General features: G+C 68.5%; 41 protein-coding genes, 6 pseudogenes and 2 CRISPR repeat arrays (1 of these 49 running past the window's edge). Of the genes and pseudogenes, 31 read left to right on the forward strand and 16 right to left on the reverse strand.

The genetic code is table 11. The annotated features are described in order from the left end of the window. Window positions 1–725: type I-E CRISPR-associated protein Cse1/CasA (casA, locus tag ACGF3J_RS36905; protein ID WP_393855886.1), on the reverse strand; the 725-nt coding region annotated here is incomplete at its 3' end. 67 nt (window positions 726–792) lie between these two features. Then, on the reverse strand, window positions 793–3,492 hold the full coding sequence (locus ACGF3J_RS36910) for a CRISPR-associated endonuclease Cas3'' (RefSeq protein ID WP_393855887.1): 2,700 nt from the start codon (window positions 3,490–3,492) through the stop codon (window positions 793–795). Window positions 3,493–5,443: 1,951 nt separating this feature from the next. Then, window positions 5,444–6,508: direct repeats of the CRISPR family, unit length 29 nt; unit sequence GTCCTCCCCGCCGACGCGGGGGTGTTCCG. A 1,754-nt stretch (window positions 6,509–8,262) separates the two neighbouring features. Further along, window positions 8,263–9,201: a CRISPR direct-repeat array (repeat unit 24 nt; unit sequence GTCCTCCCCGCCGACGCGGGGGTG). Between the two features lie 1,924 nt (window positions 9,202–11,125). On the opposite strand from ACGF3J_RS36910, the gene ACGF3J_RS36915 reads away from it, so the two are divergent. The 19 genes and pseudogenes from ACGF3J_RS36915 (at window position 11,126) to ACGF3J_RS37005 (ending at window position 33,674) form a co-directional block, all read left to right on the forward strand. Continuing rightward, complete coding sequence (locus tag ACGF3J_RS36915; protein ID WP_356611103.1) at window positions 11,126–11,632, forward strand: hypothetical protein; 507 nt, start codon at window positions 11,126–11,128, stop codon at window positions 11,630–11,632. 684 nt (window positions 11,633–12,316) lie between these two features. Next, entirely contained in the window at window positions 12,317–12,958 is a 642-nt protein-coding gene (locus ACGF3J_RS36920; protein WP_393855888.1) for an HAD family hydrolase, read from the forward strand. Window positions 12,959–13,062: 104 nt separating this feature from the next. Further along, entirely contained in the window at window positions 13,063–14,250 is a 1,188-nt protein-coding gene (locus ACGF3J_RS36925; RefSeq protein WP_393855889.1) for a helix-turn-helix domain-containing protein, read from the forward strand. A gap of 666 nt (window positions 14,251–14,916) precedes the next feature. Beyond that, window positions 14,917–15,339: an ATP-binding protein gene (locus ACGF3J_RS36930; RefSeq protein WP_393855890.1), complete on the forward strand. Its 423-nt coding sequence runs from the start codon at window positions 14,917–14,919 to the stop codon at window positions 15,337–15,339. Then, window positions 15,336–15,740: a DUF6415 family natural product biosynthesis protein gene (locus ACGF3J_RS36935; RefSeq protein WP_393855891.1), complete on the forward strand. Its 405-nt coding sequence runs from the start codon at window positions 15,336–15,338 to the stop codon at window positions 15,738–15,740. Before ACGF3J_RS36930 ends, ACGF3J_RS36935 begins: the two co-directional genes overlap by 4 nt. 56 nt (window positions 15,741–15,796) lie before the next feature. Next, window positions 15,797–16,486: a hypothetical protein gene (locus ACGF3J_RS36940; protein WP_393855892.1), complete on the forward strand. Its 690-nt coding sequence runs from the start codon at window positions 15,797–15,799 to the stop codon at window positions 16,484–16,486. A gap of 275 nt (window positions 16,487–16,761) precedes the next feature. Then, on the forward strand, window positions 16,762–17,205 hold the full coding sequence (locus tag ACGF3J_RS36945; RefSeq protein ID WP_393855893.1) for a hypothetical protein: 444 nt from the start codon (window positions 16,762–16,764) through the stop codon (window positions 17,203–17,205). Beyond that, window positions 17,202–17,363: a hypothetical protein gene (locus ACGF3J_RS36950; protein ID WP_393855894.1), complete on the forward strand. Its 162-nt coding sequence runs from the start codon at window positions 17,202–17,204 to the stop codon at window positions 17,361–17,363. The genes ACGF3J_RS36945 and ACGF3J_RS36950 overlap by 4 nt, the downstream gene beginning before the upstream one ends. Before the next feature lie 106 nt (window positions 17,364–17,469). After that, window positions 17,470–17,601: an FxLD family lanthipeptide gene (locus ACGF3J_RS36955; RefSeq protein WP_393855895.1), complete on the forward strand. Its 132-nt coding sequence runs from the start codon at window positions 17,470–17,472 to the stop codon at window positions 17,599–17,601. Between the two features lie 81 nt (window positions 17,602–17,682). Continuing rightward, window positions 17,683–20,790 carry a lantibiotic dehydratase gene (locus tag ACGF3J_RS36960; protein WP_393855896.1) on the forward strand — a complete coding sequence of 1,036 codons (3,108 nt, stop codon included), beginning with the start codon at window positions 17,683–17,685 and terminating at the stop codon, window positions 20,788–20,790. Beyond that, window positions 20,787–22,022 carry a lanthionine synthetase C family protein gene (locus tag ACGF3J_RS36965; RefSeq protein WP_393855897.1) on the forward strand — a complete coding sequence of 412 codons (1,236 nt, stop codon included), beginning with the start codon at window positions 20,787–20,789 and terminating at the stop codon, window positions 22,020–22,022. Before ACGF3J_RS36960 ends, ACGF3J_RS36965 begins: the two co-directional genes overlap by 4 nt. Window positions 22,023–22,040: 18 nt before the next feature. Continuing rightward, on the forward strand, window positions 22,041–24,131 hold the full coding sequence (fxlM, locus tag ACGF3J_RS36970; protein WP_393855898.1) for a methyltransferase, FxLD system: 2,091 nt from the start codon (window positions 22,041–22,043) through the stop codon (window positions 24,129–24,131). A 1-nt stretch (window position 24,132) separates the two neighbouring features. Continuing rightward, window positions 24,133–24,792, forward strand: a complete 660-nt coding sequence (locus ACGF3J_RS36975; protein ID WP_393855899.1) for a hypothetical protein — start codon at window positions 24,133–24,135, stop codon at window positions 24,790–24,792. 173 nt (window positions 24,793–24,965) lie between these two features. Next, window positions 24,966–25,879, forward strand: a pseudogene (locus ACGF3J_RS36980) (transposase family protein). A 387-nt stretch (window positions 25,880–26,266) separates the two neighbouring features. Next, complete coding sequence (locus tag ACGF3J_RS36985; protein ID WP_393855900.1) at window positions 26,267–26,653, forward strand: CU044_2847 family protein; 387 nt, start codon at window positions 26,267–26,269, stop codon at window positions 26,651–26,653. A 43-nt stretch (window positions 26,654–26,696) separates the two neighbouring features. Further along, window positions 26,697–28,634 (forward strand): trypsin-like peptidase domain-containing protein, encoded by a 1,938-nt coding sequence (locus tag ACGF3J_RS36990; RefSeq protein WP_393855901.1) that lies wholly within the window; start codon window positions 26,697–26,699, stop codon window positions 28,632–28,634. Further along, window positions 28,631–29,656 (forward strand): AAA family ATPase, encoded by a 1,026-nt coding sequence (locus ACGF3J_RS36995; protein ID WP_393855902.1) that lies wholly within the window; start codon window positions 28,631–28,633, stop codon window positions 29,654–29,656. The genes ACGF3J_RS36990 and ACGF3J_RS36995 overlap by 4 nt, the downstream gene beginning before the upstream one ends. Beyond that, window positions 29,653–33,108: an NYN domain-containing protein gene (locus ACGF3J_RS37000; protein ID WP_393855903.1), complete on the forward strand. Its 3,456-nt coding sequence runs from the start codon at window positions 29,653–29,655 to the stop codon at window positions 33,106–33,108. Before ACGF3J_RS36995 ends, ACGF3J_RS37000 begins: the two co-directional genes overlap by 4 nt. A 431-nt stretch (window positions 33,109–33,539) precedes the next feature. Then, complete coding sequence (locus tag ACGF3J_RS37005; RefSeq protein ID WP_393855904.1) at window positions 33,540–33,674, forward strand: hypothetical protein; 135 nt, start codon at window positions 33,540–33,542, stop codon at window positions 33,672–33,674. A gap of 250 nt (window positions 33,675–33,924) precedes the next feature. Here the strand turns inward: ACGF3J_RS37005 and ACGF3J_RS37010 are convergent, their stop codons facing one another. Further along, window positions 33,925–34,488 (reverse strand): peptide deformylase, encoded by a 564-nt coding sequence (locus ACGF3J_RS37010; RefSeq protein WP_393855905.1) that lies wholly within the window; start codon window positions 34,486–34,488, stop codon window positions 33,925–33,927. Continuing rightward, window positions 34,485–35,525, reverse strand: a complete 1,041-nt coding sequence (locus ACGF3J_RS37015) for a multiprotein-bridging factor 1 family protein (protein WP_393855906.1) — start codon at window positions 35,523–35,525, stop codon at window positions 34,485–34,487. The genes ACGF3J_RS37010 and ACGF3J_RS37015 overlap by 4 nt, the downstream gene beginning before the upstream one ends. 81 nt (window positions 35,526–35,606) lie before the next feature. Between ACGF3J_RS37015 and ACGF3J_RS37020 the strand changes: the two genes are divergently transcribed. Genes ACGF3J_RS37020 through ACGF3J_RS37035 form a run of 4 tightly spaced genes read left to right on the forward strand, consistent with a single transcriptional unit; the run spans window position 35,607 to window position 39,614 of the window. Beyond that, complete coding sequence (locus ACGF3J_RS37020) at window positions 35,607–36,764, forward strand: glycosyltransferase (protein ID WP_393855907.1); 1,158 nt, start codon at window positions 35,607–35,609, stop codon at window positions 36,762–36,764. After that, a complete protein-coding gene (locus ACGF3J_RS37025) occupies window positions 36,761–37,468 on the forward strand; it encodes a hypothetical protein (RefSeq protein WP_393855908.1) in 708 nt (235 codons plus the stop codon). The genes ACGF3J_RS37020 and ACGF3J_RS37025 overlap by 4 nt, the downstream gene beginning before the upstream one ends. Continuing rightward, a complete protein-coding gene (locus tag ACGF3J_RS37030) occupies window positions 37,465–38,700 on the forward strand; it encodes a hypothetical protein (RefSeq protein ID WP_393855909.1) in 1,236 nt (411 codons plus the stop codon). Before ACGF3J_RS37025 ends, ACGF3J_RS37030 begins: the two co-directional genes overlap by 4 nt. After that, window positions 38,694–39,614: a glycosyltransferase family 2 protein gene (locus ACGF3J_RS37035; protein ID WP_393855910.1), complete on the forward strand. Its 921-nt coding sequence runs from the start codon at window positions 38,694–38,696 to the stop codon at window positions 39,612–39,614. The genes ACGF3J_RS37030 and ACGF3J_RS37035 overlap by 7 nt, the downstream gene beginning before the upstream one ends. Here the strand turns inward: ACGF3J_RS37035 and ACGF3J_RS37040 are convergent. Continuing rightward, a complete protein-coding gene (locus tag ACGF3J_RS37040; protein WP_393855911.1) occupies window positions 39,551–40,087 on the reverse strand; it encodes an AAA family ATPase in 537 nt (178 codons plus the stop codon). The genes ACGF3J_RS37035 and ACGF3J_RS37040 overlap by 64 nt on opposite strands. A gap of 877 nt (window positions 40,088–40,964) precedes the next feature. Here ACGF3J_RS37040 and ACGF3J_RS37045 point away from each other — a divergent pair. The 5 genes from ACGF3J_RS37045 to ACGF3J_RS37065 all read left to right on the forward strand — a co-directional run bounded on the left by ACGF3J_RS37045 (window position 40,965) and on the right by ACGF3J_RS37065 (window position 44,434). Further along, window positions 40,965–41,645: a hypothetical protein gene (locus ACGF3J_RS37045; protein WP_393855912.1), complete on the forward strand. Its 681-nt coding sequence runs from the start codon at window positions 40,965–40,967 to the stop codon at window positions 41,643–41,645. 188 nt (window positions 41,646–41,833) lie between these two features. Beyond that, window positions 41,834–42,292 carry a DUF6221 family protein gene (locus tag ACGF3J_RS37050; protein ID WP_393855913.1) on the forward strand — a complete coding sequence of 153 codons (459 nt, stop codon included), beginning with the start codon at window positions 41,834–41,836 and terminating at the stop codon, window positions 42,290–42,292. After that, window positions 42,289–43,275 carry a hypothetical protein gene (locus ACGF3J_RS37055; RefSeq protein ID WP_393855914.1) on the forward strand — a complete coding sequence of 329 codons (987 nt, stop codon included), beginning with the start codon at window positions 42,289–42,291 and terminating at the stop codon, window positions 43,273–43,275. Before ACGF3J_RS37050 ends, ACGF3J_RS37055 begins: the two co-directional genes overlap by 4 nt. Before the next feature lie 56 nt (window positions 43,276–43,331). Beyond that, a complete protein-coding gene (locus ACGF3J_RS37060; protein WP_393855915.1) occupies window positions 43,332–43,571 on the forward strand; it encodes a hypothetical protein in 240 nt (79 codons plus the stop codon). Between the two features lie 593 nt (window positions 43,572–44,164). Beyond that, window positions 44,165–44,434 (forward strand): barstar family protein, encoded by a 270-nt coding sequence (locus tag ACGF3J_RS37065; RefSeq protein ID WP_352192365.1) that lies wholly within the window; start codon window positions 44,165–44,167, stop codon window positions 44,432–44,434. A 106-nt stretch (window positions 44,435–44,540) separates the two neighbouring features. Here ACGF3J_RS37065 and ACGF3J_RS37070 read toward each other — a convergent pair. Continuing rightward, window positions 44,541–44,840: pseudogene (locus ACGF3J_RS37070) on the reverse strand (transposase); the annotation flags it as partial. A 212-nt stretch (window positions 44,841–45,052) separates the two neighbouring features. On the opposite strand from ACGF3J_RS37070, the gene ACGF3J_RS37075 reads away from it, so the two are divergent. Continuing rightward, window positions 45,053–45,394, forward strand: a complete 342-nt coding sequence (locus ACGF3J_RS37075; RefSeq protein ID WP_393790274.1) for a DUF5713 family protein — start codon at window positions 45,053–45,055, stop codon at window positions 45,392–45,394. 25 nt (window positions 45,395–45,419) lie between these two features. On the opposite strand, the gene ACGF3J_RS37080 is transcribed toward ACGF3J_RS37075, so the two are convergent. Together ACGF3J_RS37080 and ACGF3J_RS37085 are read right to left on the reverse strand one after the other, a co-directional pair. Further along, a complete protein-coding gene (locus ACGF3J_RS37080) occupies window positions 45,420–46,295 on the reverse strand; it encodes an IS5 family transposase (protein ID WP_393855916.1) in 876 nt (291 codons plus the stop codon). Between the two features lie 209 nt (window positions 46,296–46,504). After that, window positions 46,505–47,276, reverse strand: a pseudogene (locus ACGF3J_RS37085) (glycosyltransferase family 2 protein). 2 nt (window positions 47,277–47,278) lie between these two features. On the opposite strand from ACGF3J_RS37085, the pseudogene ACGF3J_RS37090 reads away from it, so the two are divergent. Next, window positions 47,279–47,602, forward strand: a pseudogene (locus tag ACGF3J_RS37090) (nucleotide sugar dehydrogenase); the annotation flags it as partial. 187 nt (window positions 47,603–47,789) lie between these two features. Here the strand turns inward: ACGF3J_RS37090 and ACGF3J_RS37095 are convergent. The 3 genes and pseudogenes from ACGF3J_RS37095 to ACGF3J_RS37105 all read right to left on the reverse strand — a co-directional run. Next, a pseudogene (locus ACGF3J_RS37095) lies at window positions 47,790–47,879 on the reverse strand (transposase); the annotation flags it as partial. A gap of 211 nt (window positions 47,880–48,090) precedes the next feature. Then, window positions 48,091–48,555: a DUF4304 domain-containing protein gene (locus ACGF3J_RS37100; protein ID WP_393855917.1), complete on the reverse strand. Its 465-nt coding sequence runs from the start codon at window positions 48,553–48,555 to the stop codon at window positions 48,091–48,093. Between the two features lie 544 nt (window positions 48,556–49,099). After that, window positions 49,100–49,620, reverse strand: a pseudogene (locus ACGF3J_RS37105) (hypothetical protein); the annotation flags it as partial. 199 nt (window positions 49,621–49,819) lie between these two features. Here ACGF3J_RS37105 and ACGF3J_RS37110 point away from each other — a divergent pair. After that, window positions 49,820–51,091: an alpha-L-fucosidase gene (locus ACGF3J_RS37110; protein WP_393855918.1), complete on the forward strand. Its 1,272-nt coding sequence runs from the start codon at window positions 49,820–49,822 to the stop codon at window positions 51,089–51,091. Window positions 51,092–51,375: 284 nt separating this feature from the next. Here ACGF3J_RS37110 and ACGF3J_RS37115 read toward each other — a convergent pair whose 3' ends face one another. The 5 genes from ACGF3J_RS37115 to ACGF3J_RS37135 form a co-directional block, all read right to left on the reverse strand. Further along, a complete protein-coding gene (locus ACGF3J_RS37115; RefSeq protein WP_393855919.1) occupies window positions 51,376–52,359 on the reverse strand; it encodes an alpha/beta fold hydrolase in 984 nt (327 codons plus the stop codon). A gap of 814 nt (window positions 52,360–53,173) precedes the next feature. Beyond that, the gene (locus ACGF3J_RS37120; RefSeq protein ID WP_393855920.1) at window positions 53,174–53,794 is read right to left on the reverse strand and encodes a hypothetical protein; all 621 of its coding nucleotides are present in this window, start codon (window positions 53,792–53,794) and stop codon (window positions 53,174–53,176) included. A 988-nt stretch (window positions 53,795–54,782) separates the two neighbouring features. Continuing rightward, window positions 54,783–55,334: a hypothetical protein gene (locus ACGF3J_RS37125; RefSeq protein WP_393855921.1), complete on the reverse strand. Its 552-nt coding sequence runs from the start codon at window positions 55,332–55,334 to the stop codon at window positions 54,783–54,785. Then, window positions 55,315–56,232: a hypothetical protein gene (locus ACGF3J_RS37130; RefSeq protein ID WP_393855922.1), complete on the reverse strand. Its 918-nt coding sequence runs from the start codon at window positions 56,230–56,232 to the stop codon at window positions 55,315–55,317. The genes ACGF3J_RS37125 and ACGF3J_RS37130 overlap by 20 nt, the downstream gene beginning before the upstream one ends. Continuing rightward, a protein-coding gene (locus ACGF3J_RS37135) for a hypothetical protein (RefSeq protein WP_393855942.1) crosses the window boundary here: on the reverse strand, window positions 56,229–57,671 show its 3' portion. It continues 63 nt past the right edge of the window; 1,443 of the gene's 1,506 nt are visible here — the last part of the coding sequence; its start codon lies beyond the right edge, outside the window; it ends in the stop codon at window positions 56,229–56,231. Before ACGF3J_RS37135 ends, ACGF3J_RS37130 begins: the two co-directional genes overlap by 4 nt.

A 57,671-nucleotide genomic window follows, 5' to 3' on the forward strand; every position in this document is an offset into this window, starting at 1 on the left:
CACAGGTCCGTGTGCCGGCTGACGTCGCCGTCCGGCGGTGTGAGGCCGGCCAGCAGCGTCAGGAGCAGGTTGTCGCACTGAGGGTGGTACGACAGTGCGGCCCGCAGGGGCGAGGCTTTCGCGTAGTGGCTGCTCACCTGTCCGACCGCGCGCCTGGAAAGAGCGCCGGGGTCTCCCCAGTAGTGCCAGGTGAGCAGCGATAATGCCGTCTGCGAGAGATCAGGGGGTACGGGGCTGTCGTGGCTCCAGTGCTCGAACCAGGAGTGGTTGTTGCCCGCTGCCCGGCTCATGACCAGTTTGTGGACACCGGCCGTGTTGTTCCGGTCGCACTGGTCCGGGAGACGCGAGTCCTGCAGCCACGGACGATCGCCGTCGAACAGGTCGAAGCGGTGCCTCCACCGGCCGAAGTAGCCGCCGATGCCGGCCTTGCGGCCGTCAGGCAGGTCGATGCTCTGCTCGACAAGCCCCTCTTCGAGGACCTGTTCGCGCCGGTCGCCCCAGCTTCCGGGTCCAGCCTCGTCCAGAGCGGTGATCCGGGCGGTCAGCGCATACAGCAAGCGCAGCAGCGCCGAGTGAGCCGGAGCTTCCGGAACCAGCAGCGTGCGGATCTGCCGGGCGTGTACGAACAGGTCCCTGAGCCCCACTACAGGCGGGCCGGACTGCCCCTCCACCCATGCGACCGGGATCCATGGCTGGTCGACCAGATTGGACGCAGACGTGGTCACGCGCCCCTCCCCCCATCGTTGCGCGTCATCGAATACTAGAAGGACCCCTGGGGAGGATGTGGGCGGTTCACGGCAACTGATCGACGCTCAGGCCCAGGTCGCTTAGGTGGAATCGGTGCCCCTCGCCGGTTCGCACCCATCCTCCGTCTACCGGGGTGACGTTCAGCCGGAGGACAGTTTTGAGGGCGGCCATGTTGCGCCAGACGCTGTTTGCGTCGCCCTTCACGCCGTCGACGAGCCGCTGCGGTACGGGGATCAGGTAGGGGACAAGCTGACCCGGCCTCGGTCGGCGCTTGGAATCGCGCGCCAGCTTCTCCTTGAGGGCCCCCTCTTCCAGGAGGGACCCCGGGTACAGGCACACCACATGCACCAGGTCCTCACCGAGCACGGAAGGAAGCAGACCGGGCTCCATACCAGGGTGGACCCGGCTCAGCAGGCCGAGGTCGCCATCGAGCTCCCACGGCCCCGGCACCTGCAGCCAGCCCGCAGTACCGGTAGCCCTTCGTTCCCGGACCGTCCGCCGGTTGTCGATCTGCTGAAGCTCACGCCCCGCAGTCTCCCCCAGCCTGTCCACGAGCTCATCGGCGTAGACCTCGTCCAACAACGTGGGCACTTCCTCCGGCAGGGAAATCGTCCTGCCGGCCCCCAGGACCAGGCCGGTACGCCGCACCAACGCGACATCGTCCAGTTCGGACGTGCTGTCCGCCCGGAGCACCACGAGCCGCGGCTGGTCACCCGCGCTCTGTGCCGCGCGGGCCAGCAGGCTGGCGAGCGGCGCCGGCCCCGAAACGACGAAGTCGAAGCGCAGACCCCTGACGTGTTCCAGCATCGGCGTCGTCACCAGCACGGAAGGACCGCTGACGCCGCCGTCAGGAGAGAAGGTGCTCCGGCAGGCCGCGAGACGCCGCCATCGGTCCTTGTTGCGCATCTGCTCGTGAACCAGGGTCACCTCGAGAGCGGGCAGGTCCTGCGAGAGCTGACGGAACGTACGGATGGCTTCCGCAGGCGTCGACCGGTAGACGACAGCCCGGCCCTTGCCGGCCTCGGCCAAGGGGGCAAGTGCTGCCTGGATCTCGTCGTACGGTGCACCATCAACGACCTCGATGCTGAGCGTGGCAGCATCAACGATTCCCGCGGGCTGACGGGGCAGGTGCCCCATTCCGGACTGTGCATCCACGAACGACCACGCCGGCAGCCGGCGAGACTGCACCATCGCCTCCTTGCCGCCTCCAGCCCCACGGCGATAGGCCGCCAGCATCGCGTCCACCGACTTGTCCGCAGACATCGCCGCCAGGACCACGGGAATCTGCAGCGCAGCGGCCCACTCCAGGAACCGGAGCATCAGCTTCTGACCCCAGGCACCGCGGGCATGGGCCTCATCCACCACGACGACCTTGCCGGAGAAGGCAAAGAGCCGCATCACGTTGAACTTCACCGGCATCACCGCCTGGAGAAGTTCGTCCACCGTCCCCGTACCCAGCGCCGCCAAGAGCGCACGGTGATGGGAATTGAGCCAGCTGTTCGCTGTCAGGACCCACTCCTCACCAGGCTCCGCGCTGACATCACCGCTCGCATGGGCATGCGCCCACTGCTGCGCGGCTTCCGCCGGCTTCAACCGCGACGAGCTGTGAAGCAGGAGAGATCGCCAGGGACCCGTCAGGGCCTGCTCAGCGAAAGCATGCAGCTGCGTCATGTGACTGTCGGCCGCCGAACCGGTCGGCAGCGCATAGAACAGACCTCGCGCGTCCACCGCATGCCCCAGGACCGCCGCTGCACGAAGAGCCGCCTCCGTACGCTCCTGCGACGGCGCAGCCGTCACTACCACCAGGCCCGGCCCGTGCGCGGTCACCAGATCAGGCAACTGGGCTTCCACACTGGCCGCAAGACTGGTCTCGCCCGCGCACTGAACCGGCCCCGGCCGGGCGAAACCCGTCCCGGCCAGGTCGCTCTGCTCCACCAGCCGCAGAGCCGCTGCCCGGGCAACTGGCCAGTAGGCGTCGAGGTCTTCCCGCGTGCCGGCCCATCCCTCCTCCCTGAGCCTGGCTCGAATCTCTTCGTCGATGCTGGCCAGCCAGTCCGACAGGGTCACCAGCCCCGTCAGGACGACAGCCGCGCCCGGCGTCATCCGCCCCTGCGGAACCGGTGCCGCCCCCGTCACCCGGCGCACCTCATCGAAGTGAACCCGCCGCTGCTCCTCCCACCTGCCCGTGCCCAGACCGGGATGACGGGCGGCAGGGCACCGGTAGTCCTTGGCGTAGACCACCGGGTGGAAGCGGCCGCCGTGCCCACCGAGCATCTGGGCCACCGCGTGACTGAGCCGGGACTGCGGACGCCGCTTCGACGACGGATAGCCGATCTCCTCAAAGATCCCAGCCAGCCACCAGTGCGCCGCCGCCTCATGCGACTGCCCATCCAGCGCGGCGCCGGCCGGGAACCCGTAGCCCGGCTCACCGCACAGGTCCTGCGCCAGCAGCTGCCCGTCCGCGTACTTCGGGCCGATGCGGTGCAGTTGGAACGGCACGCTGATCTTCCCGATATCGTGCAGTCCCGCCCAGAACGCCACAAGCGCCCGCGCCTCCCCGTCCGGAACCTGCAGCGCCTTAACCACCATGCTCCGCTGGTGTGAGGTCAGCAGCTCATCCCAGACGACCTCCGCAACGGCTGCCGTATCCAGCAGATGACAGATCAAAGGATGCGTGCAGTGAGCCCCCCGGGCGTTCTTGCCCAGCCCGGCAGCCTTGCCCCACAGGCGGGCGTCCAGGGACATGCAGTGCTCCTCGTCACGGACCCAGTGCAGGCGTGCCTCACCAGGGCCGCGGCAGACACATCCAGCCGCAGCTCCCCCTTCATCCTGCTACACCTCGTTGCAGGCCGACGGGGGTAATTCCCTCAACCACCGCCACACCAACGGGTATCCGCCGTAGAGTACATACCGCTGCACGCCTCCCTGGGAGGTGCGCGGAACCTCATTGCCTCTCCAAGCAACGGCAACGCCGAGCAGAACGCACGACCCTCTCGAGGGATGTGGCGCAACCTCGGCCCAGTCTGCGCTCTGGAGATGCAATGTCCCGGTTCCTGCACAAGTTCGTCCTGCGCCGCGAGGTACTCCTCGAGACCTCACGCGTAGTGATCAGCGCAGTCATCCGCGCCCTGATCAGCGAACTCGTCAGCTGGCTCATCTGAGCCGACGGTGACGGACCCCAAGTGGTCCGTCACCCCTCATTTGCAGACGACCCCACTGGCTGAACACGTCTCCGCGTCACAGGGATACACCACAGGACGAGAAGCCCGGCTACCAGCGGTGCCGCCGACACCGCGAGCGGAGAAGTCCCCGCCACCGCAAGCCCTCTCTCCGCCGACGCAGGGGTGTTCCGTTGTCCCAGCCCGCTCCGACCAGGTGGCCGCCGGCCACCCTGACGACGGCGGGATATCCCACACGGGCAACTGCGCCAGCTCGAAGCGCTGTCTGTCCTCCCCGCCGGCCCGCGGGGGCGGCCTGGCAGTCCTCCCCGCCGACGCGAGAGTGTTCCGTTGTCGCCGTCTAGGACGACGAGCCAGAACGCGGTCTCCCCGCTGGCGCGGGGGTGTTCCGGCCCAACCGGTCTGGTTGATGTCCCACCGGTAATCCTCCCCGCCGACGCGGGGGTGTTCCGCCCTGCCGCTCATGGTCAGCGTGGTGCAGGTCGTCCTCCCGCCGACGCGGAGGTGTTCCGTACAGAGCGGGGACGATGCCGCGCTCCATGACATCCTCCCTGCCGACGCCGGGGTGTCCCGGTCATCAAGGGGGACGTCTGCGCCGTGGAAGGGTCCTCTCTGCCCACGCGGGGGCGTTTCGAGGCCCGGGTCGCTGACGTTGCCGACACGGGTGTCCTCCCCACCGACGCGGGGTCTTCCGACGAGTGGGCGGCCAGCGTGGCCGGACTGCTCGTCCTCCTGCCGACGCGGGGGTGTTCCGGACTTCGGGGGAACGCCGTCGAACTCTTCGACGTCCTCCCCGCTGAGGCGGGGGTGTTCCGGACGGCGGCAAGGAAACGTGGGTCTGCTTCGAGTCCTCCCCGCCGACGTGGGAGTGTTCCGAAACTCAGGGCTTGGACCTTGTCGAACGGGGAGTCTTCCCCGCCGACGCGGGGGTGTTCCGGTCCGGGCGCTGGACCATGCCGCGCAGACCATGTCCTCCCCGCGGACGCGGGGGTGTTCCGTGGCAGCTCAAACTTGGGTACCGCGGTTCTGTGTCCTCCCCGCCGACGCGAGGGTGCGCCGACGATCCGGTACGCGGGGGTCCCCGGCTCGGAGTCCTCCCTGCCGACGTAGGGGTGTTCCGACGACGTGCTCGGGCTTCAGATCCCCGTACGCGTCCTCCCCGCCGACGCGGGGCTTCCCGAAGCCGTCCTCGGTCTCTGGGTCGTAGTCCACGTCCTCCCTGCCGACGCGGGGATGTTCCGTCGTGGTTGGTGACGAGATCGCCGTGGGGACCGTCCTCCCCGCCAACGCGGGGGTGTTCCGAGATCCGACCTGTAGGTTGACCACATCGTCCCGCCCTCGCCGCTGAAGCGGAGGTGATCCGCTATCCAGCCGGGCATTGCGGATCTTCGTGCGGTCATCCCTGCCGACGCGGGGGTGGTTCGGAATCGCAGTCCCGCCCGCCGAACCCACAGGCGTCCTCCCTACCGAGGCTGGAGTGTTCCGCTCGGCGGCGGCCCGATGACGTGGTGGGGCGGACCCTCCTCGCCGACACGAGGGTGCCCCGGACGCCCAGGGCAACGCCACGGTGACCACTCCGTTCTCCTCGCCGACGCCGGGGTGCTCCGATGTCGGCGACGGGCCAGTCCCAGACCGGGGCGTCCTCCCCGCCGACGCGGGGGTGTTCCGGGCACCACTAGTGTGGCGACTGCCCGGCATAGGTCCTCCCCGCCGACGCGGGGGTGTTCCGGCGGGTTCCGAGGCCCGGTACCGCTACCTGTCGTCCTCCCCGCCGGCGCGGGGGTGTTCCGCAGCACAAGGACTCCAAGACGGAGCTGACGGCGTCCTCCCCGCCGACGCGGGGGTGTTCCGCCCACCGTCCTGCCGTCGCTCGGATTGCCGCGGTCCTCCCCGCCGACGCGGGGGTGTTCCGTACCCCTCCGGGTCCTCCATCGCCGCCAGCTCGTCCTCCCCGCCGACGCGGGGGTGTTCCGGCCCGCCGGTTGGGCATGCCGGGGGTGTCGCCGTCCTCCCCGCCGACGCGGGGGTGTTCCGCTCTACGACCGCCCGGCCCCGCCCGCGCCCCGGTCCTCCCCGCCGACGCGGGGGCGTTCCGGTGACAGCATGGAAGAGAACGGACAGCCGGACGTCCTCCCCGCCGACGCGGGGGTCTTCCGGTGATGCCGTCAGGGGTGCCGCCGGACGGCGGGTCCTCCCCGCCGACGCGGGGGTGTTCCGAACGGGCGCCAGGCCGTCGAAATCCTCACCGTGCCCTCCTCGCCGACGCGGGGGTGTTCCGCAGACCGTGCCCTGCAGCTTCGCGTGCACGTCGTCCTCCCCGCCGACGCGGGGGTGCTCCGCCGGAGCAGTCCCAGCTCGGGTTGCCGTAGCCGTCGTCTCCGCCGGAGCGGGGGGTTCCGCTCAGCATGCTGCTGCGCATCGCCTAGGTCCTGTCCTCCCTGCCGACGCGGGGGCGTTCCGCTGAGCCGGTTCCCGGGCCCGTCGATGGTCTGGCCCTCCCCGCCAATGCGGGGGTGCTCCGATGGTCGCCGCGGTGCTGCCGGTGCTGGCTGAGTCCTCCCCGCCGACGCGGCGGTTCCGACTCGACGGGCCCGTCCCCGAGGATCCTGATGGCCTTCCTGCCAACGCAGGGGTGTTCCGACGGGGTCGTTGGTAAGCAGGTACCAGGCTTCGCCTTCCCCCGCCGACGCGGGGGTGTTCCGTGGCCCGTGTGCCAGCCGGTCTGGATCGCGACGTCTTCCCCGCCGACGTGGGGTGTTCCGATCTGTTCGAGTCGCAGAGCTTCCGGCCGGTGGTCCTCCGCGCCGACGCGGGGTGCTCCGTCGTGCGCACCGAGGGCCTGGCGCATCTCGGGGTCCTCCCCGCCAACACGGGGGTGTTCCGCAGATGGGCCCGCTTCCCGCCGACCTGGACCCGTCCTCCCCGCCGGCGCGGGGGTGTTCCGTACTCCGCCGGCACGCTGAGGCGTGCGAAGGGGTCCTTCCGAGGTGGGGGTGTTCCGTCGGTCCATTGCCCTTGCTCCGCCATGGAGTGGTCCTCCCCTCCGACGCGGGGGTACTCCGGATGGGCCAGGACCGAGGCGTGAGTCACGCGTTCCGCTGCTGACACAGGGAGTGTTCCCAAACTGAACAAGCCCTTCCTCGACCTTGGCCCGGCCCTCCCTGCCGACGTAGGGGTACTCCGATCAAGGCGACTCGGACCCAGTTTCAGGACAAGCCATCCCCGCCGACGCGGGGGTGTTCCGGCCGGTGCGTTCGATGGAGCGCTGCACGATATGCCCTCCCCTCCGGCGCGGGGGTGTTCCGAACGTTTCCACGGTGCTCTGGGTCTGGGCGGAGTCCTCCCCGCCGACGCGGGGATGTTCCGAGGGTGCTCACTGCGGGCCCTCCAAGCTGGTGGTCTCCCCGCCGAAGCGGGGGTGTTCCGACGGCGAAGCCGGGCGACGACATTACCTCCGGGCCCTCCCCTCCGACGCGGGAACGCTCCGGCCCTCGACGCCAAGCAGCCCGTCACCATCACGTCCTCCCCGCCGACGCGGGGGTGCTCCGAGGGTCCCGACCACAATCCAGATCCAGTCTTTGTCCTCCCTGCCGACGCGGGGGTGTTCCGTGCACGGCCATCCGCGCACCGGCCCGGTAGGTGTCCTCCCCGCCGACGCGGGGGTGTTCCGGCGTGCCGCTGCAGCCGCACGTACAGGTCCCGGTCCTCTCCGCCGACGCGGGGGTGTTCCGTTCTCGGTCTGCCAGCGGCCGTCTTGTCGCCAGTCCTCCCCGCCGACGCGGGGGCGTTCCGAAGGAGCGAGAATTGTCGCTGCACGTCTTCACGTCCCCGCCAACGCGGGGGTGTTCCGGTCATCGCGCGGCGCGACCAGCTCGCCACAAAGTCCTCCCCGCCGACGCGGGGGTGCTCCGAGGTTCCCGACCACAATTAAAATCCAGTCCTTGTCCTCCCCGCCGACGCGAGGGTGTTCCGATCTCGGCCACCGCCGTACTCCGCTTCGCCCTGTCCTTCCGGCCGACGCGGGGGTGCTCCGTACCTCGTCGGCGAGCTCGAGACGACCCTCGTGTCCTTCCTGCCGACGCGGGGGTGTTCCGTCACGTGCCTTTCCTTGCAGGTTCGGAAGGTCGTCCTCCCCGCCGACGCGGGGTGCTCCGTCCATCAGGCTCTGGTGGTACGCCGTGCCGTCGTCCCGGGGGTGTTCCGTTCCGGTCGACCCAGGTCTGCCGTACGGACTCGTCCTCCCCGCCGACGCGGGTGTTCCGTGACCATGCAGAAGCGCTCGATGACCGCCGCCGTCCTCCCCGGTCGGCGACGGCAGCACGTACCGGTGGTGGCTGTCCTCCCCGCCAACGCGGGGGTGTTCGGATCCTGATGCAGTGGACGCAGGCGTAGGGCAGGCCCTCCCCGCCGACGCGGGAGTGTTCCGACCCCCACCACGTCCAGGGCGTTGTTCTCGTTGTCCTCCCCGTCGACGTCGGGGTGTTCCGCCCTCGAACAGCGGGGCCGGCGTGGTCCGGTCGTCCTCCCCGCCGAAGCGGGGTGCTCCGCCATTCTTGTCCGGGATGTACGCGGCGCCGCGGTCCACCCCGCCGACGCGGGGGTGCTCCGGCACGCGGCGACGTCCTCGCGGACGCGGGCCTGTCCTCCCCACCGACGCGGGGGTGCTTCGGGCCACCGCGATGGCATCGCCACCGCCTGCCCGTCCTCTCCGCCGACGCGGGGGTGTCCCGGACCACCAGCCGCGCGTGACGGCACGGGCACAGTCCTCCCCGCCGACGCGGGGGTGTTCCGGCCAGCCCCGACAGGCCGTCCCGAAGGACCTGGTCCTCCCCGCCGACGCGGGAGTGCTTCGCGGACGGGCCCCTCGTGGCCGACGAGCAGGTCGTCCTCCCCGCCGACGCGGGGGTGTTCCGATCTCGACGATGTAGTTCGTCCCCGCGAGCCCGCCCTCCCCGCCGACGCGGGGGTGCTCCGCTCCGGAACCCCGGAGAACCCCAAGGCGCTCATGCCCTCCCCGCCGACACAGGGGTGCTCCGGTGGACCAGCGCATCTACGACCTGCGGCACGAGTCCTCCCCGCTGATACGGGGGTGCTCCGACGATCTGGAACGGTTCGGGGACAGGCTGCAAATTCTCCCCGCCGACGCGAGGGTGCTCCGACGGTGGGCAACACGATGTACTGGAACGCCAAGTTTTTCCCGTCGACGCAGGGGTGCTCCGTGCTTGGTGTAGCCGTGGGTGACCCAGCGCCGGTTGTCTTTGCCGACGCAGGGGTGTTCCGGCGGACGCCATACAGTGCTGGCGCAGCCGGCAATGCTCCCCGCTGGCCCGTCGGGGGTGTTCCGCACCAACCGACCACCACCACGGCGGCCTGGCTGTCCTCCCCGCCGACGCGAGGGTGTTCCGAAGGCGTCCCCGGTCTCCGGGTCATAGTGCACGTCCTCCCCGCCGACGCGGGGATGTTCCGGAGGTCGACTGAATGCCTGCAGGTCGCTTCCGGTCCTCCCCGCTGACGCGGGGGTGTTCCCCGCCCAGGAGGACGACGTGCCGTACACCATGTCCTCCGCCGCCGACGCGGGGGTGTTCCGGCCGTGCCCAACCCGCACGGTCCGGCTCTTCCGTCCTCCCCGCCAACGGGGGGTGTTCCGTCGTCGAGCGGACCGAACGGTCACGCGCACGGTCCTCCCCGCCGAAGCAGGGGTGTTCCGCCGGGCCTGCCGAGCCACCGCACATCCGCACGGTCCCCCCGCCGAAGCAGGGGTGTTCCGTAGAGGGTAAAGGCCACCTTGTTGGGGAGGCCGTCCTCCCCGCCGACGCGGGAGTGTTCCGGACTGGAAGAAGCACGCCCGGCCGGTCGAACTGTCCTCCCCGCCGACGCGGGGGTGTTCCGCACTTGACCTTGTCGATCTCCATCTCGAAGAGGTCCTCCCCGCCGACGTGGGGATGTTCCGTACCCGCGGTAGTCTCCGGCGTCGGTGATGCCGTCCTCCCCGCCGACGTGGGGGTGTTCCGTTTTGGGCAATGGAGTGTCTGTGTGGGGGCCAGTCCTCCCCGCCGACGCGGGGGTGTTCCGCCCCACCGGACTACTTCGGGAGTTACCAGCTCGTCCTCCCCGCCGACGCGGGGGTGCTCCGCGGTGTCGCACGTCGTCCTTCGCCTGCCTGTGGTCCTCCCCGCCGACGCGGGGGTGTTCCGGCCTCGGGGTTCTGATGGATGTCCGGGTCGCGGTCCTCCCCGCCGACGCGGGGGTGCTTCGGCCGCCCAGAAGTCGGACCGCTACGCGGGCGCGTCCTCCCCGCCGACGCGGGGGGCTTCGTGACCATGCAGAAGCGCAGCATGACGGCCGGTGCCCTCCCCGCCGACGCGGGAGTGCTTCGCCGGGCATCCTGGCCTGGATGGATAAGGCGGAGTCCTCCCCGCCGACGCGGGGGTGTCCGCCGGAGTTCCTGCGGGCCCTGGTGGCGCACCTGTCCTCCCCGCCGACGCGGGAGTGCTCCGTCGCCATCGGCCCACTCCGGCCTCTCAGTCGAGTCCTCCCCGCCGACACGGGGGCGCTCCGCGGTGACGGCCTGCGCGGCGATGCGCTGGGCCGTCCTCCCCGCCGACGCGGGGGTGTTCCAAGCTGCGCGCCGCCACTACCTCCGCCGCCTCGTCCTCCCCGCCGACGCGGGAGTGTCCCGATCAAGGCCACTCGGACGCAGTTCCAGGACACGCCGTCCCCGCTGACGCGGGGGTGCCCCGCAGCCGCGCACGTCGGCGCACTCGACGTAGAGATTTTCCGGCCGATACAGGGATGCTCCGGTAGAAAGAGGCGACCGACCCTCGTCCCGACCGTCCTCCCCCGCCGACGCGGGGATGTTCCAATTGCTTCAGCCCAGGCGAGGGTAGGTCTGCAGGCTTCCCGCCGACGCGGGGGTGTTCCGTCGACGCCAAACATGCTGCCGCTGCCAGCAGCGCGGCAACGACCTCCACCACGCGGTCCAAGCCCTCGCCCACCTGCACAACCTCGCCCTGGCCGCATGACCCGACTGCCCAGAATCCGGTACTGCCCTGCCCGGACGCAAACTCCTGCAACACGCTTCACTCGACGGCGGCAGCCAGCCACAGTTGGGCACGCCCTTGCCTGCTACTGGCGGCTTTTGCCAGTGTTCCTAGCCGGTGAGGTGTGGGCACCTAACTACGTACGCTAGGGGGTGGGGCGTGACGGCAACTGTAGTCACTGGCCTGGTTGCGCTTGTCGGTGTAGTGCTGGGCGGTTGGCTTTCGCTGCGCAATCAGGACCGCATGTGGCAACGGGAGCACCAACGACAGTGGCGCGATATCCGTCTGTCCGCGTGCAATGACTTCTTGGCGGCCAACAGGCGCTACGTCGCCTACGTTCTTGATCCTGATGCGGTCGTCACCGCCGTGCCCCATCCCCGTGAGCCCGGTCGACTGATGCCTTTTTTCAACGAAACCGGCAGGCCGTACAAAGAGGCGCTGGAAGCGGGCTTCACTGCGATGCGCCTCGTGATCCAGCGCCCTGAGACCGTACGCGCCGGCGTAGCACTCGTAAACTGCGCTCGCGAGGTAGCCGCGGCCCGCGCGACACTCTCCGAGGCAGACATCCCCTCGCCGGCCTTCGAACGTCTGTGGACAGCCGAGCAGGACTTCATCAACGCCGTCCGCACCGAACTGGGCCTGGACGCGATCTCCCGCCAGCCATGATGGCCAGTCGCAAGAACAGATGTGCTCACGGCCTGCCAGGCGACTCGCCGTCCTGACCGTCTTGTGCGGTCGCAGGGCAAGTTAGGTGACCCAGGTAGTGCGGCGCGTAATCCGGTGCCAAAATTCGGACCCCCTGACTAACTGATGGCCTCGTGAAGGCGAGCAGCCGTGGCGTACGCCATCGACTGCGCTAACGCGGGGCGCTCCAGTATGGGCCACTCCGTGGGCCAGGCCGCTGCCCCGGGGTGTCCCGTCGGGGGGCCGCGTGATCGCCGCCCTTTACCTCCTCCCCGCCGACGCAGGGGTGCTCCGTGGTCTGGAACCGTTATCCCGTGTCCTCCTTGCCGAAGCGGGGGTGCTCCGCGCCGGTCCCGCACGATGCAGTGGCCGTGTCGGTCCTCCCTGCTGGCGCAGCCGCCGTGCTCCCCGCCGGCCCGCGGGGGTGTTCCGCACCAGCCGACCACCACCACGGCGGCCCGACCGCCTTCCCCGCCGTTGCGGGGGTGCTCCGGGTCCGGAGTCCCTGGACCGCGTGCTCGTCGTGCCCTCCCCACCGACGCGGGGGTGTTACGCCCTGGGTTCGCCGACACGGGGGTGCTGTGTCCACATTCGTCGACACGCGGAACTGAGCCGCGTGGCAGCCGGTTCGGTCGGCACGGGTATTCGGGGCCTAGGCTCCCAGTCGTGATTGAAACCATTATTTTCGACGTTGGCGAGACGCTCACCCGAGACGATCGGTACTGGGCGTCCTGGGCCGACTGGCTGGAGGTCCCCCGCCACACCCTGTCTGCGCTCGTGGGTGCCGTCGTCGCTCAAGGGCAGGACAATGCCGAGGCGCTGCGTCTCGTGCGGCCGGGCATCGACGTTGCTGCCGAGTACCGCGCCCGCGAGGCCGCCGGCCGCGGCGAGACCCTGGGCGAAGGCGACCTCTACAGCGACGTACGGCCTGCACTGGCCGCCTTGCGGGACCTAGGCATACGCGTGATCGTCGCGGGCAACCAGACGACTCGCGCAGGTGACCTGCTGCGCAGCCTCGCCCTGCCGGCAGACCTCGTCGTCACCTCTGGCGAGTGGGGTGTTGCCAAGCCGGAACCAGAGTTCTTCCACCGAGTGCTGGAGGTGGCGCAGGCGGAGCCGGACGAGACCCTGTACGTCGGCGACCATCCAGCCAACGATGTTTTCCCCGCCAAGGCTGCCGGCCTGGGCGTCGCACACATCCGCCGAGGCCCCTGGGGCCACCTGTGGGCGGACTCCCGTGAAGTGGCGGCCGCGGCGGACTGGCGGATCAACAGCCTCACGGAGCTGGCCGACATCGTCCGCGGCTGACCAGTGCGAAGCGGCCTCACTGCTCGAAGTTTGGGGCCGTTCGTGTGCACGTTACGTGTGGACGCGAGTACCGTTCGGAGTGGACGCGCCGAACTGGAGTCAGTATGCCCGCACCTACGGACAGCGGGGTAGGCCGCCGGATTGCCTACTACCGCAGTGTGGTCCGCCCGAAGATGACGCAACAGCAGCTCGCCGACGCCGCCTGTGTCGCCCTCGGAACCATTCGGAAGATCGAACGGGGAGCGCGAGGCGTCACTGACGCCACCCTGGATGCCATCGCTGACGCCCTCGGCGTAGACCCTGCCCGTCTACGGACCGACCGCGGCGCGGCGCAGACGCGCGTGCATGCTGCGCTGCCTGCGCTCTCTGACGCGATCGCCACCTACGACAGTCCCGACGACGGCCCCACTCGTCCCCTGCATGATTTGCGGGCTGCGGTCGCCGAGGCCGCCAGGTGGCGAGTGGCCGCTCAGTACACGCGGATTGTGCGCGCGCTCCCCGACCTGTTGACGGAACTCGCCCGCGCCTTCCACACCGCTCCAGCCGAGGACCGTTCGGAGATCGCAGGTCTACTCGTCAGGGCCTACCGATCCGCTGACGCAGTCGCTTACAAGTTCGGGGCCCGGGACCTGTCCGCCCGCCTGGTCGACCTGATGCGGTGGGCTGCCCCCGAAGCCAGTGACCCGGTGTTGACCGCCACCGTGGCCTACGTGCGGACCGAGACGTTCTTCGCTGCTCAGGCTCACGAGGCCGGTCTCAGAGCACTCGAACAAGCTTTGGACACCGCACCCTTCACATCGGCAGCCCCAGCCATCGCCGTCCGGGGCGCACTCCACATGCGGGCAGCGGTCATTGCAGGCCGGGCGCACGACGACTCGGCAGCGACGCGACACCTGGACGAGGCCCGCACATTTGCGGACCGGATTCCGGAAGGTGTGTACTGGGGCACCGCCTTCGGCCCGGATTCCGTGCGCGCACACGAGGTGTCCGTCGCCGTTAGCCTGGGAGACGAGCACATCGCACGGGCTCTGGACGTCGCGAGCGAGTGGAAGCCGCCCAAGGAACTGCCGGCCGAGCGACGCAGCGGCTTCTACATCGAGCTGGCCCGGGCTCAACTGTGGACCGGGCTCGCCGACGACGCCTTCGAATCGCTGAAGGTGGCCCGGCACATCGCCCCGCAGCATACCCGGGAGCACCCGTGGGTCCGTGAGGACGCTGCCCGGCTGCGCCGCCTCAAGCGTGCCGACTCAGAGACGCTGACGAACTTCGCTGAGTGGTGCGCGGCCACCTGAACTGAGCCGCCAGCTACCCCTTGCTGGGGTACTTGTGCCTCCCGTCGGCCCCCACCATCTGTTCCACGCGCAGGAACCAGCAGATGGGAACCGGGATGCCGCACACGCTCCGGCCCGTGCCCGCAGTCGTCGAGGGGCGCGTGAGCATCGTCCGACTACACGGTGAGGCGTGCTTCAACTGCGGAGCCGTCAACCGGGCCCTGCGCGCGGCTGGACACGTCGTGGTCCGTGGCAACAACCGCGTGTGGGAGATCTTCACGTGCGGGTGCCGCAATCAGAGGGCCATCGCGTGACCGGTGTACGGATGTCCATAGACCCCGGCGGCCGGGCGAACGGCCCCGGGGCATGGCCCACGCTTCGAAGGAGCGTCGACACCATGGAAGTTACCGCCCGCAGGGAGCGTCCTGCCATGATGCGCCTCGGCCGTTGCCGAACTCACCGACACGACACGTTGCCAGGCAGCATGGCGATGGGCCTCGTGGGCACCTGTCCTGGCTCCGCGCTCCCCCCGCACCAGGCGTGCCTGATCGACCGATTCGGTAGCGGGGTGACGAGGTGAAGAGGGCTCATTGCGTTACCACTCCGCCAGCTACCGGCTTGCTTTTGCACCCCAGCCTCCGCGAGCCCACCCATGCACCGCTCGCCCCGCGCCGCGGCGGGGACGTGATGGATGAGCGCTTCGAGGTCTCCGCCGAGCGCAGCAGCCTACCGCCGCACCGTAAGGACGCGTTACGGGTGGGGACCATGCGTCGGATCGCGGCGGCAAAGCTGCGCTACTGCGGGCTTGAGGCGATGACGGATGACGTGATGCTGATCGTCTCTGAGTTGCTGACCAACGCCCTGCAGCACAGCGGCGCGACAGAGATCAGCCTGATCATCACCGTGGCCGACGGGGCGTTGCGGGTGCGAGTGCGAGACGGCATGCCGACTCCCGCCGCACCCCAGCGCCCCGGGCTCACCGCGGAGTCCGGTCGGGGTCTGCTGCTCGTCGACGCCGTGGCCAAGGAGAACGGCGGCACCTGGGGAACCAGCGAGGCCGGGGCAGAGACGTGGTGCTGCCTGCCGCTTCCCCCGCAGGGACAGCCGTGACCGTCTTAACCGCCCCCTCATGGTCTGCGCCGCTGGGCCCGTCAGAACTGGCCGGCGTCCTGACGAAGCTGCGGCAGTGGACCCCCTACGACGGCGACACGGTCCTCGACGACGTCGGCGCAGTACTGGACGACGTCCTCCCGCCCCGGGATCTGCTCGCTGACCTTGCTGTGCGCCTGCATGGGCACCTGGCCAGGCTCGCGGACATCGCCGTCGCCACCGAAGCCGACCAAGAGGATCTTGAGGCGAGGCGACTGGTCCAGCATGCCCGAGCCGTGTGCGCTCAGCAGGCGCCAGTCGCACACGTGCCGACGGTGGGCCAACTGCGTCGGCTGGCCTGGGCCGTCAACGAACTCTTGGAGCGCCTGGCAGCCCTCGGATGTCTCAGGGAGGCGGCATGAGGACTCCCCCGCTCCCATCTGGCACGACGAGAGAGAGGAACCGCAACGTGTATGCCGTGTCCGATCAGGGCCTGGTTCCCTTCATCACCCAGCGCGAGGGCGAGGAAGCGGCGCCGGACAACCTCCTCATCCACCGGCATGCGGCCGGGCCTCGGCTGTACTACGGCGACGAGGACCCCCGAGACCGGCCTCTGCGCGGCATCCTGTGGGCGCGGTGCGGTTTCAATCCGGTGGATGAGCGGCAGATGCCGACCGGCGTTCCGCAGTGGAAGCTCATGCATCCCTACCGGCAGATGCTCACCATGCAGGCCTTGCACTGCCAGGTCTGCGCGCGGCCCGCCCGCACCCCGCTCGGCTTCATCTTCCTCACCGGCCCCCGGGACGAAGACCCCACCCGGCCGGAGATCTTCACCAACCAGCCGCCGGTGTGTGCCCGGCACGCTCGTGCCGCGGCCGCGCTCTGCCCTCACCTGGAGAAGAACCCGATGGTGTTCCTGGCGCGGAGCGCGCCTCTGTACGGGGTGCACGGCGTCCTCTACGGCCTGAACGCGCAAGCGCAGATGCGGGTCGTCGCCCAGCCCGACCACGCTCTGCCCTTCGCCCACCCCAACTTGCCCACCCTGCTCGCTTCCCAGCTCATCCGGCGCCTCAGCTCCTTCCGCGTCCTCGACATGAACGAACTCCTGCAGGAACTGGCCGACCCCGCTGCGCAAGGTTCGGCCCGTGACCCGGCGGTTCACCGCTGAGGCCCTGCCGACCAGGCCGGCACCGCCGCCGTGTCGACCCAGGATCCAGACGTTGCTGTTCCCCAGCGCCCATGAGCGTCGCGGCGCAGGGCCTCAAAGACTCACCGGCCGGCCACACGAAAGGACAGGCGGCCGGTGAACAGGGGCGGGTCCGCGGAGTTCCCCCGACTCCACCTCTGACGGACCCGCCCCACCTCAACTACCGCCCCAAGGACGCGTTTCCCCAGCACGACCCCCAGCCCCCTCCCCCCGTTCCGTTTAGAGGAGTTCCACACGTGAAGGCCCCAGAGGTGACCGCACCGGTCGTACGCACCGTCACCCTGAAGCTGCCCGCAGGCACCGGCGCGATGGCCATGGCACGCATCATGGGCCGCACTCTGCTCACCGTGCTGGGCTGGCCCGGCAACGTGCACGCTGCGACCGACGTCCTGGGCCACCTCGTCGACAACGCCGTCCAGCACGGCCACACCCCCGAAACGACGGGTTGCCTCCGCGAGATCCGCGCCTGGCTCCGCGTCACCGAAGCCACCGAACTGATCATCGACGTCGCCGATCCACACCCCGCCTTCGAACGCTTCACCGACGCCGTCAACAGCCGCTCAGGGCGCAGCCTGTGGCACGTCAGGCAACAGGGCGCCCACCTCAGCTGGTTCCTCACTCCCCAGTGCGGCGGCAAAACCGTTCGCGCCACCATGACCGCCGAGCCCCCGCCCCCGTGACCACCGCCGCTCCCGCCTTCGCACCGGCACCGGCACGGGCGCGAGGCAAGCCCCGGCTCATGGTCCCCGAGTTGGGTGACACGGTCGGGGCGCGTGTCGCCTCCGACGGCGGCTGCGGCTCGACCTGCGGCAGCGCCTGCGTCTCCAGCGGCTCCTGACCGCACCAGAACACCGGCACGACGCCCATGTCGTGCCGGCGCCGCACACGCGGCACGTCCCCCGCGGCTCGATGGGAGCCGCGCACGACAACGGAGGAATCAGTACATGCAGAACGACGAATTCGACCTCGACATCAGCGTCCTGGAGTCCGACGACGGCTCCGCAATGCTGATCAACCTCACCGACGACGGCTGCGGCAGCACCTGCTCCAGCCCGTGCGCCACCAACGTGGCCTGACCCCGCGCACCGATCTGCCAGCCCGTGCGGCCTTGCGCCGCGCGGGCTGGCACCCCCACACGCCACAACCAGGGAGGGTGCATGGATTCCCGGAAGGACGACCCGCTGTACCGGTGCGCGGACGCTGCGCTGGTGCGCGCCGCACGTTCCTCGAGACTGCCGCTTCCCGCGTGGCCGGACCTCACCGACGACACCCCGGACCGTGAGGTGCGGTGGCAGACGTGGCTGCGCGACGTCTGGTCGCTGTCCGAAGCCGCCGACTCCATCGAGCAGGCCAGCCCTCTGCTCGCGCAGCAGGTTCAGACCCTGTGCTCGGTGGCCAGCCCCCAGACCCGTCAGTTACGCCGCGCAGTGGTGTCGGTCATGCGGTACCTGCTGCGTATGACGGGCCGAGCGACCCCGAACGGTCTCTTCGCCGGCATCGCGGCCGCCTCGTTCGGGGAACGACCGGGATGGTCCTGGGGTGAGCAGCACCGACCCGTCATCCGTGCCGATGGCGACTGGATCGCGGACCTGATCGCCCGCCTGGAAGCAAACCCTGAACTCCTGCGGCACCTGGATGTGATGGCCAACAACACCATCTTCGTACGGGGCGACCGGCTGATCTTGCCCTACCCGCCCCGCTTCTGCCGCACCGACGGCAGCATGACGGCCGAAGTGTCCCTCCGGTACACCGGCGCCGTACGTATCGCCGTCGATGCCGCCGCCTTTCCCGTCCCCGTCCATGCGGTGGTCGAACTGATGAGGACCGAGTTCCCCGGCGTTTCCGCGGACCGGGTGGAAGGGCTCGTCAGCAGCCTGGTCGAGCGCGGTGTGCTCATCAGCAGCCTGCACGCGCCCTCGGCCACCCTCGATGCCCTGGACCACCTGGTTGACCGGGCCGAAGCAGCCGCCGCGCCATCAGCCGCGGACCTTGTGGGCGACCTGCGGGCGGTCCGCGACGCCATCGCCCGGCACAACCAGGTCCTGGCCCCGGTGGACGGCCGGCGCCTGCGTACTGCCTTACGTCAGAAGATGACCGCCTTGAGTACCGTCAAGGTCCAGCCGCTCACGCTGGACCTGCGCATGGACTGCTCCCTCACTCTGCCCCCACGGGTTGCCCGCGAGGCGGAGCAGGCCGCCACGGTGCTGGCCCGGCTGAGTGCCTATCCCTTCGGTACTCCGGCGTGGAAGGACTTTCACAACCAGTTCTTTGAGCGGTACGGCATGAACTCGCTCGTCCCGGTCCGGGACCTGGTGGACCCGGACGTCGGCCTCGGGTTCCCGGCCGGATACCGCGATGCGGAACCTGAACAGGGTGAGGCCCTGACCCCCCGTGAACAACGGCTGCTCTCCCTCGCCCAGGCGGCCGTCCTCGACGGCCGCGACGAGATCAGCCTGGACGATGACCTGATCCGCACATTGACGGTCGGAGACCGCAACGCCCCGCAGCTACCGGCCCACACGGAGCTGCGCTTCCACATCCGTGCCGCTTCGCAAGAAGCTCTGGAGGGTGGAGCCTTCGTTCTTCACGGCATCACCCCTTCCCGCGGGATCGGCACCACGATCGGCCGCAGCCTGGGGCTGCTCGCACCAGACGATCAGGCCCGCATGGCCGTCATGCTGGAGGAGCTGCCGGTCAACGCGACCGGCGCGGTGCCCACGCAGGTCTCCTTCACCCCACTCGACCGGGGCGACACCAACGTCACCCGCGTTGCCGAACTCCTGCCGGCCGTCATCAGCCTGGCGGAGCACCGTGAGGTGGATGCGCACACGATCACGCTCGACGATCTCGCCGTGGGCTGCGACCGCCGCAGGCTCTACCTCGTCTCCCTCTCGCGGGCGTGCCAACTGGACCCTATGACGCTGCACGCGCTGGACCTGCGGGGCCACACGCCGCCGCTCGCGCGCTTCCTCACCGAGATCAGCCGCTCCCAGACCGCGGGCCTGACCGTGTTCCCCTGGGCGTCCGCCACCGCCCTGCCGTACCTGCCGTACCTGCCGCGTGTGCGCTACGGCCGCGCGATCCTCTCTCCGGCGAGGTGGCGACTGGACCGGTCAGAACTGCCCGACCGCCACGCCTCCTGGGAAAAGTGGCACAAGGCGGCCGACGGGTGGCGCGCACGCCGCCGAGTTCCTGACCACGTGGCGCTAGCCGACGGCGACCAGCTCCTGCCGCTGGACCTCTCCGAGCGCGCGCACCTCGCGCTGTTACGCGCCCACCTGGACACCCATGAATTAGCGATCTTGACTGAAGCGGAATCCGACGGAGGCTGGTTCGACGGACGGGCCCACGAGATCATCGCCCCGATGACGGCCGTCCGCCCGCCGCAATGGCCGGCCATCGCGCCCGTCACCGTCGACCAGCTCGTCCCCCGCGACCACGGGCACCTTCCGGGCACGGCCTCCTGGCTGCTGGTCAAGCTGTACGGGCACGTCGACCGGCAGCCCGTGATCCTTGCCGACCACCTTCCCGCGCTGCTCGGCCAGTGGGACGCGCCGCCGACCTGGTGGTACATGCGCTACCGCGATCCCCGCTGGCACCTGCGGCTGCGCATCGCGATCCCCAGCGAGCAGGAATTCGCCCTCACCGCGCAGCGCGTGAGTGCCTGGGCGAACGGACTGCGCCGTACCGGGCTTCTCACCGACATGCAGTTCGCGACCTCCTACCCGGAGACCGGCCGGTGGGGCCCCGGGCTGCTGATGAGCCTGGCCGAGGACGTCTTCGCCGCTGACTCCCGAGCCCTGGCCGTTCAGTTCGCCCAGAGCACCCGTCCGCACCGACAGGTCCTCGCCGCCGCGAACTTCGTCTCCCTCGCCGCCGCCTTCACCGGCAGCACCGCGGCTGGCATGAACTGGCTGATCACCCACGCCCGGATCACCGATCCGCGCCCGATGGACCGAACCGTGCGCGGTCAGGCGGTGCGCCTGGCCGATCCGGCCGACGGCTGGGCGGCCCTGCGCGCGGCTCCCGGCGGCGACGCCATCGCCAGCGCCTGGAGCGAGCGCGACGCGGCCCTGGCCCGCTACCGGCAGAAGCTGGACGAGTTCGGTCGCCTAGACCCCGACCTCGTTCTCGACTCGCTGCTGCACGCCCACCACATCCGCGCCGCCGGCATCGACAAGGACGACGAGCGGATGTGCGTACGGCTGGCCCACGCCGCCGCAATGGCCTGGACTCACCGAGGAGATCACCATGAACCTGCGTGAAAGCGCGCGGGCTGCCGCCGACGCGATCGCCGAGCGGCTCGCCTCGCCGCAGGACGTACGGGGGCTGCATCACCGCCACGCAGTCACTCGCGCACGGCGCGGCCGGTGTCGCGCTGCTGCACATCGAGCGGGCCCGCACCGGCCAAGGGCCGTGGCAGCGCGCCCACGACTGGCTCGCCTGCGCCGCAGCCGAGCCCGCCGTCGGCGGCCCGGACAGCCACCTCTACTACGGGGCGCCCGCGCTCGCCTTCGCCCTGCACGCCGCCGCCGACCGCCCCGGACGCTACGCCCGCGCCCTGGACACCCTCGACCGGTACGTCACGAAGGCCATCCAGGACCGGCTCACCCAAACCCACGCACGCATGGACCGCGGCGAGATGCCCGCACTGGCGGAGTTCGACACGATCCGCGGCCTGAGCGGGATGGCCGGGCTCCTGCTGCACCGCGACGCCCACACCGGCCTCCTCCGCGAAATTCTGACCTACCTGGTCCGCCTGACCGAGCCAGTCAAGTACGACGGGGAAGTTCTGCCCGGCTGGTGGAGCCACCTCGCCCCCTCCGGCACGCCCTCCCCCGACTACCCGGAAGGGCACGCCAACAACGGCGTCGCCCACGGCATCGGCGGCCCCCTCGCCGTGCTCTCCCTCGCAGCCCGCCGCAGCATCACCGTCGACGGTCACCTCGACGCGATCACCCGCATCCTGGCCTGGCTCGACCACTGGCAGCAGGACGGCCCCGCCGGCCCGTGGTGGCCGTACTGGATCACACGCGAGCAGCTACGCTCCGGCACGACCGGCCCCGGACCCTCCCGGCCGTCCTGGTGCTACGGCACCGCCGGATTCGCCCGCGCCCAGCAGCTCGCCGCTCTCGCCCTCAAGGAACCGCCGCGCCAACACGCCGCTGAATTCGCCCTCCTGCGCGCCATGACCGACCCCGGACAACTCGACGCGACCGTGGACGTCTCCCTGTGCCACGGCTTCGCGGGTCTGGCGCACATCACGCAACTCGCTGCCGCCGACGCCCTCACGCCCGGCCTCACCGAATGCCTGCCCCGGCTCCTGGCCCCGATCACCGACACCCCGCCCGGCACCCTGGCGGACTCCCTGATCAACCCGCCCGGCGGCGACATCGGGCTCCTCGAAGGTGCCGCTGGCACCGCCCTCGCCCTGCACTCCTTCCACACCGGGGCGCCGTCCGCGTCCGGGTGGGACACCTGCTTTGTGACCAACTAGACGAAGAGAAGAGGGAGCATGGCTGCGGACGAATGGCCGCAACGCCTCATCCGGTTCACCGACTGGAGCCGCGCGGAAGCCACCGCCGTGGAGCATCTGCTCCCGGTGCTGACCACCCAGGAAGCGGAACTGGTCCAGTGGTCCTTCCTGCGGAAGTACCCCTGGTGGCGGCTGCGGTACCGGGCCGCGAGCCCGGACTCAACGAAGGCCCTGGACGCTGCCCTGGACGAGCTGGTCGACGCCGGCGTCCTCGCCTCCTGGACGACCGGCATCTACGAACCGGAAGAAGCCGCCTTCGGCGGACCGGCTGCCATGAGAATCGCGCACACCCTGTTCCACCGCGACAGCCGTCACCTGCTGGAGGAGGCAGCCCGCCAGCAGGCTGCCAGCGGCCCCCAGCTCGGCCGCCGCGAGCTGGCGGTCCTCCTGCTCAGCGTGGCGATGCGCGCGGCGGGACTCGACTGGTACGAGCAAGGCGACGTCTGGGCGAAAATCGCGGCCGAGCGCCCCGGCGACAAGGTCTGTAGTCCGCAACGGCACCGGGCCGCTGTCCACCGGCTGATGACCGTCGACGTCAGCACCACCAGCCGCAGCGTCACCCAGGGCCGGCTCGCGCCGCTGGCCGAGTGGATAGCCACCTTCGAGTGGTTCGGCCAGCAGCTCGCCGACCTCAACCGCCAGGGCCGCCTGGAACGAGGACTGCGGGCCGTGATCGCCCACCACGGCATCTTCCACTTCAACCGCCTGGGCCTCCCCGCCCAGGACCAGCACACATTGTCAACACTCGCGAAAGAGGTAGTCATGGGAACGAGCAACAACGCCACGTCCGCCCGAACTGAGGGGGCGCCGAGCACTACGGTCAACGGGGTGAACAGCGACACCATCGAAGCCCCTTCCGCCGACCGTCTGCGCGCCCAGTTGATCGACCACCTGGTCGAGACCGGGTGCGTGCGCACACCCCGGGTGGAGGAGGCCATGCGGACCGTACCCCGCCACCTCTTCGTCCCGAACACCCCCCTGGACAAGGCATACGGCAACGCCCCCGTGGACACGAAGTTCGACGGATCCGGGCGCTCCATCAGCTGCGCCTCCCAGCCCGACGTCGTCGCCATGATGCTGGAACAGCTCGACGTCGAGCCCGGCCACAAGATCCTGGAGCTGGGGGCCGGCACCGGCTTCAACGCCGGACTCCTCGGCTACCTCGTCGGCGAGAGGGGACATGTCACTACGATCGACGTGGACGAGGACATCGTGGACGGCGCGCGTAGCGGCCTGGCCGCCGCCGACATCCACAACGTGGAAGTGATCCTCGGAGACGGGGCCGTCGGCCATGCCCCCAACGCGCCGTACGACCGGATCGAAGCCACCGTCGGCGCCCACGGTGTTCCGCACGCCTGGCTCGACCAGCTCGCCCCCGGCGGACGGCTCCTCACGCCGCTGCGCCTGCGCGGCAGCGTCTCCCGCTCGATCGCCTTCGAGAACCAGGACGGAGCCTGGCGCAGCGTCGGCAGCCAGATGAACACGTTCATGCCGCTGCGCCGCGGAATCGCCGATGACCCGCGGGTGTTCGTTCCCCTGGACCCCGATCACACCGTCACCCTCGTCACCAACGGGGACCAGATGGTCGACGCGGATGCCCTCGGCGACGTCTTCCGCCAGCCGCGCGCTGAGGTGTGGACGGATGTCACCTTCCGAGGGCCGGAGTCGGCTGAGTACCTGGAGCTATGGCTCGCCTGCTCGATGCCCAACGGCCTGAGCCGGATGCCCGCCAAGAACGTAGCCATCGAGAAAGGCCTGGTCACCGCCCCCTATCCGTCCTCAACCGCGGTCATCGAAGGTGGCACTCTCACCTACCTCACCCGACGCCCGTACGCGAAGACGGCCCCCGACGGCGCCACCCTGTACGAATTCGGGGTCGTCGGCCACGGCCCTGACGCCGAAGCCCTCGCTTCGGACGTCGCCGAACAGATCCGCACCTGGGACCAGGGCTTGCGGGCCCTCGACGTCGAATTCGAGATCCAGCCGCTCGACGCGACCCCGCTCGCGCCGAAGCCCGGCCGCTTCACCTTCGACAACCCGCTGAACCGCATCGTCATCGAATGGCAATGACATGGACGTCAGCCAGATAGCGAAGCGGTTCCCGCTCGTTGCCCGGCCACGTCCAGCGTGCCCGCCCCTCGCTGAACGGGTCCGCGAGATCACCGACCTCGCTGCCGCCGCCAAGCGCGACAACGATGTGCCCTCCGCAACCGTCGCCCTGAACAAAGCGGCACTGACCGCAAGCGACTGCGGCATGCCGGACCTGGCACGCGCCCTGTGCTGGCGTCACGCCGAGACCGTCCTGCGCGCCCAACCCCTGGGCGCGCAGGAAGCACGGCACGCCCTGGAGCCCTTGGTCAACCTGGCCCGACTGCGCATCCGCGAACTGGCGACCGCCGGTCGTCGGCGTCTCGCTGCTCGTGCCCGTCGCAACCGACCGCATCGCCGTCGCCGACCTTCGCGGCATGCTGATGCTCCCGCGGGCGGCGTGTACGAGGGGCAGACGCTGCACGAAGCCAGCCGCCGCGTGCTCGCCGACCCCTCCGGCGAACTGCAACTGCTGCGACGCGTCACCGTCGACCAGGTGCAGACGCGCCGAAGGAAGGCGATCTCCCATGTCATGGCCGCTGCGCCCCTGACACGCGAGACGGCCACCGGGCTGATCTTCCTCAGTGCCTCGTACACGCTCGTGCGGGGTGTGCGGCGGCTCGGTACTGGGCTGACCGTCTGACGAGCAGGGCCGTTCGACCTCACGCATATCCGCATCGTCGCACCAGTACTGAAAGCGCAGTCCGCCGGGGCACCTTCACTGATCCACCAAACGAGATCACCTCTTTCGAGTTGGTGCGTGATAGCGGGTGAGGTGTTGTGCCAGGTGGATGGCATGATCCCGCTGTGGCGATCATGGTCAATCGGGCGGTGCTGGCGCATCGGCTGTTCACGGGGCGTCTCGGCCTCATTTTGCCTTTCTGGTTGCAGAGTTGGCCGAGCCGCGGCAGGCCGGGATTGAAGGTCGCCGCCATGCGACGCGGGGCGGGGCCAGAAAGCGGGCCGCGGGTGCCGGCGCCAGCCATCAGCTGGTGTCCGTCGACAGGCTGGTGGCCACGCTGATCCATCTGCGACACGACCTACCGCACTCGGTGCTGGCCCTGCTGTTCGGCGTCGACCGTCCCACGGTCACCCGGGCGATCGGAGAGGTGCGCACGCTCCTGGCGGAGCGGGGGTGCGCGGTTCCCAACCGTCCCGGCCTACGGCTTCGGACGCTGACGGATGTATTTTGCCTATGCCCAGGCCGACGGGCGTCGAGCTGCGTTTGGACGCTACCGAGATTCAGATCCGCCGGCACCGGCCGGCCGCGGTGGACGTCGTGCCTTCGTCTCGGGCAATAAGAAGCAGAACACGATGAAGGCCACCGTGATCGCGGACGATCAAGACCGCACGTTATGGACCGATGCCCTGCGCCCTGGGCGTCTGCACGACACGACGGCCGCCCGCAACGAAGGCATCGCCGTCTGCTTCCGGCGCTTCCCCTACGTCGAAGTCCTCCTGGACGGCGGCTCCCTCGGCCTGGGCCGCGATCACCGTGGCCAAGCCATCACACCGCCCAGAAAACCGCGGCCGGAAGCGTTGCCCGGCAGAATCGAGCAGTGGGAATGGGACCGCCAACGCACTCGTCCGACCGCATCACCGTCGAACACGACCTTGCCGATCACAAACGCTGGAAGCAACTGACCCGCTGGACACACCGGCGAAATGACCTGCCCGACACCTACCGCGCCAGCGTCGGCCTCGTCTCCGACCGCACCGCCAACGTCTGAAATCCGGCCACGGCAAGGCCTAACACGCCTCACCCGCTATAACGCACCGACTCGTTATATGGATTACCGCGCCACGGTAATCCATAAATCGATTGGCATTTCGCTTCGCTTCAATGCCAAAGCGAGTTCGGTCCGCTGCGCTCCCCGAACCGGTGTCCGCCGCGCTCCCCACCGGCCGGCTACGCCAGGCAGCAGCGGGGCATGCGTTCCTTGCGATGGCACGGTTGGAGCTTCCGTAATCGGGGGTGGTGCCTCTCCCTGCGAGAGGCAGGCCGTTTGATGACCACTGACCTGAGACTGCCATCTGCTCCAACTCGCCGTCGCCCGGGGACCTGCACGGCTAGGATGTTCCGCGGCTCAACGTCACGCAGTTTCTGAGGGGGGACCTTGGCACAGCAACAGCCCATCGAACTCGCTATGCCTGACGGGCAGGTGGTGTGGGCCATGGTAGAGCGGCAGGGGCCCCGAGACACTGGGTTCGGTGACCAGGTCTCGCAGCGGATCGAGGGTTTCCAGGAGTCGCTGCACGCTGTGGCAGAGAATGTGCGCTCTGCAGTGACGACCGCGCGCCCTGACGAGGTCGGCGTTGAGTTTGGTTTGGAGTTGGCCGCCGGCAAGCATGGAGTGGTCGCCGCACTGACCGGTGTTGGCGGGAAGGCCACGTTCAAGGTGACGCTCAAGTGGGTCACCGGGGGCCCCGGTCCGGCTTCCTCGTATGGCCAGTCCGCTTCGGCCGGCTCGTCGGCCGTCCCTCCATCCGGTGACGAGGTGTGAGTTTCTCCTGCATCGTCAGGTCTCTAAGCTTATAGGGGTTGGCATGCGAGGGTTCGCTCCGGTCACCGCGCTGCAGGAGCTGCAGGAGAACTGCCGTGTGTTTGTCGAAGGCGTGACTGACGGCACAGGGTTCTTCGTTGCCCCTGGATTCGTCGTCTCCTGTGCTCACGTCACTGGCGATGAAGCTGGTCTGCCTGTGCGGGTGCGGTGGTGCGGTCGTGACTACGAGGCCGTGGTTCGTGCGGCTTCTGTCAATGCTGGGGAGGGCTTCGGTGGGTTGTATGCGTTCCCCGATCTGGCGGTGGTGGAGCTTGTAGATCCGCCTGCAGGTCATCCCTGTGTGTGGCTCGACGTGGCCATGCCTGCGCAGGGCTCACAGCTGACGACGGTGGGATTCGCAGACACGTTGACTGCGGGTGAGGCGGCGCCGCGTCGGGCGATGCTGACCGCCGGAGGTCGGAGCGCGCAGCCGGGTGGCGAGTTGCTGGAGCTCGTCATGGGCGAGATCAATCCGGGGCTTTCCGGGGGCCCGGTATTGAATCACCACAGTGGTGGGGTGTGCGCGGTCGTCAAGGCGACCCGCCTAGAGGACTCTTCCCTGGGTGGGTTCGCCGTGCCGGTCGATGCGTTGCGTCTGATTGATCCGGAGGTGTACCGGGTCGTCATTGAGGGACATGACCGCTTCCATCAGGCGGATGCGCGGTGGCATGCGCTGTCGGACCGGGTGGAGAAGGACTCTTCGGGTCCGGTCTGTGCGGTGCGGGCTGATGACAGGAGCTTTCTCAGTCTTCTGTCTGCCTTGCCCGTCTCCCCCGGCATCGGTGTCTCCTATCGTGCGGCGTTCCTGGCCGCTGCACCGGCCGGCACGCGGGTTCCAGAGCGGCCCTTGCTCGCCTGTCGCGATGTCTACATGGAGTTGGCAGCGCTCATGGATCCGCCCGTTGGTGTGCTTCCCTATGAGCTTGCTTTCTGTGCAGATTTGGTCCGCGAGCTTTCGAGGTCGCTGGAGGCGGTGACCGAACTGCGTGACCAGGTCCTGATCGTCGCGGGCCGGCTCGGGTTGGGGGAAGAGATACGGGCGCGGCTGGCTGGTGAGGGTGCGCCGTCCGGGCGGCCCTCCGTGATCGGCAGGGTCCGTCCTTCCTTCCGGGACAAGGATCTCTTCCATGTCATGCTCTGGCGGTACCGGTCGCCGCACGACATCGTGCCGGGCATGGCGGAGTCGTCGGCTGTCTCGTTGCCGGAGGCTTTCAGCTTGCTCTCTGGTCTGTTGGCTGAGCAGATCGAGTTGATGGGTGACGTCGCAGGGCAGCGGGGATTGATCGAGCTGATTTTGCCGCGCGGGGTCATCGACGAGGATTTCGTCGCCTGGAAGTTGTGGCCGGAGGTCGGCTTCTGGGCGCTGGGGCGCAGGTTTGACCTGGTGGTGCGGCCGTTGGAGAGGCACCAAGCGCCGCACTTGCATGCGGCGTGGGAGGAGCGGTGGCGTCGTCTTGAGGGAAAGCAGGTGGGCGAGGCGCTGGTGTGTGTCTGCGGGCGTGATCGTCAGCGTCAGGCGGCGCTCGATGCCATGTTCAACAACGATCCGGCATTGGCGGCTCTGGCGCTGGCCGGGTCGCCGGGTCGGTCGCCCGTTGCCGACGCGTACACGGTTGCGCTGACATCAGGAGTGCCGGTGATGCTGTGGAAGCGGGACTCGACGCCCGGCCCGTCGGTCTGTGGCAACCCTTGTGGGATTCCGGGTCGGGATGCCTGTCCGGATCCGGGTTTTCTTATCCGGGCGCGTGAGTCTCTTTCCGACACTGCGCGGGACGACGTGCCTGACAGGATTTGCCGGTTGCGTAACGATGCGGAGATGGAGGAGGAAGTCGGAGACCACTTCGGTGAGCATGTCGTTCTTTTGTGGGACGATCCGGCCCGGCAGATTCCCCGTACTCCCCTGGTTTCGACCCTCCAGGCTGAGGAAGGACAGAGCCGTTGAGTGAGTGGAGGATTTACAAGGGCACCAGTGAGCCTCACGACGGAATTGATCGCTTGCCCGATCCACCGCCGTGGCGGGACTTCGGGGATGCGGAAGACGAGGTCACGCCCTTCGATCGCGACGTGCTCGTGGTGGGTCGACGGCGGCTGCCGCGGTCTGCGGCCTATCAGGCGGACGAGAGCATCATCGAGGCGGTGAACACGGCTTTGTACTTGCGCCGGCCACTGCTGGTCACGGGAGATCCTGGCGTAGGCAAGTCGACGCTCGCGGATGCTGTGGCGAGTGAGCTGAGGCTGGGGAAGGTGCTGCGCTGGCCAGTGAACAGCAAGAGCACTCTGCGTGAGGGGTTGTACCGGTACGACTCGCTGGGCCGTCTTGAGGAGGCCAGCGTGGCTCGGCACCAGACGGCGACGGGCCAGCAGCCGAGCCAGGCGGATGTTGGCCGCTACGTCGTCCTTGGGCCGCTGGGCACGGCTTTGGCTCCCTATACGCTGCCGCGTGTCCTGCTAATCGATGAGATCGACAAGAGCGACATCGATTTGCCGAACGATCTTCTCGATGTATTCGAGGAAGGCGAATTCAAGATCCTGGAGCTGGCCCGGGCCGCTGAAACGCAGGAGACGGTCCGTGTGCAGCCGGCCGACGATGGCGCGGAAGTGACAGTGCGCCGTGGCATGGTCCGCTGCCGGGCTTTCCCGTTCGTGGTCTTGACGAGCAACGGGGAGCGAGAGTTTCCGCCTGCGTTCCTGCGGCGGTGTGTGCGCCTTCATCTGCCTGCTGTCTCCGATGATGGGGCGCGACTGCGAGCCATCGTGCGCGCTCATCTTCCGGGGGCAGACCAACGGGCGGAACAGATCATCGAGGCGTTCATGGAGCGTGCGGCGACCGGTGAGCTCGCCACCGACCAACTGCTTAATGCCGTGTATCTGATGGGTCGGACGGTCCAGGAAGGCGCGCCTGATCCGGACAGGATTGCCAGGTTGGTACTGCAGCATCTGAATGTGACGGCTGCTGGCGAGTGACGAGCGAGAACGACGGCATCACGAGGCTGGGCGCGCTGCTCGGCGCCTTGGATCCGCAGGGGTTGCCGCCCGGTCCACGGGAGGTCGCGGAGCTGCTGTGGCTGGCAGCGAATCTCCCGTCGGGGGCCGTCGTGCGGCCCGATTCGGCGCCTACTGGCGCAGCTGTGAGTGGGGCGGAGTTGCTAGTGCCGGACGGCCGGGAGGACGTCGGCGGCACTTCAGACGCGTCCACCAGTGAGGGTGATGGCGAGCAGGCTGGCCGTTTGTATCTGACGGATACCGCTGCGTCGGGCGAGGAGCTCGGCCGTATGCATACGGCGTCGCCGGTCCGTGTCACAGGAGCGCCTGCACTGACGCGTCGGCGTGCCCTTGCTAGGTCGCTGCGTCCGCTCAAACGCCGTGTCCCCTCGAATACGCGATGGGTTGTTGACGAGGACGCCACCGCCGAACGTATCGCTGATGAGGGCCAGTGGATGCCGGTCCTAGTTCCTGCCCAGGACCGGTGGCTCGACCTCGCACTCGTCATCGACGTCCATGGGGACGGTGGCGCACTGTGGCAGTCGATGGCCCGTGAGCTGCTCAGTGTGCTGCGGGAGCTTGGGGCTTTTCGGGACATGCGTACGTATTGGCTGCGCCGGCGGCCGGATGGCTCCCCCGGCCTGGCGACGAGTCCTCGAGGGAGGCTCCGCTCCCCTGCGACGGCGAGTGATCCCACCGGACGCACTGTCGCGCTGGTTCTGACCGACGGGGTTGATCAGGGCTGGGGCACGGAGGCCCTACGCAGTGCGCTGCGGCAGTGGGCGCGTAGAGGCCCGACCGCGATTTTGCAGGCGCTGCCCGATTACCTGTGGGGACAGACGGCGCTGTCGCCTGAGCCGGGGCGCTTCCGCAGCACTGGGGCGAGTGGTTCGCTCATGCGTCTCCACTTCACCCCGTATACGCTCGGCGCCGACGTCCTCCAGCCTGGCGAGATCCCTGTGCCGGTACTGGCTTTGGATCCGGAGTGGTTGGCGTCCTGGGCCTGGGCCGTTGCAGGAGTCAGTGAGTTCGACGGCGTGGCAGTACGCCTGTCCGCGAGTGGGGCGGGGACAGCCCACGGTCTTGGACCAGCAGTTGAAGGGCGGGCGATCACTTTCGAGGAGTTTTTGGCCCAGGCACAGCCTGGCCTGTTTCGTCTTGCGGCTTATCTGTCTGCTGCTCCGCTCAATCTCGCTGTGATGCGGCTGGTGCAGTCGGCGATGCTCCCGGGCAGTCCGCCGTCGGATCTGGCTGAGATCGTGTTCAGCGGTATTTTGCGCAGACTTCCCGCAGATGGTGGAGAGAGGGGTCCGCTTCAGCAAGCTTACGAGTTTGTGCCCGGCTTGCGGGAAAAGCTGCTCAGTACCTTGCGTCGAGACGAAGCCGACCAGGTCATCTCGAGCGTCTCCGCCTACGTCGAGCGGAGCGTGCCGACTGGGGTCTCACGCTTCACTGCGGCGATGGTCGACCCTGGTGGTCCTCTTCTTCTGCCGGCGGGGGCCCGCCACTGGGCAGAGGTGCAACACCTTGTGCGCCGTCGCCACAGTCGGAGAACGTCTGCCGCAGCCGAGGCCGGGGAGGCTGTGCCTGCCGGCCGTGTTTCGGAGTGGTTGGGGATGGTGGAGAGCCCTGCCAGTGAGGAATCTGGTGCGCAGTTGACCTCGGCTCCTGCCGATGATCCTTTGGTCAGGCCCGGCCACAGTAGCGGTCGCCGTTTTCTCATCATCATCGGTGTTTCGCGGTATAGGTCTAGATCCATGGGGGCACTGCCCGGGGTGGTCAAGGATGTGGCCCGGGTGCGTACGGAGTTCGAAGCGCTGGGTTACACCGCTGTCCTGCCTGAGTTGGCGTCCAGCCCCACCTCGGCGGTCGCGCTGAGTTCCATAAAGGCCTGGGCTCGTAGCAAGGACGGGCGGGCTGCTGATTCGGTGGTCGTCTATTTCGCAGGCCATGCGGCTGCCTTGAAGGGCGAGGTCAGGCTCTTGACGGTGGAGAGTGGAGGGGCTTCCGACTCTGGGGGCCTCACCGTCCGCGAGATGCAGCGGTCTTTCTCCGGTGGCCCGGCTCGTCTCCTGCTTATCCTCGATACGTGTTTCCCCAGTGGCGTGTCCCACACATTTACTGCTAAGGACCCAGCCGTATGGCTGCTGTCTTGCCATACGGTGCATGAGGATTCCACCGGGAGTAATTTCACCCGCGCACTGACCGCCGAGATGGCATCGTTGCGCGATAATTCCAGTATCGAGCCGCCTTTCCAGGAGTTCGGCTTGCGTGTCATCGAGCGGATGCTCCACGACCGGGAGCCATCTGCCGATCCTGGAATGGTGCTCTGGGTTCCGGCCGACCCGTCTCTCTCTTCTCATTTCTTCACCTTCCCTTCAGACCGGCCCGAAAGTGTGAGCCATCCGCTTTTTCCCGACATGATCGTGAGTAGTGGGCAATCGATGGCTCTCGATGACCTGACGGACTGGATTCTGGGGACGTCTACCGATCACAGGCCAAGGGTCGTGTTGGGAGACCGCGGCTCTGGCAAGACGACGCTTCTCCATCTTCTTGAGCATCAGTTGATGATGCTCCGCAATAGGAAGGTTGACAGTAGCCAATCGGAGCGGAAAGGGGGTATCAGACCTGTCCTGCTGTTCTCTAAAATTGCTGGCACCGCCAACGATGTTTGGCGTCTCTTGGCCAGGCGGCTGGACCTTCCGGGAAGTTCACCCACCGAGTGGGTGGCTCACTTGGCCAGCTTCCCTAAAACGGTGGCCCTGCTGCTGGATCGTCTCCCGGAGGCGTCCCCCCTTAATCGCCAGGGGATCGTGGACAGCGTAGTTCGCCCTCTGAGTACGATGCCTAACGTACGGCTTGTCATCGCCGAGGACAGAAAAACACACATCCATGATCTGGGTGTAGATGTGAAGATTCTCCATCTGCAGGATGAGTTGATCCGCGAGGAATGGCTGACTCTGACAGCGTCGCCTGCCGAGGATCCGAATATTCTTGATCAACTATTTGCGCTGCCTCGGGTGCACCTGATCGTTGACGGATCCCATATCACGGAGTGGGACACCCGACTTCCCCCAGAGCTACAGAAGTCAACGCTGCTGCGTCGACTCTCGAGATACGTCGCGCCCACAGGGGCGGAAATCACGTGCGTTTTCGACGAGCCTGATCTGGCAATGCAGGTCAGTACCGCTCCGCGGGACATCAGAGTTCTGTTCTCTGCGTCCAGCGTTCTTCCTGTCAAGTTGATCCGAAATCTGGTGGAGAGTGAGCGGCGGCCAGACCGGACCATTGTCGTCGTGTCAACGGACCTCAATGTGATCCGCAGTGCTGTGGGTGCAGGGGCGGATCCCGTGTACCCGTCCGCGCTGTTGGCGTGGCTCTCACGTGAGGATCGAACTCAGACCGGCCAGCAGACTGAGAGGCGGTTTGACTAATGGACGGCTCTGCCAAGAGATCTGTGTGTGAGGAGAGAGTGAAGGCTGGCGTCAGCCTTAGACGCACATTTGGCTCGTGAGCGGTTCTCCAACGTCCACGGACGAATTCTGGGTATGGAGCCAGGCCGCGAAAGCCGGTCCTGACCGTTTCCATGTCGACCTGATTGCAGTAGCTGCAGTGGTATCGACTATGCCCGAGGCTTCGGGCTTCCTCCCCTCCTCTATGGTTGATCGGTTTAGATGAGAGCTGCAGGTGTCGGGTCCTCCTCTGTCCAGTCCCCCTCGAAGAGGGCGTCTACCAGGCGTACGCGCTCATCGGGGAGCTTGCTAGCCCGGTGTTTGGTGCGCGTCTTGGCGAGCCAGGCTCCGATCCGTACGGTTTTCGCCGTAGACGCAGATAGCCTCACGGGCTGCGGGGCGCGGCCTTCGCGATGAAGGAACAGCTGGAAGCTCATCTGGACAGACGCCCGCTCGAAGAACCAGCCCTCAAGACGCTGAAGAAAGGACTCGGCGAACCGGCGCTCGACGGCCAGGCTTGCATAGCCGAGCAGGCGCGTTACCGATGACCTCGATCCGGCTGATGAGCTCAGCCCGGCGTTGCGCCCCGAGCGCAATCAGCGTAAGGAGGGTGGCTTGATCATGTACATCTCTGCGTAGCGGCTCCTACGGAGCGAGGGTGTCGGCCATGACCTGGGCGAGCTCGTCGATCGTCCGCACCACGCATCTGGGCGGCAGTATCCAGATCCGAGGCTCGGCGTCGCGGTCGTGATCGGCGTCCGCCTGGCAGGATGAGGGCGCAGCGCCGCCCGGTGCGGCCTATTCGTAGGCCCAGGCCCGGCCGGTCTGACGGTACTCCTCCACCGGGATCGGATGGACGCCGGTTCGCATGCGGGCGGTATACAGCAGGCCGTCGAGGTGGTCGATCTCGTGGTGGATGAGGCGGGCGAGGCCGCGTTCGTACACAGTGGTCACGGTCTCGCCGGTCAGGGCCGTGGTCTTAATGGTGATCTTCAGGGGCCGGGGGACGAGGCCACGGACGTCGAAGAAGCTCAGGCAGCCCTCGTACTGCTCGTCCATCTCGTCGGAGAGCTCGATGATCCGCGGGTTGAGCAGGATGATGGCGGGCGCGTCGTCGGGCGGCTGGACGACGGCCGAGGCACGACCGATGCCGATCTGCGGGGCCGCGATTCCCATGCCCTTGGCGAACGGGTGGACCTGGCCGATCCGTTCCATGGCAGCAAAGAGCTCGTCGGTGATGCGCTCGGCCTCGTCGCGTTCGGCGGGCAGGTCGAAGGAGCGGGCCGGTTCCGCGAGGATGCCGGCGCCATGCTGGACGACGCCGAGGTCTCGCATCTGCTGACTGGGCCGCACGTCAATCACCTGGACTCCCCTTGATTCATGTTGCGTTCGGGCCGTGCCCGAAACCGCCACTCCAGACGGTACCGAGCGTGCAGGGCGGGTGTGGTCGTGATCCACGTGAATTGCCGTAGCTCACCGTTGTCGCTGCGGACAGGCGGGGTCCGCAGCGGAGACGCTTCGGCGGTCATGGACGTCTCTGTGCCCCACACGACCGGGTCGAGCGCAGCGGGAAAGACAAGTTGCACTTCGAGCTGTTCGGTGGGCAGGCGTACGGCCCGCTGGAACCAGTTGCCCCACTTGTCGTCGCCGACGGTGTAGGCGTACTCGATCCACACGGATTCACCCGGGTAGAGCGGGAAGCGGCCGTGTTCGTTGTCGAACACCAGCCAGACCTCCTTGAAGGCATCGCGGTCGTGTTTCACCTGCCAGCTCATTGCCTCGCCCCGGCAGGTCGCGGTGAGGGCAAGTTCGTTCCAGGTCAGCGGGTGGGCCCGGTAGTGGGCGTTGGAGCGCTCTGGGTCGCCAGGGTAGCGGTCCACGGAGATCCGGATCAGGTACCGGGTCACCGGCTCATCGCCGGTGTTCCGCAGTCGGCGGCGCATGGTGAGCCGGTAGTTGCTCCCGTCGTATTGGAGCCGTGCCGCGTCATGTTCGACGACGAGGGCCGATCCGGTCGCGTACGGCTGCTCGGGCCTGCGCTGGGCGGGCGGCGTGGCCGCCGGACGCCGGGTCCGGGCCCTCGCCTGCTCGTAGTCGCACCAGCGCCGCCAGATCGCCTTCCCAGCGTTCAGGGCCTCGTCGGCGAGGCGTGAGAACTCCTCGCTGGGCTTGTGACGGCCCGACTCCACGTGGCTGACGTAGGACGGATCGAACCCCATGGCCAGCGCTAACGCCCGCTTGGACATTCCGCGTACTTCTCGCCACCGCGCCACTTCAGCCGCGTAGTTCTCGGCCGCCTGTTCGACGGTGATCTCGTCGTCTTGCGCGTCCATCGAACGCCGCCCCCGCGTCACTTGTTGGTGAGCATGAATGAACCGTGAGTGATCCAAGTTCATCATCCCGTCACGGCCCGCGTCGCCGGTTTCCTTCCCTCATAGGCCCGGATCGACCCTCCGGGCAACGTGAGGGAGGCGATGTACATGCGCGTGTTGTACCTGCTCAACATCTCCAACCCCGACCGGCTTTCGGCCGACTCGGGGTGGATCTTCGCGGACCTGCTCGCTCCGGCTCTGGCGGACGCCGGGGCCGAGGTGACCGTCGCGGCACCGGCGGCGGCCGGGGATGCCCGCTGCGGCTTCCACCAGACGAAGGTGCCGGGGACGAAGTACCGGGCTCGGTTCTCCGCGGACATCGACGAACTGGTGGCACTGATCCGGGCCGAGAGGCCGGACGCGGTGGTGGCCAACCAGGTCGAGGAGGCCGCAGCGATCCGCACGGCCCTGCTGGAGGCCGGATCGGACGCGCTGCTGGCCGGGTACTGCCACTACCTGCCGTTCTCCTTGACCAGCGGCGGTCAGCTCCTGCTGGATCCGTCCCTGAACGACGCAGGTCTGGGGCGGCCGGTGCTGCTGGCGTTTGTCGCCGGGCTGGCCGCCTGTGACCGGGTGATGGTCCACTCCTCTACGGCCGCCTCCTGGGTGTCGGCCGCTGCCGCCCGGTTGACCGTGGACCTCGGCGAGAGGCTGCGGGTGGTGCCCGCCCCCCGCGACGAGCGTCTGGTCCGTGCTCCTGCCACCGCCCAGCCCACCTCCGACGCTGGGGCGATCGGTATGTACAACCACCGGCTGTACGCGCACTTCGGCACCGAGCAGTTCGTGCACCTGGCCCGCGACCTTGCCTCCTCCAGCATCATCCGGCTGCGGGTGATGGACCTGTTCGGCCAGCGCCGCGCCGAGCGCACGGGCCTGGACGACAGCCCCGAGAAGATGCGAGACCAGCTCGCCGCCCTGCCGCACGTCCAGATCGTCTCTGACCGAGGCGACCGCGTCCGCTACAAGAACCTGCTCGCCGGCGCCCGCTTCGGCATCGCCCCCTTCCGCCCTGGCTGCCCCTGGTCCATGAGCGTGATCGACTGCCAAGCCATGGGACTGCCGGTCATCTCCCCGCGCCTGGGCTGGCTCGCCGAGCACATCGACACCGAGCTGTGCTTCGACACCCCGGCCGAGGCCGTCGCCTTGGCCGAACGCCTCGCCGCCGAGGACGAGTTTCACGCTTTGCACGCCAAGCGCGCTTACGCCTCCACCGCTGACTTCGCCCCCGCCCTGGTCGCTGCCCGCTACCTGGAGGCTCTCTCGTGACGACCAGGTTCGACGCGGTGTTCCTCTCCTACGACGAGCCGATGGCGGGCTCCCTCCACGCCCGCCTGCAAAGAACGCTCGGCGGCACGGTCAAGCGCCTGCACGGCGTGCACGGGATGCGGCGGGCCTACCGGCTGTGCGCCGAGATCGTCGACCGCGAGCAGTTCTTCCTCGCCGACGGCGACTTCGCCATCGACACCGGCTTCGCCTCCTCCATGGTCGAACCGCTGGACGAGGGCGTGTCCATGCGAGTGTGGCGGGCGGTCAACCCGGTCAACGGCCTCTCGTACGGCTACGGCGGGCTGAAGCTGATCCAACGCAGCGCCCTGCGTGAGATGGGCGACGCCGTAGACGTGCTCGCCGCGCTTCCGGGCCGCATCGAGTTCGCCGAACAGATCGCAGGTGTCACCCGGTTCAACCAGAGCCCCTTCCATGCCTGGAAGGCCGGTTTCCGCGAGTGCGCGATGCTCGCCCGTGGCAGCGAGTACGGCATGGCCGACGACGACGCCCGCGAGCGGGTGGAGGCGTGGACCACGAGCCGGGACGGTGAGTTCGCCGCCTACGCCGCCGCCGGAGCTCAAGAGGGCGTCGCCTTCGCCCGCGGGGCCGCCCACGCCCCCAAGCTGTTCGACCACCTCAACGACCCCGTCTGGCTGCGGGACCGCTTCACCGCCGCACACGGGGACCAGGCGATCTCGGGATGACCGGTGCGCTCGTGCTGATCGAGCCGTACGCGAACCGCATGGGCGGCCACCATCAGCGCACACTGGTGGCGCTCGCCCAGGCCCGGCCGGGCAGCCTGGCCATCGCCCCTCACGGGATCGCCCGCGAGACGGTCACGGCCCTGCGTGAGGCCGACACTCAACTGGCGAACGTCACGGCCGGGCGAGCGGCGGCCGTCCTGCTGGCCGCTTCCCGCCTTATGGCCGGGCTCTCCAGTGCCGGGCAGCGCATCTTCCGCTCGCGCCGATGGCCCCGCCGCCTGCGGCGGCTGCCGCACCAGGTCACCCTTATCGCCCGCTGTCTGGCCGAGGCATCGGCCCTGCGGACCGCCCGCCGCCTTCAGCCCGGCGCCGGGGCGGTAGTGATCCTGACCGCGAGCGAGGCCCTGCACGGGGTCGCCGCTCTCCTCGGGGGCCAACCGCACCTGCGGTTCGTCCACGAACAGGTCACCGCTGAGGACGCTCCCGTACGGCTCCTCGGGCGGCTCGGCCGCCGGGGTGAAAGGCAGGTCATCGCGGTGTGTCCGACGCGGGCCGTGGGCGATCAGATGGCGGCGGCCTTCCCGGATCTGGCTGCGGTGGTTCGGGCCTTCGCGGTCGACGATGGCCACCGTCTGACCGACGCCGAACGCAAGGGCGGCCGGACGGCCTTCGGTCTCCCCGCGGCCGAAGCTGTGGTCTGCCTGGTGGGCGGCTGGTGGCCCTACAAGGACATCGCCGTCATCGACGCTGCACTGGCCCGGCTGAAGGAACCACTGCACCTTCTGGTCACCGGGGCGCCACTCGACGAAGTCGTTCTTGAGCGGTGGCGGGCCCTGCCCGACCTGCGCCTGCACACTGTGCCCGGCCCTGTCACAGACAGCGTGCTGCGGCTGGTCTACGCCGCCGCCGATGCCGCCCTGGTAGCGCGGCACCCCGGCGTCGGCAAGGAATCCGGGCTCGTGATGGACGCCGCCTGCCTCGGTGTCCCCCTGATCGTCTCCGACCACGATCCCGTCCTCACCGGTCGGCTTCGCGGCCAGCCCTGGGCCCTGACCTTCCCCGTCGGCGCCCCGGACGGCCTCGCCGACGTCCTGCGCACCGTCATCCGCCAGCCTCCCGCCCGGCCCGGCACCGAGGCGCCCCGCCTGCTGGGCATGCGGACAGCCGACGACCAGGCCGACTTCCTCACCCACACCTTCGCCTCCCTCCGTACGAAGGAGTCACGATGCTGAGCACTCCGCCGCTGGTCTCCGTCATCGGCCCCATCGAAGCCCCGCTGCTGGCCGCCTGGGTCCGCCACTACCGGCTCCTGGGCATCGAGCGGTTCCTCATCGCCTTTCACTTCCCCGAACACGTCCCCGACCAGCGGCGGCACGAACTCCAGACCGCCACCCGCGAGCTGGGCATCATCCCCACCGTCACCAGCAGCGGCCCCTGGCACGAGCACACCAACGGCGAACTTAGGGACGCCCTGCGGCAGCAGGCAGGGCCCGGCTGGCACCTGCTCGCCGACGCCGACGAGTTCCAGCAGTACCCCATCCCGCTGGACGAGATGATTGCCCAGGCCGAGCACGCCGGGCACCGCGTGGTGGGCGGGCTGATGCTCGACCGCGTCACCACCGACGGCTCCCTGACCGGCTGGGACCCGCAGACGGGTCTGGACGCGGCGTATCCGCTCGGCGCCTTCCTCACCCACCAGCTCCTGCGCGGCGACCCCCGCAAGACCGTGCTCGCGCACTCCAGCGTCGCCGTGGCCTCCGGCAACCACCGCGCCGAGGGCCACCGCCCGGCCAGCCAGCCACCGGTTGCCGTCCACCACTTCAAGTGGCGCGACGGCGTACGGCAGGACATCGAACGACGGGCCGTGCACTCGGCGGACGGCACCTGGAACACCGCTTCGCCGGCCCGGCTCGCCGAGGCCCGCCGCCTGCTCCAGCACCTTCACCGGCACGGCGGCCGGATCGCGGTCGACTCCCCGCACCTGGGCTTCCAGCCTGTCTCGCTTCAGGCCATCCCCGGCTGGTGGGCGGCGCAGGCGACCCGGCTGGTGACCACCTGGCGGCCACCAACCTCAAGGGAGGGTCAGAACCAGCCGGGCTCGATGATCTCCTCGCCCTCGTCCTCGGGCGGTTCGAACCGGGCGTAGAAGTCGTCGAGCGCCGACTCCGTGACGGTCAGCGCGTTAGCGTCCTCACGCAGGTTGCGCTGCTCAAGACGCCGCAGCAGCTCGGCCCGCTCAACAGGGAAGTACAACAGCTGCGGCCGACCGCCCGCCTCTTTGACGAGCTTCTTCCACTCCTGGCGGGCCGAGCGCAGCCATAGGCCGTGGTCCAGTACGACGTCCCGGCCTGCTGCAACCAGCTCCACCAGGCGCTCACGGACCTCGGCGACCACCGGCGTCTCCAGGGCGAAGTAGTCCCGCTCCGGATAATCCACGCCGTAGCTGCCGTGCCGGGCGTGAACCAGCTCATCCACCGACAGCCGTACCGCTCCGGCCGGCGCCAGCCGGCGCTGGGCGTACGTGGTCTTGCCCGACCCGGTCAGCCCGACCAGCAGATACACCACCGGCCCGGTCTCCCGACCGCGGTCAGCAGCCCGGCTGGGCTCCGCCGACTTCACCCGTGCTCTCCTCCTCGCGCTCTGTGGGTTGTCCCTGGAGCCCAGCCTGCCACTCTTCCGCCTGCAGCGCGGCCGAACAGCCGCCGCCCACCTCAGGGAGATCTGCCGTGATCCCACTCAGAGCACTGCGTGCGCACGTGCGGTATGCGCCGGGCTGCCTCGGCAAGCCGTGGCTGGCCGGGCACCTGAGCGAACACCTCAAGCAGCACCCGCTCCCCACGACCGCCCGCGCCCGCACCGTCTCCCCCGTAGCGACCTGTCGTCCGTCAGTGTGCGGACATCGTGCTGATGCCTTGGCCGGCGGCGGGAGCTGGGGTGGTGTTGCAGCTCGGGCGCGGTGTTCGGCGGGCCGGCAGTGCGGGCCTGGGCGGCCTGGGGCGTCGGGGCTTTCGCGGCCAGGGCAGTGTGGCTGTCAGCAGCCAGGTGACCCGGTCGGCGAAGAGGGGTTCGGGGACGGGGATCTCGACGCTTGGGTGGCGGGTGTAGTGGCGGTTGATGGTATCGGCGAGGTAGTTGGTGAGGGCATCGATACGGTGCCGGCGGTGTTGTGCGCTGCCGCCAGGGGTGAGCTGGCTGAGGATGCGCAGGACCGTGGGGAGGCTGGAGTCGAAGCTGATGTCCCGGGGCGGGCAAATACCGGAGACGGTGAGCGGGTCGCCTTCGGAGACGGTGTCGGAGGATGTCTGTCGCTGGTAGAAGGCTGCAGCGTGCTCTTCACCACGCGCGAGGTGGTGCAGGGACAGTCGTCCTTACCGGCACACACACCGCTGACGCCGCGCCCGCGGCCCGAAGCCAACTGCCGCTTCCGCTGCCGGGAGAAGAGACCCCAGAGCACCCGCGCACAAGCCCCGGCACACTCGCGCTGCTGGCTGCCGCCGTGGACATGCCGGACCGGCAGGCTTTGGCCGACAGCCTCATCGCTCACGCCCTCAACCATGAGGACGCCGCCTTCCAGCGCCGCGACGCCCTGCACGCCATAGCCACCCTTGCACCACACTTGGACCACGGCACGCGGGCACGGCACTTCACGACCGCGATGGAATTCGCTCAAGGCGACCATGACGGCAGCGCCGACGACGACCTCCCCCACACGTCCTTCGACCGCATCAGCTTTGGATTCGGCCCGGCCACGCTGCGTCATGATGGCCTTCTGGCTGCGGCATGCCTGGCAGACACCAGCCCGCAGGCAGCCGGTGTAACCGCACGTGCCCTTCACCTCCTCCTGTCCGATCCCGACGCGGACCGGACCACCCTGGTGCGCGCGCTGTTCCAGCTATCCCCATCGGATGTGAATCTGGATCCGATGCTGCTGGCCATTCATCCAGATCACCTCATCCGCCTCCTCGCAGCGGCCCTGTGGTGCGCCAGCAAGGACGCCGACCCGGTCACCGGCCAGTCCCTCATCACGGACCGGCACAGGCTGGTGCGCCAATACATGGCGTCTCACGCATGCAAGGCAGACCTCGTACAAGCCCTGGCGACCGACTCGCGCCGCTCCGTCCGTTGCCGCGCCCAACAAGACCAAAGGCCCGACAGCGAGACCGGCTACACACAGTGATCGCACTGAAGCCTTTGGTGCGCCACTGAAGTCTCTACTGAAATAAATACTGCGCTACTGAAGTCTCCAGAGCCACCCGACAGGTGCGGGGAGCAGAGCCGACAATAATAAGTCCGATTGTTGTCGGTAAAGTTGGCGGCAGGTCAGATCCAGCCCGGGAGGGGCCAGCAGTGGGCATGTTGCAAGAGGTGCACGACTTTCTCGCCAGGCGCATCACTGAGGAGAGCAAGATCGGCCACGCGGTGCAGCCGAATCTTGACGGCGAATGGCCGGCGGTCTGGTACCAGGGGGCAGGCGGCGCCGACGATGAGTTCGAGACGTTGATCCTCGCCGGACCGGAGGGACCTAACTTCGATGCCGGCACCCGGGAGCGGGCCGCCTTCGTCGTGCTGAACGACCCGGCCCACGTACTCGACTTCACCGGCTACCTGCGGTGGACAGTCGCGAACCACAAGCCAGTTCTCCAGCCTGCAGAGGAGAACGGCGAGTCGATCGCCGTAGAAGCGTGCCCCATCGACGGTGCTGAGTGCGAGCCGCTGCTCCGCATGGCCAACATCTGGGAGCGGCACCCCTCATTCAAGCGAAAATGGCGCTGGGAGCCGTCCCTCACCGTCTCGGAAGTCCTCGCGCGCGGAGACGACGAGTGAGCCACGAGGGCCAAGAAGGCAACCCCACGACGGACTTCCCGCCCGTCATCAACGGGCTTGACTTCCTCGAGAGCACTGTCGAACTGCTCACCAAGGCCCCGGCGCCCTCCGCCCGCGATCAGAAGTATGCGGTTGTCCATCTGGCGGCCGCGTTCGAGGTGATCCTCAAAGCCCGGCTCGAGATCGAAGAACCCGCTCTCACCTGGGTGATGCGTCACGAGTTCAACGAGGCCAAGCACAGGGTCGGCGACTTCAAGAGCGTGCAGTGGGAGGACACCCTCAAGCGGATCCGTCAGCACTGCGCCCCGGAGACTCCGCTCATAGAGAAGCCGCACGTCAGGGCCTTGGTCGAGATGCGCAACCGCATCGCACACTTCGGGTTCGCCGGCACCACGGCCGCCGTCGAGGTCGTCACCACGCCAGTGCTGGACTTCCTCGTGAGGTTCGTGCACGGCGACCTGCTCGCGCTCGTCCCTGACCAGCAGGTCACGAGAGCCGAGGAGATCATCGACCGAGTCCGCCCCGATCTAGGGAAGATCGGGGCTCTCGTGAAGCAACGCCTGGCCACAGCAGAGGCGTTGGACGCGGCGCAGGTCGTTCGGTGCTTGGTCTGCGCCGCGAACTCCGTGCCCATCGAGGGCGGTGACCTGCACATCGCCTGCGTCGTCTGCCACACGGACTTCGGCTCGCCTGCTGACGCCGCCTGGATCTACTCCGGCACGAGTGCGTACGAGGTCATGAAGGACGGCGGCGACGACCCGGTACACGAGCACAACGGGTTCCTGTGCCCCGGTGGCGCCGTGACGCGCATGCCAACGGGGAAGATCGACGAAGGTGTGGAGGCCACGGTTCTCCTCTGCCTGACCTGCGGTGAGGAGTGCGCAGGCGTCTGCCAGTACTGCGATCGCGCTGTCACCACCTTCGCCTTCCCCGAGGCCGACATGTGCGGTGACTGCCTGGACATCAGGATGGAGAAGTTCTAGGTGGACGTGCAGCACTGGCTCGAGGACGTGCTGGCCGAAGTACGGGAGCCAGCGGCGTGAGCAAGTACGACGAGAACGAGTTCGTTGACGCCGAGATCGTCGACGAGGACGGCGCCCTGGTGCTCGTCGATGAACCGGTCCGGCCGCCGCTCGTCGACCACAACACCGTGCTGTTCCCGGGCCAGGACCTCCCCACGGCGACCGACGGCCCGAAGTACAGCGAGCGGGACCTGTACGTCAGCAACGAGACCGCCGCGACCTGCAGGACACGGACCCGACCGACGCCGGCCCGATGAAGGCCTTCAAGGAGTGGTGCGTGCAGCAGGGCCGCGTACCGGTGCCGTGCACCACCGCCACGTACACCGAGTACGGCCGGCACCTCATGGCGCGGGGCCTCAAGGTCTCGACCACCACGAACTACATGTCCCGGATCAAGACCGCCATGCCGCCCGGCAAGAAGCCGGACAACAGCCTGTTCCTGCGGCTGCTCGAGGACTACAGGAAAGGGAACCGGCGGGCGCTGCGCGTCCGGCGGGCCTTCCCGATCACCCTGTCGTACCTGGTCCCGATGATGAGAAGGCGGAGGAGAGCGGGAAGCCGGCGGGGTTGCGGGATGCTGCGATGTTCGCCTTCGGCTACTCGTTTCTGGGCCGCTCGATACGGTGCATCCTCCGGGGCGCCGATCAGGCCGTCCCGCTCCCGGCCGCACGGCCGTCGCGGCCGCGACCGGACCGTCGAGAGACCGAGTGCGAGGCCTGAGCAGCGTCATATCACGAGGAAGCGGCGCCGAGTGCGCGGTGGCACAAGATCCACTTCTGATGCTCGCCCTAGTAGTGCTTCGCTAGGTCTACTGTCGGTGAGGTTGCGAATGGTGCCTAGGATCCGGGGCATGGTGACCATCGACGTAGCTTCAGTCGCGAGTGAGGACGAGCTGCACCGACTGCTCCAGCGAGAGTTCGACTTTCCGGACTTCTACGGTCGGAACTGGGCTGCCTTCTGGGATGCCGTCAGCGGCCTTGTTCTCATCCCCGAGCATGTGCGCTTCGTGGGTTGGAAGCCGTTGGCGGAACGTGTCCCGGATGGGGCGATGATGCTGACCGATTGCCTTGATCGATACCGCGACCTCTATCGACCGGGTCTTCGGGTGGAGTACCTGTAGCCGTGACGATTACCCGTCCGTACTGGCAGGACTCGGCCGCAGGTCACGCATGTGCCGGTCCAGCACCTCAGCAGGTTCTGGAGGGTGTCGAGGACCTGGTAGAGGGTCAGGCAGGCGTGTGGCCTTTTGCGTCGAGCCGCCGCAGGGTGAGGAAGGCATGGGCGGCGGTGACGAGGGTGACGTGGTGGTGCCAACCGCGCCAGGTGCGGCCGTCGAAATGGGCCAGCCCCAGGCCGTGCTTGAGCTCGCGGTAGTCGTGCTCGATCCGCCAGTGCACCTTTGCCCACCGCACCAGATCGGTGACCGGTGTGGTCGTGGGCAGGTTCGAGATCCAGTAGCCCGTCGGCGCATCCTGACCGTCAGGCCACTCGACCATGAGAGTCCGGGCGGGCAGGACGCCGTCCCATTTCTGCTGGTGCCCAAGGACCGGCCAGCGCAGGCCAGCGGCCGCCCTCCGCCGAGGTGGCCAAGTCGTGTCACGGGTAGGCCCCGGGCGAGACGATCTAGGGCCTGTTGTGGAAGTCCTGGTCGCGCGGGGTCTGGCATCGATGGGGGCGTCGTTGTCAGTGGTGCTGTGCATGATCGGCGCGTCAGCTTTCACGGAGGCAGGGAAGCACCATGTCGATCACAAACCAGCAGGTAGCGGGACACGCGTTCCTGCAGCAGATGTACGACGACTCGTACTTCCCTGATCACGTGGTCGATCGGGGGAAGGCGATCCTGCTGCGGCTGTGCGAACGCGTGGAGGTCGAGCAGCCGTCGGATCTGGACACCTTGTATGCGCTCACCCAGGCTGCAACGGAGGAGTTCAACCTGCTGGACAGGGAGTTCGTGGCGGCCGGGAGCGGGATCGAGACGGTTGCGCGTGAGTGGATCTGTGACGAGTTTTGCTTTATCGCGTCGGCATACGGGTTCATGGACGCGGATGCGGAGGAGCTGACCTCAGGTCGGGACTGGTGAACGAGGACGGGCAGGCCGCCTTCGGTCAAAGCCATTCGTTGATAGCTGCGATCAGCACGGTCGCCTCGTAGCGGACGGCGAGCTTGTCGTATCGCGTGGCGACAGCGCGGTGTCTCTTGAGGCGGTTGATCCCGCACTCGACCGCATGGCGCTCGCGGTAGTCGACCGGGTCGAAATGCGGCGGGCGGCTGCCGCGGGAGCCGAGCTTTCGGCGGTTGGGCGCCTGGTCGGCCTTGTCCGGGATGGTGCAGCGGATCCCGCGGCGACGCAGGTAGGCGCGGTTTCTGCGGGAGGCGTAGGCCTTGTCGGCACTCACCCGATCGGGGCGGACGCGTGGCCGGCCCGGCCCGATGCGGGGCACGCGGACCTTCTCCAGCACCGGTTCGAACTGCGGCGAGTCCCCACGCTGCCCTGCCGTCACCACGATCGACATGGGCTTCTGACCCTGCTCGACGGCCAGGTACAGCTTGGTGGTGAACCCGCCGCGCGACCTACCTAGCCCATGATCACGGGGCTCGGTGAAGACGCCACCTGGTGGTTCTTTCTGCAGGTCGCCCTGCTTGCGAGCCCCGGCCGCATGCTGATGGGCGCGGCACACCGTGGAGTCGACGCTCAGGTCCCACGTGATGGCACCCTTCGCGTCGGCCAGGGACTGGAGCCGGGCGAGGATCCGCTGCCACGTGCCGTTCCGCTGCCACCGGCGGAACAGGTCGTAGATCCGGCTCCACGGTCCGTACTCGGCGGGGACGTCCCGCCATGGAACACCGGTCCGGACCCGGAACCGTATGCCGTCGATCAACTGCCGCCGAGGCCAGACGGGCGGCCGCCCTGCCCTGGCCCCCTTCGGCAACAACGGCTCCAGCACCGCCCACTGCTCGTCCGTGAGATCTCCCCGACCCATGAACCGTGATCATCCACAGTCCAAGATCCACTTTCGATACACGGCCTAGGCGGCCAGGCGTTCTGTGACGGGGACGGCGAACAGGACGGTGCGTCCGGGCAGGTACAGGCGTCCCTGGTCGAGGTCGCGCAGGTCGGGGCCAGGGCGCGGATCTCGGCGACGCGCGGGGCGTGGAAGACTGGCAGTGCGGTGACGGCGGCCCGCGCGCGTTAGATGCGCAAGTTGCGCAGGGACTGCCAGACAGCGCCGGCCAGCGCCTGCGTTGACCGGGGAACCGACAGATCCTCGTGCTCCCGGTACAGCGACCAGTCGTACTTGACCAAGGACATCTTGTTGGAGGATAGCGATCCCGTCTGGCCCGCTCGGTACACGGCGAGCGGTTCGGCCACTCCGCGGGCGTCGGCGCCGTCTCGCATGATGCTCAGCCACAGCGCGTAGTCCTGGCGCTTGCGCATCTCCGGCATCAGCCGGGTGCCCAGGGCGTTGCGGTCGTACATGGCGGTGAGGGCGCCGATGTAGTCCCGGCGCAGCATCGCCCGGTAGTCCACGTGCCCGCGCGCGCGGATCACCCGCCCGTTGGGGACCCAGTCGGTGCTCTCGCCGTCGTAGTCGGCGTCCATCTTGTAATAGCTGGTGAACGTCAGCGGCGCATCGCCCTCGGCGGCGAAGGCGAGCTGCTTCTCGGTCTTCTCCGGCAGCCACAGGTCGTCGGAGTTGAGGAACGCGACGTAGTCCCCGCGGGCCCTCTCGATCGCGAGGTTGCGGGCCCGGCCCGCACCGCCCCGCTCGGGCGCTGTCTTGGGCAATACGCGCTCGTCCTGGGCTGCGAACTCCATCAGCAGGTCCAATTGAGCTGTCGGAGGACTGGTCGTCGGTGACCAGCAGCTCTACGTCACCGTGCGTCTGCGTGAGCACTGATCGGACGGCCGCGCCGAGGGTATCAGGGCTACGTAGGGCTTCCCCTGGCCGTACGAGCAGCAGAGGTGGGGCACCGTGTCGTCGGCTCTGACGTGGACTCGCACCGCGTCCAGCGGCTCGCCGCCGGCCAGTCCTGCCTGCGGGACGTGGCCTCCTCGCGGCTTCGCGCAGTGCTGGCCTCCGGGGCCTACTCCGCAACCACCGACGCCGCCGCGCTGGCTGGCTTCGACATCGCGGTGATCACCTTGCCGACCCCGCTGCGGGACGGCGTGCCCGACCTGACCTACATCGAGTCCTGTGCCCGGACACCGGGTGAGCACCTGCGCCACGGCGCGACGGTGGTCCTGGAGTCCACGAGCTACCGGCACCACCGAGGAGCTGCTGCTGCCGATTCTGGAAGAGGCCTCAGGCCTCAAGGCGGGGCAGACTTCCGAGTAGCGGACCATCCAGCGGCCTGTTTAGCGAGCGCGTCGGCGGCGGAAATCTGCGCAACTGCGCCAAGACCGCCCGGATCCTGGTTCCATCAGCTCGACCGGCTCAGCACCGTACACCCGGGCGACGAGTCGCTGGAGCGCGCTGGCGGTGTACGCCGACCGAGCGGATGCCCTTCTTCAGAAACCCGGTGTCGTCGATGATCAGGACCGAATCCGGGTCTCCGAGGTGTTCTGACTCCGCCTCCAACGCGAGGCCATCGACACCCTCAGCACCGCGCTCGGCAGCCCCTGACACAGATACGGCAACGGCCGGGGACACCCGGTGTCCGCCGCCGTTGCCGTCGTCTACCGCCGTCAGCGCGGATGATTCCCGTCAAGAACGACATCCCAGCAGTCCGAGTTCGCCACAGCGAACCCTTCTGACTCGTATCAGGAGCGTCGAGCTATCCCCCTGTGAGCAATTCATCCCTGATTTCGCGATGAACAAACACCTGATCGCTAACGCTCGTGCGTAGCAGATTCTTCAAATCCTGGATGCTCTCGATCGAATTGACTGCCTGCGCCACCGGAGATGCAACCTTCTCGACGAGATCCAAACGGAGGTCACCCCCTCCACGCACCTCCGCCACTTCTCCAGACAGTAGGTCGAGCCCGTCACGGGAAATGGAGGTGATTGCGTCCGCTCTAAACCTCACGAGACATTTTGACTCGGGGAGCCATCCCGTCTTGACATTGGCCGCCGGAGCGAAACCGATGTTCACATAGCACGACTCGTCCCAACTGGACTCCTGGACGCCGACGACACAGTAGAGATCGCCGGATGCCCTGTACCAGTTTGCCGACTTTTTTCGAAACCCCAGCGGCTTGAAGACCTCATTGAAAGCCTCCAGGAGGACCGAGTTAACCATCAGCCGAACCTCTTATACGTATCGAGACGGCCAGTCCATCTCTGACCGGTCATGTCCTGCAGCTCGGCGACCTACGTCTGTAGCTGCCGCCCAGTCGCCTGGCTGCTCTTCGCATCCGACTTCAACTCACGCACGCCCGGCCGCCCGGCGACCGTCCCCGCGGCGATCTGCCGCTCGCACTCGGGGGCGTTAGCTCGACACCCACGTTCGACGTGCGCCGTGACAGGGCCACCCCGGGACCACAAACATCGGTTGCGTGATTTCGGACTACGAAGCTGTCGACATCGTCAGCCTCACCGGTCCCAATCCGGAATACGCCCGCCACATCCAAGCAGCCCAGGCCCCCGGCCTGCCCGGCCGGGGCTCCGCTCCACCGGCTGACCGACTCGGAGCTTCAAGAGAAGACCGGAAATACGGCATGCCCGCAGGCAGCCAACGGCGGCTACCCGCGTCCGACGGGCTACAGTTGCGACGAATACCCCTTCCCCTCCACCTGGCAGAGGGCCTTCACTGGATCGCTGCCTCAGCCTGCCCCCTACCCGGGCCGCACGCAGCTCCATGCCGCCGCCCTCCTCGCGGACGAACTGCCAGGCGGCCCGTTCGGCCGGGGTCTTGGAGCGCTGGTAGCCCGGGACGTCGGTGTCGGTCCAGTCCTCCCCGGTGAACGAGGTGGAGCGTGGCGGGTGTCCGATGCCGACGGCGCCGAAGGCACTGGTCGGGACGGTGCGGCGGACGCCTGCGGCGCTCGGCGCGCAGAACCCGGAGTAGGCCCTCCCGGGCCGGGACGACGAGCTCGTCGTCGTTCGCTGGGGTGTGGCGCAGGGTGGGCGAGGCGACGTGGAGGACGTAGCCGCAGCCGGAAACCGCGGCGTACGTTTTCTCGGCCATCGAGTCGATAAGCAAATGGCTCGCCCGGGTGAGCGCGCGCACCACCGCGCTTCCGTACGGGGGCAGGAAAGCGACGGCGGACCGGCCCGTGCTGTGCTCATCTCCCGCGGCGGCCGCTTCCACCACCACGACCGACAGCCGCTCGGACAGCTCTGCGGCTATGGACGCACCGGCCATCCCACCACCGACGACCACAACATCACTGCGACCGGCAGGTGTCGAAAAGATTAGGCTTCCAGCGCTACAGCATGCGCGTTCTCAGCCTGACCCTCCGCGGCGCGGGCGCGGCCACCTTGACGGCATCGAAGCCAACCGCGGCGAGAATCACGGGGCAAGCCCGAACGCATACGGCGAAATTCTGCGAGGACGGTCCACAATGACCATGCAACCCTGGTTCACCGAAGCCAAGCTCGGCATCTTCGTGCACTACGGCATCTACTCGGTCGAGGGCGTGCCCGAGTCCTGGGCCCTCTTCGACGGCGTCATGCCGCACGAGCGGTACATGAGACAACTCGACGGCTTCACCGCGTCCGCCTACGACCCCGGCGCCTGGGCCCGGCTCTTCGCCCGCGCCGGGGCCGGATACGCCGTCCTCACGGCACGGCACCACGACGGAGTGGCTCTCTGGGACACGCGGTTGAGCGACCTGAACGTGGTCCGGCGCACCCCCGCGAGCCGCGACCTGGTCGCCGAGTACGTGAGCGCGATGCGAGCCGAAGGGCTCAGGGCCGGTCTGTACTACTCGCACTCCGACTGGAGCCACCCCGACTACGCCTCGATACGGCACCCCCACCCACCCCACCCCGAACTGGTCGACAGCGGCTACGTCTCCCCCGCCCCGGGCGCCGAAGACCTCAGCGCCTGGGACCGCTACCTCGACTACCGGGACGGCCAAGTACACGAACTGCTCACCCGGTTCAGGCCGGACCTGCTCTGGTTCGACGGTGAGTGGGAACGCTCGGCCCAGCAGTGGCGAATGTCCGAACTGGCCGGGCTGATCCGTGAGATGGCACCGGACACCGTGTGCAATTCCCGGCTGCTCGACCACGGTGACTACGCCACGCCCGAACAGGGGCTGCCCATGTCCGCACCCAGGACCGCATGGGAGATGTGCCTGACCGTCAACGACTCCTGGGGCTACCAACCCCGCGACGACAACCACAAGACCGTAGGACAACTCGTGCGGTACTTCGCAGAGACGATAGGCATGGGAGGCAATCTCCTACTCGACGTAGGACCGCGGGCGGACGGCACCATCCTTCCCGAACAGGCTCGACGGCTCGAAGGGCTGGGCGACTGGATACGGCGCCACTCAGCGGCCGTCCACGGCAGCGTCGCGGGCCTGCCGCCGGGGCACCACTACGGGCCGAGCACGTTGTCCGCCGACCGCCGCACGCTCTTCCTGATCTGCTTCGACCCACCAAGCGAAGCGGTCTCGGTCCGCGGCCTGCGCAATGCGGTGCGCCGAGTCAGCGTCCTCGGGACCGGGACCGAACTCGCCCACCGTCGCACCGGTGGTCTGCACGACGTCCCCGGAGACCTGTGGATCGACGCGCCCGAGCCGGCGGACCTCGCCCGCCACGGCAGCGTCCTCGCCCTCGAACTCGACGGAGAAGTGGAGCTGTACACGGGCCGGGGCCGGGCGTGAACAAGTAACCATGCTGGGTCTGAGGGGAGGCCACGACGGTCGGTTCGTTGTCGTGGTCGGCGGCTGGGTAACCCGGCACCATCTGAGGCGGCTCTCCAAGGGTCGGTCCCGTGATGTGGACCGACCTGATGCTGGTGGACGCCCGCGCAAACCGAGCGGACATCGGATACGCACGGAGACAGAGGCCCGTTCCGGTCAGGACGTCCGCGACCTCAGCCGGTCGAGCTTGGCGCCCGGGCTACCACAGCTTCCTCGTTCAGGGCACGCCTAGGCCCGCAGATCCGTCACGTGCGGCGGGCGCGGGTCACCATGGCGGCGCCCACGGCGACGGAGAGCACCGCGGCACCGCCGAGGAATGCGATCCGTCCGCTTGTGCCGGTCTTGGCAAGGCTCGGCCGCGAGCCGCCCGCGGCCCGGAGGATCAGCTTGGTCACGTCGTCGGGGTTGGTCTCCATGACAGCGTGCGGCGCGTCGACTTCGACGGTGGTGGCCTTGGCCCGCTTCGCCATGAAACGCAGGTTGTTGGTGCCGATGGTCCGGTCGTCGGTGGCGACGAGGAACCAGGACGGGATGGTCTTCCAGGCGACGGACTGTGTGGGCTCGTTGCCGGAGGCGGCGGTCGCGGGCCGCTGGGTTGCGGCAAGCACCTGGGTGCGATTCGCGTCGAGCCGGTCACTCAGGAAGACATCGCCGAACTTGTCCGGTTTAAGGTACAGATCCACGTTCGTCGGGTCGCCGCCGAGCGGTACGGGATTCAGGGCAGTCGGCACCGGGGCATGCGGGTCGTCCGTCACCCTGCTGCCTGGGTACTTGGCCGCGAGTTGGAAGGCGGTCTCGCCCTTATCGGGCGCGAACCCGGCGATGTAGACGAGGGACTCGACGTTGGGGTTGCCGGCGGCGGCGTTGGTTATGACGGCTCCGCCGTAGGAGTGGCCGACGAGGACGATGGGGCCTTTGATCGTCTTGAGCTTGGCAGCGAGGTAATCGGCGTCACCGGAGAGGCTGCGCAGCGGGTTCGCGGTGGCGACTACGGGATAGCCCTCGACCTGCAGACTCTGGACTATCCGGTCCCAGCCGGATGCGTCCGCCCAGTACCCGTGCACCAGTACAACCGTCGGTCTGGCCCCTGTAGACGTCCCGCCTGACGGGGTCGCACCGCCTCCGTTCTCGGACGCCAGGCAGGGGCCCGCGGCCATCAGGGCGGCCGCGGGGAGGAGGGCGGCCAGGGGAAGTGCCCGCCGGACGGCTGCACGTCGTATGTACTCCATGACCCTGCTTTCTCTGAGGGGAGAGGCTGCTGACCACTCTGCTTTCGGGCGAGGGACGCGGCACCGCCGTGTAGCCATATGAGTGAAGATCGGTGACACAGAGTGAAGAAGGGAGGGTCAAGGGGTCAAGTCGCTGGGTTGCTGACCGCTATGGCGATGGCGGAGCGGATACGGCCGGGCAAGCGGTAGTCCGGTGGACGGGAGCCGCAGGTCCAGGGTTGAGGGGACCGTCGACGTCCGCCCGCCCAGAAGCGACCGCGACACTCCGGGAGCACGGATTCGCCCACTGAAAGTCGGCGCGCCAGCCCCGGCTGGGGTGGCGCCCTGCGTACTGAGGACAGTGCCGTGCTCGACGTCGGGTCAAGCCGTTGCTTGACTCGGTCCGGTTAAGGGCTTACTGGCTCTAACACCATCACGCTGGGCCGTCTCCGCTGGGACGCCCGCACCCGCGCCCGCATCGACAGGCGCACCTCAGAAGGAAGAACCCGCCGCGAAGCACTCCGCTGCCGTCGACGCACTGCTCGGATAACACCAGCCAACGGGCCCGGGCGGTTCCCCTACGAGCTGGCCCGGCAGCCGTCTGGGAGCCGAGCCACTCACCAGTTCATTCCTAAAGCCGCCGAGATCAACCGACGCTACTCCCCTGGCCTGCACAATCGCCATCTTTGCAGGCGAGCTCCGCGGCAGAAGCTCGTTCGGGACGAAGAGGTCGTGGGTTCACATCCCGCCGCCTCGACAGCCGTAGACCAATTCAGAGATCGGTTGGGGGGCGTGGGAGCCGGCTCCCACGCTTCGCGTAGCTACGGCAGCGAGGTCAGGCCTGCGCCTGCCGGGCGGGAAGGGCGTGCGACAAGAGGAACTCGGTCGCCCCTGCGATGGCCTCGGCGGAGGAGGCATGGACGGCCTCGGACTCCTTCTCCTGCTGATCCGCGGCGGTGGCGGTGAACCACCAGGCGTCGGCATCCGGGTCATGGTGGATGACGGCGCCGCCCCCCGCGTACTGAAGCGGGACGGACTCGCCGGCAGCCTTCTTGGTCACTGCGTGCGGCCACTTGAGGCGGGCCGACTGGCGCTTGATGCCACCCCAGGCCGCGCCCAGCTGCGCGTAGTTGGCTCCGCTGCGGCCGGCGACGGTGGCGGCGCTCTCGGCCAGTCGGTCGACGGACAGCTTGGCTTCGTACAGCGACCTCAGCATGGCCAGCTGCACATCGGGAGCAGCCATGAGCGCGGTATCGAAGGGCTTGTCGGCGGCGCGATAGGCGAGAGCACGGGTCGAGATCCCCTCGGCCAGCACTCGGACCGCTTCCAGCACCTTGTCGTCCATGGCGAATGAGTCGCCCTCGGTGGGCTCACACCAGGCGGGCTCCACCAGAGTCATCACGGTGGTCCAGAAGTTCTCGTCGTTCCTGCCAGGGGTCGGGATCACATCGTTCATGCGACAAGGATACCTGTCGCTATCTTGCCTGACAAGAAAAGCTGTCGATAGTGGTTGCGGAGTGCTCAGGCGTGATGCCCTGGCGACCGGCCGACCCGCCCCGGCACGAACCTCAGCGAGCCCACAGAGCGGCGCGCTAGCCGACCATGATCGTTCTCATCGGGATTTCCTGCCCGCCAACTATTCACGCCCTGGTGGCGCCAGACCCAGGGGCGGGGCGGACTGTCCAGGGTGGCCAGAGGCCAGCGCGGAGCGCCGCCGAAGGCGCCCTTGACCGGCCGGCACGCCCCGCACACCGAACGGTCGGCGGCCCGGCCAACACGGACGCGACGTTGAAACTCCCCACTTGGTCCGGCCTTTAACTGAGTGGGGAATTGTGAGTAGGCCTGGCCGTTTTCAAGGAATCCCATCAGGGATGGTCCCTGCGCCGGGGTGAACTCGAAGCGGCCCCGGGACTACTGAATAGGTCCCGACATCGACCAGTGACCAGTGTCGGCCCGGCCCTGCTCGCCGCACCGGAGGGGGTGGCCCCGTGGCGGTCATGTCCTGTTGGAACTGGGCGTAGGCTCCCCGCACCCGCGGAGATGGTCCCTGGTCCAGGCCCAGCACGGTCTCGTGGCTGGCCTGCTCCCCGCACCAGCGGGGTGGTCCCGAAGGCCCGCGCGTCACGGTTCACGGTGCTCACTGCTCCCCGCACCCGCGGGGATGGTCCCGGCGCCGCGGGCAACGGAAGGATTGAGATGCCCTGCTCCCTGCACTCGCGGGGATAGTCCCCGGGTCACTGATGGCGGAAGGAGTGGCTCGACTGCTCCCCGCACCCGCGCCGTCTGGGTCCAGTGGCCGACGCGGGGAAGCTGCGCCTCGTGCGGTACAAGGCCGGCGTCTCCACGACCGACCTCATCCGCTGTTACGCAGCGGACCCTCGTCAGGGACGGCTACCTCATGAACTCGTCGCGCTCCGTCCTGTGCTCATCGGTAGCCATCGGGCTCACCGCCCTCGGGCAAGTCGGCCCAGCGCGGGCAGGAGGCTGTCCCCTGGCCAGAAAGGCTGCTCGGTAGCGACAGCGGCCATAAGAACGCCGACGTCGTCTAACACCGCGGCGCGCTGTGCAGAGCCGTAGGTGACGACGTCGTCGGTCGTCGCGTCCAAGACGCGGACCAGGCCGTGTGGTCCCGTGCACAGCAGGGCGCGTGCCAGCTCGGAGAGGCCCAGACGGAGGGCGTCGCACCGCCCTGTGTGGACGAGTTCCAGAAGGTCGAGGGTGACGCCCTCCCAGTCGGCGACGCTCGGCCAGTGGGCGCCGCCGTTCAGCTCGTGGGTGAGGGTGGCCAGCGGGATGATCTCGCCTGGCTGGCCTCCCGTGGTGAGGACGTCGTGGATGCGGACCCCGTCGGGCTGGCGCACGTGCGGGTGCAGCAGCGAGTCGGCAGCTACCACGCTGGTGTTGATCTCCCGGGCGCCTGGGCCGGGATAGTAGGGCTCGTGCGCGAAGAGCAGGTACACACCGCCGGTCGACTGCTTACGGCCGTGGTCTGCCATGTTGAGTTCCTCCTTCATCGGTGGAGTGAGTGCTGAGGGCGTTGAGGGTTCGGCTGAGGGCTGATGGCGCGAGGAGGGACCGGTGCCGGCCCGCTGGCTCTCTGCTTGGCCGGCCTGGGGAGGCGCAAGGAGCGTCGTCTGCCGTAGACGTGAGGATCTCGGCGGTCTGCGCGACGAGCTGCAGCATCAGTCGCTCCCGGGTGATGAGCACGCCGGAGACGGACCGGGTCTCATGGCTCTGGAGGAGGTCTGCCGTGTCGAACAGCTGTTGGTGGCCGACCTCTTGGGCACGCCGCACCTGGTACTGGTCGCTGCGGGCGGCCGCGTCGGTGAGCGCTGTCTGTAGAGCGGCGAGGCGGTGGAGGTAGCGGCAGGCGGGTCCGGCGTCGATGATGCGGGCGTTCTCGCCGGCGCGGGCATCGAGGACGTCGGGCAGGTGCTCCACGAGCAGCGGGGCCAGGGCGGCCGCCGGCACGGTGATGCTCAGCGGAACGCCGCCGTGCAGGGTGGCGAGGGTCGCCATCATCAGGGCGACAACTATGACGGCGGCCGTGGCCGGACGTAGGGCCAGTGGGCCGAGGCGGATTCGGTAGGCCGGCCGTCGGGCCAGCCAGCGCAGTCCGAGGCGCTGCGCGCGGGTGGTGGCCGGGCTGAACACGGCGATCCGGTCAGGTTGCTGGGGCAGGCTCCCGTCGGCCGGTACCGTCCAGTCGATCCACCCCCATCCAGTCCGCTCGCGGATCAGGACGGGCTCGCAGCCCTTGACGCACTGGGCACCACAGCAGACGTGGCCGCCGCGCAGCGCCCGAACCTGTGCCCTCTCCCACCGCCTGGGCTGCTGCCGGAACGGGCGCAACGGCTCTGTGGAGCCGCTGGCCGGTGGTGTCCGGGTAGTCATGGCGTACTTCCTTCCGTCGGTCCAGTGAAGGTCGTGGCGCAGGTGGTGCAGCGTCCCTCGCCGTGGGGGTGGGCGCGGCGTGGGGTGGGGCCAGTGCAGGTGGAGCACAGTGGCCAGCCGAGGCAGGCCGGGCAGAGGTCTTCGCCGGGAGCGGTGCCAGGGACGCCGCAGCCGGCGCACTCGACCAGGGCGCGGTAGGTCAGGGCTTCGGCGACGGTGCGAGCCGCAGGCGTCATCGACGGTGGCTCGATCGCCCGGTGAATGGGCGGTTCGTCGCCCAGGACGTCGCCGGGGAGGTGCGGGCCGGTGAGGGTGGCCGGGGGCGGATAGGCCTGGGCGGCGCGCAGGCGAGCGGCGATGATGGCGCCGACGCTGGTGCGCACCGAAGCAGGCAGCGGACGGCCGGCGATGACGTGCCGCAGCTGGATGCTGGTCCAGCCACGTTCGAGCATCACGGTCACGACGCGGCCCTGATCGGTCAGCGCCTTCCCGGTCAGCAGCAGCTCGGGCTGAGCGGCTCCGATCTCCAGCAGCAGCTGGATCCCGGGATGCATCTCATCGGCCGCAAGCACCGGCGGGCTAGCCGGCGAAGCATCGGGGGCTGCGGGCGAGCTGCCAGCCGGGGAGGCTGCCGCCTCTGGCCGGCCCTTCCCCCGGGAGAGCCGCGTCGTGGTAGCGCGGCCGCAGGGATGGAGGGGGCTGGTCTTCTGCTTGTTGGTCTTCTTTCTCTTGGTCTTCTTAGTGGGGCGGTTGACCAACGTAGGTTCATCCACTGGTGGAAAACCCGACTCTGGGTGTGACCTGTGGTTTTGCAGGGCGGGCAGGTCGGTGATGAAGTACACCGCCGCACCGAGAGTTCCGTCCTGGCCGCGCTCGCGTTCGCGGACGAGGAAGCCGTGTTTTTCCAGTTCCTTCAGGCCGCTCTTGACGGCTGCCTCGCCGTCCCGGCCGCAGCGGGCGAGGTCGGTGACCGTCATCCGCCAGCCGTCCCGATGCGTGGACAGCAGCCCGAACAGCCCCTTCCCCTTGAAGGACAACCGGCCGTCACGGAACAGGCCGTTGGCGATCTGCGTGAACTGATCACCCGCCATCACCCCCCGGCGGATCCCCGCACCGAAACCGTCGGTCGGCCTGGCCTTTGAGCCCTCAGACGCCGCTTCGGCGCCGCAGAGCCCGCCGGCGAGGGCGGTGGCCGGGTGGTCGGTGATGGCGTAGACGCTCTCGCCCAGGGTGCCGTCGGGGTGGCGCTGGCGCTCACAGACCAGGTAGCCGTGCTCCTGAAGTTCCTTCAGGCCAGCACGTACCGCATCCCGGCCGTCAGGGCCCAGGCGGACGAGGTCGGCGATCGTCACCTTCCAACCGCTGCGGTGCGTACTGACATACCCGAAGATTCCCTTAGCCCGGTAAGACAGCCGACCGTCACGGAACAGACCGTTGGC

It is taken from the genome of Streptomyces sp. NPDC048171, from assembly GCF_043202655.1.
Classification (GTDB): Bacteria; Actinomycetota; Actinomycetes; order Streptomycetales; family Streptomycetaceae; genus Streptomyces.

What these genes read in the sequence shown, in the direction of transcription:
- ACGF3J_RS36910 (WP_393855887.1), bottom strand. Translation starts at nt 3,492, where the DNA reads ATGTCCCTGGACGCCCGCCTGTGGGGCAAGGCTGCCGGGCTGGGCAAG.
- ACGF3J_RS36925 (WP_393855889.1), top strand. Translation starts at nt 13,063, where the DNA reads ATGCCCGCACCTACGGACAGCGGGGTAGGCCGCCGGATTGCCTACTAC.
- ACGF3J_RS36930 (WP_393855890.1), top strand. Translation starts at nt 14,917, where the DNA reads ATGGATGAGCGCTTCGAGGTCTCCGCCGAGCGCAGCAGCCTACCGCCG.
- ACGF3J_RS36955 (WP_393855895.1), top strand. Translation starts at nt 17,470, where the DNA reads ATGCAGAACGACGAATTCGACCTCGACATCAGCGTCCTGGAGTCCGAC.
- ACGF3J_RS36960 (WP_393855896.1), top strand. Translation starts at nt 17,683, where the DNA reads ATGGATTCCCGGAAGGACGACCCGCTGTACCGGTGCGCGGACGCTGCG.
- fxlM (WP_393855898.1), top strand. Translation starts at nt 22,041, where the DNA reads ATGGCTGCGGACGAATGGCCGCAACGCCTCATCCGGTTCACCGACTGG.
- ACGF3J_RS36975 (WP_393855899.1), top strand. Translation starts at nt 24,133, where the DNA reads ATGGACGTCAGCCAGATAGCGAAGCGGTTCCCGCTCGTTGCCCGGCCA.
- ACGF3J_RS36990 (WP_393855901.1), top strand. Translation starts at nt 26,697, where the DNA reads ATGCGAGGGTTCGCTCCGGTCACCGCGCTGCAGGAGCTGCAGGAGAAC.
- ACGF3J_RS37005 (WP_393855904.1), top strand. Translation starts at nt 33,540, where the DNA reads ATGAAGGAACAGCTGGAAGCTCATCTGGACAGACGCCCGCTCGAAGAA.
- ACGF3J_RS37015 (WP_393855906.1), bottom strand. Translation starts at nt 35,525, where the DNA reads ATGATGAACTTGGATCACTCACGGTTCATTCATGCTCACCAACAAGTG.
- ACGF3J_RS37020 (WP_393855907.1), top strand. Translation starts at nt 35,607, where the DNA reads ATGCGCGTGTTGTACCTGCTCAACATCTCCAACCCCGACCGGCTTTCG.
- ACGF3J_RS37030 (WP_393855909.1), top strand. Translation starts at nt 37,465, where the DNA reads ATGACCGGTGCGCTCGTGCTGATCGAGCCGTACGCGAACCGCATGGGC.
- ACGF3J_RS37035 (WP_393855910.1), top strand. Translation starts at nt 38,694, where the DNA reads ATGCTGAGCACTCCGCCGCTGGTCTCCGTCATCGGCCCCATCGAAGCC.
- ACGF3J_RS37065 (WP_352192365.1), top strand. Translation starts at nt 44,165, where the DNA reads ATGGTGACCATCGACGTAGCTTCAGTCGCGAGTGAGGACGAGCTGCAC.
- ACGF3J_RS37075 (WP_393790274.1), top strand. Translation starts at nt 45,053, where the DNA reads ATGTCGATCACAAACCAGCAGGTAGCGGGACACGCGTTCCTGCAGCAG.
- ACGF3J_RS37080 (WP_393855916.1), bottom strand. Translation starts at nt 46,295, where the DNA reads ATGGGTCGGGGAGATCTCACGGACGAGCAGTGGGCGGTGCTGGAGCCG.
- ACGF3J_RS37100 (WP_393855917.1), bottom strand. Translation starts at nt 48,555, where the DNA reads ATGGTTAACTCGGTCCTCCTGGAGGCTTTCAATGAGGTCTTCAAGCCG.
- ACGF3J_RS37110 (WP_393855918.1), top strand. Translation starts at nt 49,820, where the DNA reads ATGACCATGCAACCCTGGTTCACCGAAGCCAAGCTCGGCATCTTCGTG.
- ACGF3J_RS37115 (WP_393855919.1), bottom strand. Translation starts at nt 52,359, where the DNA reads ATGGAGTACATACGACGTGCAGCCGTCCGGCGGGCACTTCCCCTGGCC.
- ACGF3J_RS37120 (WP_393855920.1), bottom strand. Translation starts at nt 53,794, where the DNA reads ATGAACGATGTGATCCCGACCCCTGGCAGGAACGACGAGAACTTCTGG.
- ACGF3J_RS37125 (WP_393855921.1), bottom strand. Translation starts at nt 55,334, where the DNA reads ATGGCAGACCACGGCCGTAAGCAGTCGACCGGCGGTGTGTACCTGCTC.
- ACGF3J_RS37130 (WP_393855922.1), bottom strand. Translation starts at nt 56,232, where the DNA reads ATGACTACCCGGACACCACCGGCCAGCGGCTCCACAGAGCCGTTGCGC.